Here is a 57671-nt window from a genome sequence, read left to right on the forward strand (position 1 = left end):
CTTGTCATTTCGAGCGGAGCGAGAAATCATTGGAAGATGTCTCGCTGCGCTCGACATGACAGAGAGCGGGTGGTACGTTCCGCGCGCCGTGATAGGGAGTGGATGGCGTGCGCCGCTCGCCCTGATGAGTACCGGTGTCCCCGTGTCTGTTCAAGCGCAGCGTGTGTCATTTCGAGCGCAACCTCCCCCTTGTCATTTCGAGCGGAGCGAGAAATCATTGGAAGATGTCTCGCTGCGCTCGACATGACAGAGAGCGGGTGGTACGCTCCGCGCGCCATGTCAAGCTCGTGGGCGGGATCGGAGATGAGTTCCAATAACATCCTACCCACCAATTAGTATTACAATGAAGACGGTGCTCGTAACCGTATTATGATAAGGTTCATGCCAATATGCTAGATTTTGCCATTGATGTAGCCTATCGAGCCGGTGCTCTGATTCGGGCTGGAGCCGAACGTGAGATTACCTACGAACCTAAACAACACGCCGATGTTGTCACCGAAGTTGATCGGGCTAGTGAGGCTCTCATCGTTGGTGCGATCCGTTCTCGCTACCCTGACCATGCGATTATCGCCGAAGAAGGTAGCGGCGTTAGTATGTCTTCACCTTACACGTGGCTGATCGATCCACTCGATGGCACGCTCAACTTTCTCCATGGCTTGCCCATCTTTGCCGTCTCGATTGCCCTCCTTGCCTACAACGAACCGCTGCTTGGCGTGGTCTACGATCCTATGCACAACGAACTCTTCTATGCCGAACGTGGCAAGGGTGCATTTCTCAACGGTCGCCGTCTCCACGTCTCACGAACATCGGTGTTAGCCCGTAGTCTGTTGAGCAGTGGCTTACCGTATGATCGCTTTACACAGCCCGACAACAACTTGACCGAACTGACCTATCTGGCGATGCTGGTGCAAGATATTCGTCGGCCCGGCTCAGCCGCGCTCGATCTCTGTGCTGTTGCTGCCGGGCGTACCGATGGTCATTGGGAATTGGGTTTGAAGCCGTGGGATGTTGCTGCCGGTGGTTTGATTGCTCGTGAAGCCGGCGCAACCGTCACCGATTGGCAGGGTGGCGAGTGGCGCCCGCTCAGTGGTGATCGAATTGTGGCAACGAATGGCTTAATTCACGCCGAACTGTTGGCCGCGTTGGCCGCAGCGCGGCGTCAACGTGAGCAAAATCCGATGTCAGATACGATCTCGCCACGTTCATAACTATACCGCTGTGTCGTCGTTATTCCAGGTAATATACTCATGGCCTACTATCAGCGCGAAATTGCTCCGAACGTACCGCCGCTCAGCCCACGCCGTCCGCTCATCAACGAGTACTTTCTCTCGTCCTACACGATGAGCATCTATGCCGGCTGTGAGTTTGGCTGCCCGTATTGTGACAGTTGGGTCTATCACGAACGACCGCTCAACGAGACGATTGCCATCCCGGTCGACTTACCGCAGCGCCTTGCTGCCATCCTACCGACGATTGATCGTGGGGATTTGATTGCCATCAGTGCCTTGAGCGATCCCTATCAGCCCGCCGAAGAGACGTATCGGATCACGCGGCAGGTGTTGCAACTCTTTGCCGAGCATCGTCAGCCTTGTCTGGTGATGACGAAGAGTCCGCTCGTGCTTGAAGATCGTTCACTGTTACAGAAGATCAACGAGCAGAGTTTGGCAATCGTGGTCACGACGCTACTCACGCTCGATCAGCATTTGGCGACACGCATCGAGGCTCGTGCGCCGTCGCCCCAGTTACGCCTTGAACTGATTACCGAATTGAAGCGGGCCGGGATTCCGGTTGGGGTGGCGTTGGTACCGATTATGCCCTACGTCAACGATAGCAATCTCAATCTGCGCCGTGTATTGCACGCTTGCGCAACTGCCGGCGCCGATTTTGTGATTTGGGATTACCTACACATCTCGAACGAGCGCCATCGACATCGGATCAACGTGTTACTCAACCAGCTTGGTTCCTACCCGCCGCGTTACTACCGTGATATCTATCGCGATCAGGCAACCGTCAATCCGCTCTACCGACACGATCGCGACTACGAATTACTTCAGCGCTGCGACGAGCTAGGTTTAGCACCGCGCGCCCCTCATCATCTCTTTGCCGGCAAACTATCACCGCAGAACGAAGCTGCTTTGCTCTTGCGTCATACGGCTTTTCGTGATCGCGTCCAGGGGCGTGAGCGATTGGCTACGCTCCATCGGGAATTGGCCGACGCCGTCTACCGCGGCCGTATTCGGGCTGCCGATCTCCGGCAAAGCCCGCTCTACCCGACCATTGGCCCGCTGCTGGGATTATCAGCTACCGGCTGATCGGCTTGTTGGCGTAACCGTTCGTATAACTGACGACGCAACTCGCGCAACCGCTCTTTGAAACTGGTAGTTGTGATCGGGTCGGTCCACATGACCAGGGCGTCTTCTTGGTTATCGGTGTAGTAATTGGGGCGCTGACCGACGGGTCGGAATCCGTATTTGAGGTAGAGACGTTGTGCGGCGAGGTTACTCACACGCACTTCGAGCGAGAGATATTCGGCGTTCAACTCATACGCACCGTCGATCAAGGCATTGAGGAGCAGCTCACCGACACCACGGCGGCGGTGGATCGGCGCAACAGCAATGGTCGTAATATGACCACTACGTTCGTTCAGCCAAATCCCACCGTAGCCGGCAATCGGGGGGCGTGCAGTTGGTAAGAGGCTCACCAACCCGATCCGTTGCAGCATACGGACAAGCAACGGATAAGCGGTTGTGGCGGGTGAGCCGTTGGGGGGGCGGGTATCGGCACGGGCAACAACATAGCGGCATGACTGTCGGTTGCGGATCTCGCGGCGGTAGGTCTGGGCCGACCATGGTGCCATCTGACTCTGCCGCTCGATCTGCTGTACGGCGGGGATGTCATCTTCATCCATTGGTTCGATAAAGTAATACACCGCGCTTTACAACCTTTGCCGTTGCCTTGGCGGTTGGTTCGGTTAGGGTTGCAGCGGTCGCGCCGACTCGACAAAGAAAATACTCCGATACGCGCCATCACGACCAAAACCACCGCCGGTTTGGAAGGTACCGGTTACTTCGACTAACCCCCAGACAAAGCTATTGTTTGGCCCGATTGTCAGGGCCGCCGATTGATCGGGTGGAAATTGCTCAACCCAAATCGCACCACCGACCGGTTGCGGACTCGAACCGTCCTCTTCGGTCGAGATACCCTCGGCCAGCACATAGATGACCGAGTTCCAAAAATAATAAGCTTGCGTGGTGATCCGTTGCCCTTGGTATTGCTGCGGGTTACGCAGCAACTCAAAGAAAGAGACCTTATCAGGGCCGAGTGGCCGGTCGGTCAAGCGTTGTTCGATGCGACGGATCCGCTCGATTGGTTCGGCACTACTCACCATCAGTAAAAAGCGGTACGCACCGCCGGGGCCGTAGTTGCCACCGGCTTCAAACCGCCCACGCACACGGACAAAACCGTAGACACTATCACCGGGGCGGTGTAAGTGCTCGGTAACTTCTGCCGGAAATCCTTCGACCCAGATTGGTTCGCCGATTGGCTGAGCATCGAGACCGTTATCGAGCGTACTCACTCCTACCGCCAAGACGGCCAGCCCAGGATCGCCCGGGCGCCAAACGTATGCGCCATCGACGGTTACCTCACGACCGTTATAATCATCGGGTTTGGTCGTCAATTGTTGAACGTACAACGGTGTAGCGAACGCAGTACGATTACTTGCACACGTCGCCAATAACAGCAAACTCAGGAGCAGGATTAACAAGAGCAACGTGGCTCGCCAAAATGGACGTAGCATGCAATCACATCCTCCTCGGACGGTGTCACATAACCGATAGGGCATGCACAACAACGTGGTTGTCCATACATCTCCTCTGCGGGCGATTATAGCAGATGCGCCACTGCCCTTCAACTCTTGGTAAATGTCTTGACAGCCGGTACATCGATCAGTATGATGATGACTATCTAATGGATTAATGATCCATAGTTACAATATCTGTTCGCATACTGCCGGAAAAACACTGTTGCAAACCGGCGCATGCACATTAACAACTACATAGGAGGCTACCGTGACAGAGCTACTCTGGGCCGTCATTGCCCTCTTACTCGGGCTAGTTGGCGGTACAGGAATAGGTATCTGGTGGGCAAACAATGGCGCTAGCTCACTAGTACAACGCAAAGCTGCTGAAGCGCGACTATTAATTGAAGAGGCGCGGTCGCAGCAAAAAGAGATACTTTTGCAAGCCAAAGATGAGGCCTTACGGATTCGTAATGAAGCCGAAGCCGAGTTACGTGAATCGCGCCAAAGCTTGCAAAAACAAGAAGAGCGGCTGCAACGTAAAGAGGAAAATATCGATCGTAAGCTAGAGGGGATCGAACGCCGCGAGCGGTTGATCCAGCAACGCGAGCGCCAGATCGAGCAGTTAGCCCAAGAGGCTGAGCGGCTCAAACGACAACAAGCGCAAGAACTCGAGCGCATTTCCCAGTTGTCACGTGACGAAGCACGTTCGATTATTTTGGCCGAAGTAGAACGCGAAACCCGCGAAGATGCTGCTCGGCGCATCCGTGAACTCGAACAGCAGACCAAAGAAGAGGCCGATAAGATTGCCCGCAAAATTATCGGTTTGGCCATCCAACGCTGTGCGAGTGATTACGTTGCAGAAATGACCGTCTCAACGGTGAATCTGCCGAGTGAAGAATTGAAAGGACGCATTATCGGTCGTGAAGGCCGCAATATTCGTGCCTTTGAGCAGATCACCGGTGTTGATATTATTGTTGACGATACGCCTGAAGCAGTGACGCTCTCGTGTCACGATCCGGTCCGTCGTGAAGTGGCACGGGTAGCGCTGCTTAAGTTGCTGAAGGATGGTCGTATCCATCCGTCACGCATTGAGGAGGTGGTCCACAAGACGCAGCTTGAGATCGAACAGATTATGCGTGAAGAGGGTGAGCGCGTTGCCTACGAAGCAAACGTGCAAGGGCTGCACCCCGATCTGATCAAGCTGCTCGGTCGGTTGAAGTATCGTACCAGTTATGGGCAAAATGTGTTACAGCATTCACTTGAATGTGCCTTGTTGGCGGCGCACATGGCTGCCGAATTAGGGGCAAATGTAAATATCGCGAAGACGGCTGCCCTTTTGCACGACATCGGCAAGGCCGTCGATCATGAAGTACAAGGGCCGCATGCCCTTATCGGAGCAGAGATTGCGCGCCGGTTGGGCCGGTCACCGGCCATTGTGCATGCAATAGCGGCCCATCACTACGACGAAGAACCACAAACGGTTGAAGCATTTCTGGTGATTGCAGCCGATGCGATCTCCGGCGCACGCCCCGGTGCGCGTCGTGAGACGCTCGATCTCTATATCAAACGGCTTGAAGCACTAGAGACGGTAGCAACCTCATTCCCCGGTGTTCAACGGGCATTTGCCGTTCAAGCCGGTCGTGAGGTGCGTGTCATGGTGCAGCCCGATCAAATCGATGATCTGGGCAGCATCCATCTGGCTCGCAATGTGGCAAAGAAGATTGAAGAGAGTTTGCAGTATCCGGGCCAGATCAAAGTAACGATCATCCGTGAAACCCGCGCAGTCGATTATGCGCGGTGATCATATTCGGCTAAATTGCTCGAATTTGTGCAAAATCGGGGCAATTTGGCCTGCAAACCACGATACTGTGTGGTACAATTTCTTCACGCAGTTACTGTCGGCTATCAGGGTTCATGTACACGAGGAGGCTGCGCCGGTATGAGCCTGGCAACTCCGCCCGATGATGCGAGCCGTCTATCTACTCTTCACCAACAGGAGGAAGCTATGAGCAACGCCCAGCCGCTAGAACGGGCAGTCGGCGATAACAATGCGGCCACTCCCGCTCGTCAACAGCGCAGTGCCGAGGTCCTTAAGGTCTCGACCCGCTCGCGGCCGAGTGCCGTTGCCGGCGCTATTGCCGGTGTTATGCGCGAGAACGGTTCGGCTGAAGTGCAGTCAATTGGCGCCGGTGCGACCAATCAGGCAATTAAGGCCGTCGCTATTGCTCGTGCATATCTGAGCGAAGAGGGGATCGATATTGTCTGTATTCCGTCATTTATCGATGTCTCTATCGATGATGAGGAACGCACAGCGATTCGTCTCTTGATCGAACGCCGGTAGCCTCCTGTGTGGTTCCGTCGTCACCTGCGAGGCATCTCCAGTACGGAGATGCCTTTCTTGTATTCATATTCATGAGTGTGTCTGCATGGATGAGATCGCACGCTTTCTTCGCTCCTATCCTCCCTTCGATCGGCTTCCCGATCAGGTGGTAAGCCAGATTGCCGGCGAGTTGCAGATTGAGTTTGTCCGGGCTGGTCAGACGATCTTGACCCGCGGTGGTGAGCCGTCACAGTTTCTCTATATTGTGTGTAAGGGATCGGTTGATCTGCTGCGGAGCGGCGATCAAGTCGTCGATACCCTTGGTCCTGGTGAAGCGTTTGGTCATCCGTCGTTGATCCGTGGTCAGCCCCCGCTCGTCACGGTGCGCGCTCATACCGATACATTGCTCTATCTGCTGCCGGCGCCAATCTTTCACCGCCTGCGTGCCGAACAGCCACAGTTTGCCGCCTTTTTTGCCGCCTCTGTGATCGAGCGTCTTGGCTATGCCCTGCAGTTGCGGCAGGCCGAATCGAATCCGGCGCTGTTTCAAACCCGCCTGCGTGATCTGATCGCGCGCCCACCGGTTTCGATTAGCCCCGATGCGACTGTTGGTGAGGCCGCACGTTTGATGCGAGCCGAACGAATTTCTTCGTTGATCGTTGAACACGATCCGCTCGGTATTATTACCGACCGCGATCTGCGAAACCGTGTGCTGGCTGAAGGTTTGTCTGATGCGACACCTGTTCGCCGGGTGATGAGTGCGCCGGCAACGGTTATTTCAGCCGATGCTTTGGCATTTGAAGGCCTGTTGCTGATGCTCGAACGAGGTATCCACCATCTGCCGCTCGTTGATGGTGAACGGGTAGTGGGCGTGGTCACGCATACCGATATTCTGCGTCGCCAAAGTAATAGTCCGCTCTTTTTGCCTCGTTTACTGCAACGGGCGACATCACTGGCCGATCTACGCCGCTATACCGATCAGGTTGCCGAGGCGGTGATAACCCTGATAGATGCCGGGGCACGGGTGAGCGATATTGGTCGCGTGGTGGCCGTGGCCCACGATGCACTCTTACAACGCTTGTTGCACGATGCTGAGGCGCAGTTGGGTCCACCACCGGTGCCGTATGCGTGGCTCGTACTTGGCTCTGAGGGTCGCTATGAGCAAACCTTGCGTACCGATCAAGATAATGCACTGGTCTACGACGATGAAGCATCGCCAGAAGCAGTACTCTATTTTGAGCAACTGGCCGAGTTGGTAGTCGGCTGGCTGGTAGAGTGTGGTTTTCCCCGTTGCCCCGGTAATATCATGGCCACCAATCCAGAGTGGCGGCAGCCACTGTCGGTCTGGCAACGCTATTTTCGTCGCTGGATCGAGGTGCCCGATGAGGAGTCGTTACTGCGGATTGCTATCTTCTTCGATTATCGACAGGTGTATGGTACCTTGCCTGCTGAATCGATCTTGCGCACGATTACTCAGCATGCCGCCGATCATCGTATCTTTATGGCCCGCTTGGCACGAGCTGCTCTCCGTCAGCCTGCTCCGCTCACGTTTTTCCGGCAAGTAGCACTCGAACGCCGGGGGGAACAGCGTGATCTGCTCGATCTGAAGTTGCGTGGAACTGCAATGGTCGTTGATTTAGCACGTCTCTTTGGCCTTGAAGCCCATAGTAACGAGACAAATACGATTGCACGTCTACGTGCTGCTATGACAGCCGGTGTATTGAGCCGTGAAGATGGTGATAATCTGATTAGCGCGTTTGAGCTGCTCTCGACCCTGCGCTTGCAACACCAGCAACAGCAGATTGCTCAGGGGCTGCCGCCTGACAATCTCGTTAATTTTCACCAGCTTAGCCTGCGCGAACGACGTGAAGTCAAAGAGTCGTTGCAAGTAATTGCGTCGGTGCAGCGGGGTGTGGCGCTCATGTTCCAGACTGACCGGTTGGCGTGACGTCGGCACGGGAGAGACTATGCTTTCGTTTTGGTCACGCCTCTTTCAGCGCACGCCTCCCGCCGATTTTGTGCGCGCCTACGAAGCCTTTCCTGAGCCTGACCGGCGCTTGCCGTGGCGGGAAGTGCCGTATACGGTAATTGATGTTGAAACCACCGGCCTCGATCCGCGCCACGATGCGCTGATTGCGATTGGCGCCGTTAATGTTGAGAATGGGCGCGTCTTGTTGAAACAGACATGGCATTCGCTCATTCGCCCGCCACCCGATCGCGAGCCAAGCGTTGAGAGCATTCGTGTCCATCACCTCACCTCGGACGAGTTGCGCGATGCGCCGCCGCCGGAAGCGGTGCTCGCCGAGCTGTTACAGCGGATTGCTGGGCGGGTTCTGGTGGTGCATGTGGCCGAAATTGATGTGCGTTTCATCAACGCGGCGCTCAAACCGTTTGGCGGGCGCTTGCGCCGACCGATTCTCGATACGGCCCGTTTGGCGATGACCTTGCACCTCAATGCGCAGTGGTTGGGTGAACAGCCGCGTGATATGCCGGCGCCGGCGGTTGAGTTGCGTGGCTTGGCCAGCGCGCTAGGCTTGCCGGTCTATGCTCAACACAATGCGCTCAACGACGCAGTAACCACTGCCCAGTTGTTTATCGCCCAAGCGACGCTGCTGGCCGATCAGGGGCGCAATAATTTGGCCGGTTTGATTCGGGCCGGTGGGGTCTAATCGCACCGGTACGCACGCATCTATCGCCAACGACCGGTGTCCTCGCAAACCAGTCGTTGACTAAGCGTTTGCCTTCAATCGGCGACGCGGTGATGGTTGTGTTGTCCGTATCTTCATCATCAGGTTGAAGCCAATACCCTGTCTGTTGTCGGTTGGCACCGCCGTGGGAAGGTGCGCTTAAAGCGAGTTTCCGCTTGATACGACGGCGGTGCCTGCTACGGAGGATACCGTTCACTACGTTCGCCGTAGGTCTGATGATTATTCGTTCCAGCAACTATTGACAAGACTGTTATCATGCGGTAATCACTGCACACGCTTGACAGGATTGTTAATGGTGTGTTACAATGTAAAACGAATTAGTAATTCGTTTTACTATCAGGTAATACGGTCAATGGACGACCAATCTCGCTCAAAACGGAATCGCCCTCCGTCGATGTATGACGTAGCCCGACTGGCCGGGGTCTCACAGACGACGGTATCGTTTGTGGTGAACAACGTTGTCACCGCTTCGATTAGTCAAGAGACACGCGATCGAGTCTGGGCTGCGATCCATGCGCTCGGTTGGCGTCCCAACGCAATTGCGCGCGGTTTGCGTACTCGCCACTCACAAACCCTCGGTTTGATCTCTGATGAGGTGGTAACGTCACCATATGCAGTACGGATGATCCTTGGGGCACAAGAGGCGGCGTGGTCGGCCCGGCAGATGCTCCTGGTGATCAATACGAGTGGTCAGCACGATATTGAGCAGATGGCGTTGCAGTTTATGCTCGAACGGCGGGTAGAAGGGTTAATCTATGCGACCATGTACCACCATGAGGTGGTACCCCCACCCGATCTGGGTCCGGTGCCGATGGTGCTGGTGAACTGCTTTGTAGCCGATCGCTCACTGCCGGCGCTGATCCCCGATGAAGTACAGGGGGGCTACACCGCGACCGAGGCACTGATTAAGCGCGGTCATCGTCGGATTGCGTTTATCAATGAGATTATCCCAATGCCGGCGCTCTTTGGCCGGCTAGAAGGGTATCGGCAGGCGCTGGCCGATTATGGTTTACCGTTTGACCCAACCCTGGTGCGCAGTGTGCATTCGAATGCACAAGACGCCTTTGCCGCAACCCGTGCCTTGCTTGAATTAGCTGAACGTCCGACGGCTATCTTCTGTTTTAACGATAAGATGGCAATGGGAGCCTATGACGCGATCAAGCGTTTGGGATTACGCATTCCACAAGATGTAGCCGTGGTAGGGTTCGATAATCTTGAGCTGATCGCTGCTCAGCTTTACCCACCGCTGACTACCGTCGAGCTACCCCATTACGAAATGGGACGACGGGCAGTAGAGATGCTACAAACCTTACCGGCAGGTGAGACGTTGCCACCGATCCAGCACTATATCCCCTGTCCATTAATTGAACGGGCGTCAATCTAGTGCGAGTAGCCGTTCGTTGCCCGGCGATGCTTTGGCAACGTGAAGATAGGTGGAGGAGGTGCTATTGTAGCAGCTACATTAAGGTAATCGTTAGGATGACCGCTAGGCTGTGAAAGGAGTAAGTACAATGTCACGTTCGCGGATGACTTTGTTTGTAATGCTGATGACCGTTGCCAGCTTAGTACTGGCGGCGTGTGGCGGTGAATCGACGGCTCAACCGACGCAACCTGCCGGTAGCGAGCAGACGGGACAGACGACCGGCGAAAAGAAGCGGGTAACGATCCTCGGTGCGTTTGGTGGCGGTGAGGCCGATGCCTTCGAGGAGGTAATCAAGGTTTTTGAGGCAGCTAATCCAGATATCGATGTGGTCTACACCGGCGTCAATGGGAGATGGCCGATATTTGGGTATGACGCACTGCGTTACGCCTGACCGGATCAGAACTCCCACCACACCCAGTGATACGAAACGACCGGTAGTGGTCGTGATGGCATCCCAACGCCAGGTTTGGGTAGCTTGTCGTTCACAGGATTGACCGTTGCGCTACGGGCATAGACGTAGGCTGGCTTACCGGCATGCATATCAAACGCCGTCTTGACCCACGCCTGGGCGATGGTTAACTGTGCCCATGGGAAATCGATGCCGAGAAATGAAGGCATTTTCATATTCGCCACTAAGTTGCCGCCAAAAGCGACGTCAGCCATATTGCTGTTGAAACCGAGTAGCATATGGGCGCCTTGGAAGGCGTTGAACCATTTGCGGATCGGTTCGTTACCCGGTGTATACCCTTGTACGCGCAGTGTTTGGCACGACGCGAACCCGACCCAGCGCAGATTTTGGTAACGGGCGTTGTTGCCACTAAACCACGTACTATCTTGGTTCGAGGCCATTACAATGCCGCCCGGACCGCCGTGCCCGGCGTAGTACACGAATGCGGCCCGATCAACTCCTAACGTACTATCGATCCCACCCAAACTGACATCACGCCAATCACGTTCCCAAGCACTCGCATTCGTCCAGTGGAAGCGTTGGGTGTAGCCGTACCCTAACATCCCGCTGCGAAAACCGGTTACATCCGGGATCACGCCCGGTAGGTCAGAGCCACCTGCGCCATAGGGCGGGTAGTCCCAGTTGCCTTCGACCCCAAAGGTGTGGGTGGAGGAAGATTGGGCGAGTTCTACCGCCAGCAGTGTAGCAGTCACAGCAGTGCTACTACCACTTTGCAAAATAGCAGGTACATAAATGAAGCGATAATCGGGGGTGATACTAATGCTTGCCTCACGCTGCACACCATTGGCGTCGATCACGCGCAAGATGATGGTCACCGCATCCGGTGTTGTTTCACGCAGCGCAGCCGGCAAGGTTGTCGAATGGCTAACTGAGCCGGGGGTATTCAGCGTGGCCGGGTCGCTCAGCGGTGTTTCGTCGCCAAGGAGCCACTGGTAGGTGTAGGGCGCTGTGCCGTTGGCGATAGTGCCTGTGAGACTGATCGAACCGTTCGGTGGGAACGAGCTACCGTTGGTCGGTGCCGTGATAGTGACGGTTGGGCTGAAACTGCTCGTGCTATCGTCAACCAACGGGATTGTGAACGAGCGGAGAACGATCACTTCGCCGGTGGATAATGTCACGGTAACATCGTCGAACATAGCTTCTGGTTCGAGGAAGGTCTGCTCAAACGAAGCATCATCGACCATATACATCAGTACCGGTTCGGGTACATTGATGTCCGTCGCATCTGGATAGCTGGCGCGCACCAGTGTCTCAACCTCATTCCGCACATCGTTCAAGCTACGTACCGGTACGGTACCGCGAAACTCTAGCGTGCGCCTGTAAAAGGGCATAGCTACCGCTGTGAGACCGGGAACGGTGCTGTCGAGCGAGTCGCTATTGCTTTGGGCGAGACTGACATCGGTAGTCGTGAACAGGAGAGAGATATGACCACCGGCACCACCGATGGGAATAAACTGTCCATTGTTCACAAAACCAAACGGCACTTCCACCACCACACCAACGATTGTTTCGGTAACTTGACCTAAGCCGGCACCGTTGACGGTGGATTGCGCAGCGCGAATGAGCGTTGTACGCCCGAAGTCCTTGGTTGCGTTGCAGATTTCCGGCATTGATGGTAACCGCACCGGATAGTTGCTCTGACCATTACCGGCAAGCGTGCCATCACGGCTGACAAAATTGTTGTTAACGAGGAATTGACACGCGAATCGCTTCGCTACCTCAACATCGACTGTCCCTGCCGGTGTTTCGCGGCCTAAGCCATCAATATCGTAAGCGAAGAAACCTCCCGATGCTTCGTATTGTGTCAACACCGTGCGGTTTTGCTCGTTCAGGCGAAAGAATCGATTCTTCCCACGAAACTCATCTTGACCAGACGGAGCGGCGCGACCGATACCTTCGAGCACTCCACCCAACTGCTGCGTTGTGTCATTGTTGGTTGCAATTTTGGTGAGGCTAAAGACCGGCAACTGTAACTGCGACTGTGCTGGAGCGGGCGTCACCGGCCAGAGTACAATGATGATCAATGTGATGACTAACAATCCCGCCCACGGTTGCATTCGAACGCCAGGTTGCATTTTCTCCTCCTTTGTAAACGAAGGCACCTTACCTGAACTGTACCGGGGGGGAATGAGAGAGAAGAGTGAGGTTTCAGGTTGGTATCATCTTAAACGTAGATCCTAACAGAATTGATCAACCATTGGTACTACCTTTTGTGACCCGAAAATAGCTCATTCGGATATAATTCCGACAGTACATCCACCTTTTGCACTGTTTGTGCAACAAATCGCAACATTGTGATTATTCGTGCTATAATCGCTCTACCACAACATGGAACGGCCTTCCGTTGCAGGTAATCAACTGAAGGAGAGAAACGATGACCAACAGTTTCGGTGCTCGCGCGACCTTGACGGTCGATGAGCGCATGTATGAAATCTACCGCCTGGACGCTCTAACCAACCACGGTGTCAATCTCACTCGCTTACCCTACTCGTTACGGATTTTGCTCGAAAATCTGCTCCGCCATGAGGATGGTCGTACCGTCACCGCCGATGATATTTTAGCTTTGGCGCATTGGCAACCGCAGGCTGAACCTGATCGGGAAGTAGCCTTTATGCCGGCGCGCGTGATTTTGCAAGACTTCACCGGTGTGCCGTGCGTGGTCGATCTGGCGGCGATGCGCGATGCGATGGCCGAGTTGGGTGGCGATCCGCGCCGAATTAATCCGTTGCAGCCGGTCGAGCTGGTCATCGACCACTCGGTGCAGGTCGATGCCTATGGCTCTGAAGCGGCGCTGCTGATCAATAAAGACCTTGAGTTCCAGCGCAATGTCGAGCGGTATGCGTTCTTGCGCTGGGGGCAGACGGCATTTGATAATTTCAAGGTGGTGCCGCCCGGTAACGGGATTGTCCACCAGGTGAACCTTGAATATCTGGCCCGTGTGGTCTTCACCAGCGACGAGAACCCGCGTGCGAGTGGACCGGTACAAGCCTATCCCGATACGCTGGTCGGTACTGACTCACATACCACGATGATCAACGGGCTTGGCGTGCTGGGTTGGGGTGTTGGTGGTATCGAAGCTGAGGCGGCGATGCTCGGTCAGCCCCTCTCGATGTTAATCCCACAGGTAGTTGGCTTTAAGCTGACCGGTCGTTTGCGCGAGGGTGCGACGGCGACCGATCTGGTACTCACCGTCACCCAGATGTTACGTAAGCTAGGAGTCGTCGGCAAGTTTGTCGAGTTCTTTGGTCCCGGTTTGGCTAATCTGCCACTGGCCGACCGAGCGACCATCGCTAATATGGCTCCCGAATACGGTGCAACCTGCGGTATCTTCCCGGTGGATGAGGAGACGCTCCGCTATTTGCGCTTCTCGGGACGCAGTGAGGAGCGGGTGCGCTTGGTCGAGGCCTACTTCAAGGAGCAGGGTCTCTTCCACGATGAGCATACGCCTGAGGCTGAGTATTCGACAGTTCTTGAGCTGGATCTCGCCAGTGTTGAGCCGAGTGTCGCCGGTCCCAAACGACCCGAAGGTCGCGTGCCACTGACCGATGTTAACCGTACCTTCCATCTGGCCGTGCCGACGATTATCAATCCGTCTCAACCTGATACAGCGCTCTCGGCAGCCGATTTTGCCGCTACCGCCGTGGAAGTCCCCGGTGCCGGTTATAAGCTGCACCACGGTTCCGTGGTGATCGCTGCCATTACCTCCTGCACCAATACCTCCAACCCATCGGTGATGGTGGCGGCTGGGCTGTTGGCGAAGAAGGCGGTCGAAGCCGGTCTCACCGTGAAGCCGTGGGTGAAGACGTCGCTGGCCCCCGGCTCGAAAGTGGTGACGGAATACCTCGCCAATGCCGGTCTGCTACCGTACCTCGAAGCGCTCCGCTTCCACGTCGTTGGTTATGGCTGTACCACGTGTATTGGTAACTCTGGTCCGTTGGCGCCGGAGATTAGCCAGACAATCGAGCAAGCCGGTCTGGTGGCGGTTTCCGTGCTCTCCGGTAACCGTAACTTCGAGGGTCGCGTGCAGCAAGATGTAAAGGCGAACTATCTGATGTCACCGCCGTTGGTGGTGGCTTATGCCATTGCCGGTCGGATCGATATCGATCTAGACAAGGAGCCATTGGGAATTGGTAAGGATGGTCAGCCGGTCTATTTGCGCGATATTTGGCCAGCACAAGCTGAGGTACAGCAGACGATTGAAACGGCGATTCAATCCGAGATGTATCGTCGCTCGTATGCCAGCATCTTTGTAGGTGATGAGCGCTGGGAGAATATTCCGGTACCGGCTGGCGACCGCTTTGTGTGGGATCCCAACAGCACCTATGTTCGCCGTCCGCCCTATTTCGACCAGATGAGTCCGACGCCACCTGAGCGGGTAGCCGAGATTCACGGGGCACGGGTTCTAGCATTCCTGGGTGATAGCATTACAACCGACCATATCAGCCCCGCCGGAAGCATTAAGGTCAATTCACCTGCCGGTAAGTATCTGATTGAACACGGCGTAGCACCGGCTGATTTCAATAGCTATGGTGCGCGGCGCGGTAACCACGAGGTGATGGTACGCGGTACCTTCGCCAATATCCGTCTCCGCAACAAGTTGGCGCCGGGAACTGAGGGTGGTTTTACCACTTACCTGCCTACTGGCGAGGTGATGACGATCTACGATGCGGCGATGCGCTATCAGGCTGATGGTACGCCGCTGATCGTGATTGCCGGTAAGGAGTACGGTAACGGCTCGTCACGCGACTGGGCGGCGAAAGGGCCATATTTACAGGGGGTCAAGGCGGTCATTGCCGAGAGTTTCGAGCGCATCCACCGCTCGAATCTGGTCGGGATGGGAATTGTTCCACTCCAGTTTATGCCCGGTGAGAGTGCAGCGAGCCTTGGCTTGACCGGTCACGAAATCTATGATGTGATCGGTCTGGCCGATGCGATTGCCAGTGGCTTCGCCAATGGCCGCATCCTCACCGTGCGCGCCACTGCTGCTGACGGTACCGTGCGCGAGTTCCAGACCCGTGCTCGGATTGATACGCCGCAAGAAGTCGAGTACTATCGCCACGGCGGTATCTTGCAGTACGTGCTGCGCCAGTTGCTGGCCGAAGATCGCCAAGGCTAAGCTCGCCGCATAGCAGGGCCCCACCCCTAATCCCTCCCCCAACGGGGGAGGGGCGCACCCTTACCCCCAATCTCCTCTCCCATTGGCGCGGGAGAGGGTTATTATGATGTTTCGCTCAATCAGTGCCTGTCGCGAAGACAGGCAGATTTCTCTCTCCCGCCGTCAGGTGGAAGCGGTGGTTGGGGGTGAGGGCATCAACGCAAAGGCGCAAAGGCGCAAAGGCGCAAAGGTGCAAAGGCGCAAAGGTGCAAAGGCGCAAAGGTGCAAAGGCGCAAAGCAGCGCAGAGGGCATCAAGGGATTGGGGATGGTGATCATCCTCCGCGCCCCTTGCACCCTCTGCGGTAAAAAAACCTCCCCCCAGCTAATGCCTTACCCCTCTAGCAGCAACGCTTCCGGATCCTCAATCAACTCCTTCACCTTGACGAGGAAGCGCACGGCGGTGCTCCCATCGATCAGGCGGTGGTCGTAGCTGAGGGCGATGTACATCATCGGGCGAATAACGATTTGCCCATTAACCACGACCGGTCGCTCCTCGATCTTGTGCATGCCGAGGATCCCGACTTGCGGTGCATTGAGGATTGGCGTACTCATCAACGAGCCGTAGACACCGCCGTTCGTGATCGTGAACGTGCCCCCCTGCAACTCGGCAAGGCTCAGCGTGCCCTCGCGCGCCTTCTTCGCCAATTGTGCGATCTCGCGCTCGATCTGCGCGAATGTCTTGCGGTCAGCATCGCGCACGACCGGCACCACCAAGCCTTCATCCACCCCAACGGCGATCCCGATGTCGTAGTAGTACTTGATCACAACCTCTTCGCCCTGAATCTCGGCGTTGACCATCGGGAAGGCTTTGAGCGCACCGACAACAGCTTTGGTGAAGAACGACATATAGCCAAGGCTAACCCCGTGCCGCTCTTTAAACGAGTCCTTGTGACGAGCACGTAGGGCCATCACGGCACTCATATCCACCTCGTTAAAGGTGGTCAGCATCGCCGCGGTATGCTGCGCCTCAACCAAACGACGTGCGATGGTCAAGCGCCGACGGCTCAGACGTTGCCGCTCTTCACGTCGGTCGCCATTGGTTGTCATCACCGGTGTGGCAGGCGGGGGTGTAAGCCGCGGTGGGGTAACCGTAGCCGGTGGCGGGGTGGTCGGAGCCGGTGGCGACGTTGGCTGCGGTGGCGCTGTCTCGATCACCGCCGGGGTCGGATGGCTAACCTTCATCCGCGCCTCGTCAGCTTTGGCTACGGCCTCACTTGGTCCCGTACCTGAAACGAGTCGCATAATGTCTTCTTTTGTTACCCGTCCGCCGGGGCCGGTTCCCTGCACGGTGCGCAAATCAATGGCATGTTCAGCAGCCATCCGCTGCGCTACCGGTGTCGCCAAGACTTCATCGGTGGCCGGCGCTGCTGCCGGTGTTGGAGCCGGGGTGGCCGGCGCCGCTGCCGGGATCGGCGAAGGCTTAGATAGGGCGCCTGCTTCAATTGTACCAAGCAGATCACCAATCGCAACCGTAGTTCCTTCGGGGCTGGCAATGCTCACCAACACCCCGCTCTGATCGGCGGCTACCTCAAGGTTCACCTTGTCGGTCTCTAATTCGACGACCGGTTCGCCGATTGCAACTGCTTCGCCTTCACGCTTCAACCAGCGTGCGACCGTCGCCTCGACAATCGATTCACCGAGCGACGGCACTCGAATTTCATATGCCATGCCGCAACCTACCTTGTGTACAGATCAAACGAGCGCAACGTTTCTTATGCTCCTACGTTGAACCAACGAAGTAGAAAACTACTCTCTGCACTACGTTCCGTCAGATCAGCGGATCACCGTCTCGTGACCGGTTGTTGCCGGTGTAGTTACTTCGGGCAGATTGGCCACTGCTTCACGCAAAATACGCGCCTGTTCACGCACGTGAATGCTGTGGAGACCCTCAGCCGGGCTGGACGATTCGGCTCGGCCAACGTAGTGTAATGTAACACCGGTTGGCAAGAGCGCCTGCAATCGCGGCCAGACGAACGTCCAAGCGCCCATATTCTGCGGTTCTTCTTGCAACCACACCACTTCACGCAGATTCGGATAGCGCCGGATCGCAGCTTGCACCTCCTCCGCCGGGAAAGGATACAACAGTTCGAGCCGGAGCAAATCGGCGCGCCCAGCAGTCTTTTCCCATTCGGCGCTAGAGATGAGGTCGATCGCCACCTTACCCGAACACAGGATGAGGCGGGTGACTCCTTCGGGGGCCGGTGCGTCAGCACCCAATCCCAACACCGGCTGGAAGCGCAGATCGGTCAGATCGCGCAACGACGAACTACTGCGCGGATGACGTAACAAGCTCTTGGGAGTGAGAATGATCAGCGGCTTGGGATCGGCGTAGAGTGAAGCAGCCTGATAGCGTAGCAGATGGAAGTACTGGGCCGCCGTCGTGCAGTTGGCAATGCGAATATTATCGTTAGCCGCCAGTTGCAAGAAACGCTCGAGGCGGGCGCTCGAGTGTTCGGGGCCTTGACCCTCGTAGCCGTGTGGTAAGAGCATCACGAGGGAAGGATTTTGCCCCCATTTGGCGTGTCCGCTAACGATAAACTGATCGATAATCACCTGAGCACCATTGGCAAAATCGCCAAACTGCGCTTCCCACAGCACCAGCGTATCCGGTGCATGGCAGCTATACCCATACTCAAAGCCCAGCACCGATGCTTCCGAGAGGGGGCTGTTGTACACTGCAAAGGAAGCACGTGCCTGTGGAATAGCGTGCAACGGGATGAAACGCTCACCGGTAACGACATCGTGCAGGACTGCATGACGGTGGCTAAAGGTACCGCGTTCGCTGTCTTGGCCGGTCAGTCGAATCGGTGTTCCATCGGCGAGGATGCTGGCAAAAGCCAATGCCTCGGCATGCCCCCAATCGATGCCATTTTCTTCATAGATCGCCTGGCGGCGGCGTTGCAGCATACGTTCGAGTTTGGGGTGAACGGTAAAGCCTTCAGGCCGATCTAGCAACGCCTCATTCAACTCGATCAGCGTTTTTGCCGAGACCGGACGAGCAAAAATCGGTGAGCGACGTGGCGGCAGTGAGTTAGCGGGCGAAGATGCCGGTGGTAGCTCGGCAGCCAATCGCTGTCGTTCGCGCACCTTATCAAACGCTTGCTGTAACTTATTCATCACTGCATTAACCCGTGCCTGCGCCTCTTCGCGGGTAATAATCCCGCGCCGCTCTAGCTCACGCGCCCAAATCTCACGCACTGTTGGGTGATTGCGGATGCGCTCGTACATCTTGGGCTGAGTAAACTCCGGCTCATCACCCTCATTATGTCCCCAGCGTCGGTAACCGACGAGATCGATCAAAAAATCCTTCTGGAATTTCTCGCGATAGGCTGACGCCATACGGGCAGCAGCGATACAGGCTTCCACATCATCGGCATTGACGTGTACCACTGGGATTTCAAGCCCACGGGCCAGATCGCTGGCATAGAGGGTTGAGCGCGAGTCGCTGCTGTCGGTCGTAAAGCCAATCTGATTATTGATAATGATGTGGATCGTACCGCCGATGTGGTAGCCCTTCAGACGCGAGAGGTTAAGTGTCTCGGCGACAATACCTTGGCCGGGGAACGCGGCATCACCGTGGATCAGGATGGCGAGCGACTCCTTCTCGTCCTCTTCAGGGAAGCCGGGGCGATGGCGTCGTTCTTGAGCAGCGCGAGCGCGTCCCTCGACCACCGGGTTGATAAACTCAAGATGACTGGGGTTGGGTACCAACGTGATCGGCATTTCGGCAATCCCGCTCTCGCGGTAAGCCTTGCGTGCGCCAAGGTGATACTTCACATCACCACTCCAACCTTCATACGTATCTTTGGTGTAATCGGGCGAGTGAAACTCGGTCAAAATCAGAGAATACGGTTTGCCGAGGATGTGGGCCAGTACATTAAGCCGACCACGGTGGGCCATTCCGATAACAACCTCTTTGGTGCCGGCCGCAGCAGCGTTGCGAATAATCGCATCGATCATCGGGATGAGCATATCGCATCCCTCGATCGAAAACCGCTTTTGGCCGGGAAACGTCTTGTGCAAAAAGCGCTCGAATGTCTCTACTTCGGTCAGGCGGTCGAGCAATTCCCGCTGACGATCGGCATCAAGTCCACCAAAGAAGCGCCGATCTTCAGCCGCTTCACGGATCCACGCCCGTTCACGGTAATCTTGGATTTGATCGGTCTCGTAGCCGATGGAACCAGAGTATGCCTGTCGTAATCGTTCGACACCTTCAGCCGCGTTACGCACTTGGCTTGCGATCGGGCCACGCACAATGTGGGCCGGTAACGCTGCAAGATCGGCCTGGGTCACCCCGTGCGTCGCCAGCTCCAGGCCGGGATCGCCGGGTGGGTCGCTACCGAGTGGGTCAATTCGAGCGGCTAGATGTCCCAACTCCCGAATGTAGCGGATCAAACGGGCCGCACCAACGATCCGGGTAACGTCAAGAGGTGGTTGTCCGTCCCGTGTCTCCGAGGAGGCGATCTCATCGGGTGGTGTCCATTGCGCAAAAAAGGCCCGTGTTGCTTCATCAACCGAGTTGGGATCGGCACAGTACCGCTCGTACAGTTCGAGCAGATAACCGGCATTGGGGCCGTAGAAACCGTTCCATTCCTTCATGCCTCGCCTGCTCCTTACCTAATTTGTTATGAAAGTCACAAATAATAACGGCAAGACAGCGCTGCGCGCTATAATTTCTGCTGTATTGTACCATGTTGGCTGCGCAGCGTTTCAAGGCAAAAAGAAAACGATGCGACCTTCAAGTCGCATCGTTTGTTAGGTTGGCATTCAAAAAACGTTACAACCCTGCTATTGCATTGCAGCCTGCAGCGACGGCAAACATCACGCCGATTGTAATGAAAACTGCAATACCTTGGGCCAGGCGGTAGGACATGTTAGACCGATTTGCCGTTTGCCGGACGAAAGTTATGTGCTCTTGTTGCATTGTTGCCTCACTTGTATGCATCCTGACCGATATAGTAATCATATTTACTTGATATAACTATCGGCTAGGGAGAATGATCACCAACTATCGGGAAGATTCACCCATGCGCCGTTCCCGTTCCAAAAATTCTGCAAAAATGTTACCGTTCTGATAGTTCTCGTTAGCTATAATTTGGGCAGAGGAGCTAGCCCTCGTCTTTAAAGGGGCGTTTTTGTGGATACCTTCCTCCTGAGAAAGCGGCGAAGCTACTCAGTGTTACTGGCACGACAAGACACCAACGGGTGTGTGAAAGGCGATTGATGTCGGTTACACGAATGGACTGTCATCGTCGCTGCCGCTGCGCGCGGCTGATGAGCGACGCAAGGCAGTGGGGCAGCGTACTCAGCGCGAAGGCACAGCGAATCGCTCCGGGATGCACCTCGGTATCTCCGCACGGAGCCGCCGGTGTTTGGCCGGTGGTGTAACGAACGAAGCACGCACGGTGCAGGATCGAACCGGACATGTCCGGCGTAACGGCTGGTAACCGCAACTGCTCTACCCGTGGTGAGGTCTGACCAGCAATGGCGGCACTCCGGGAGGAGTGAGTGCCCGCGGAGGCGGGATCGTAACGCCTGTCAGAGAAGATTGCGTGGCGCAAATCGGGATGGGAACAGGACGGCGCGCATGTTTGTGCACGTTCTGGAATAGCAGTGTAGTCATCAGGCCCGGAGCACTATTATGGAGTTCTTAGCTTTGCTAGCCTTATGTTGCCTACTGCCGATTCTGTTGGTCACAGGGCTAATCGGTTTCTGGATCGGAACGGCATCAGCAAGATCTTCACCGAAGCCAGCGGATCAATTCGCCAATCTGGTGTACTTTTGGTTAGAGACGAATCAACTGGATACGGATACCGCCGAGCGAGTGTTGCGTTTGTTGGAACAGGAGGGTGCCACACTGCGGACAGAGGCCCAACCGGTTCTACCGGTCTCGCCTTCTCCTGAAGAATCAGAAACGGCAACCTCGGTTTCTCCATTGCGTGAGGTGCTGCAAGCATCTTCGGCTCAGACTGCGGCCGATTTGCCAATACGACCTGCACCTACTACGCCACCATCAACGGTTACCAATCGGATAGGGCCGATTTTTGCTGCACTGCTGTCGCTCGGTACGCGCCGGATGTTGTTGGTCATCGGCACGTTTCTGTTGCTCATTTCGAGCTTGGTGTTGGTGATCTTCAATTGGAACAGCTTCCTACCGATTGTGCAAGTCGGGATCTTGGCTGCATTGACCGGTGGCTTGTGGGGGTTGGGACGGTGGATGGGTCAGCGTGAGGCGCTTGCTACCGCTGGGCGGAATCTGAGTTCGATTGCAGCATTGCTGGTGCCAATCGTGGTCTTTTCTTTCACGCGCCCTGGTCTGCTCAATCTCGCGACTGACACAGCTTTGTTGGTAGTGAGCAGTGTGAGCATGGCCATTTACATCGGTGGGGCGTGGTATACACGTCGTGTGTTTTATAGTCTGGCCGCCAGTTCGGCTGCAATCGGTGTGTTGGTAAGCGCGTTTTGGCAGTGGGATGTCGCGCTTCAGTGGCAACCGGTTTGGGCATTTGGGTGGTGGTTTGCTACGCTGGTGGTAACCCACCGGTTGGCCCGCAGTAGTGCTGCTCTGTTGGCGTTAGGGCCGCGTGTGATGCAGTGGGCCGGCCCGCCGCTGTCGCTGCTGGTGAGCCTCAGTCTCGTGTTGGCTGAGCCTATACCGATGCTTGCTTGGCCAGCAATGATTGCCTTTGGGTTGGGCGGTGTGTTCGGTGCCGGCGCTGCGTGGCTTGAACGGCAGCCACGGTGGGTGTGGGTGACAGCGCTAACGTTGCCGGTGGCAGTGTTGATCGGAACGGTATTGCCCGATCTCGGTCTGCGGTGGGCTAATCTGAGCCTGGCTCTACTGACCTCTGTGTATGTCGGGATGACGGCGCTGATCGAGCGGCGAGGTCAGGCGTATGCAATCCCCTTGTTGGCAAGCACGCCACTGCTGTTGGTTGTTGCGTTGCTCACTGCGCTCGACCGAACGGCAATCGGCCAGAGTTATCCGTTATTGCTGGTAGCCGGTGGGTTACTGGTGGTGCTGCTCGAACGTGGGCAGTTGAGGTTATTGCAACCGAACCGCACGTTGGTGGGGAGTATCGGGTTGGCGCTGGTGATGGTGTTGCTGAACGTGTGGGTGGCTTCGTTTGTCGAGGCATGGGCCCAGCGCGGTCTGATCACGCTTGTGATTGGCGGGATTGGGTTTGGCTTGCACGCAGCCTACGTTACCGCTCGTATCAGTTATGCACCGTTGGTGTTGCGTTGGATCGGGGCAGCCCTGATCGCGATTGGCTCGCTGATGACGGCATTGCTTGATCCGGTATGGTACTTGCCAGCATTGGCACTGGCAGCGATGCTCTACGGTTGGTGTGCCTTCCGCGAACGCAATAGTTTTTGGTCAATGGCTAGCTTAACGGTGGTGTTGGGTTTGGTGGCGAGCGTGCTCGAACGGGTGGGTTGGCTGAGCACGTTTGAGCACTATCTCCTTGCCGGCACGAGCGTAGCGAGTGTCTATGCCATTGGTGGGAGCCTGATCCGTCGTGGTACGTTCGGGTACTGGGCGACGCCGGCGCTCTTTTGGGGTGGTGTGCTCGGCAGTGGCAGCACGTTGTTGCTCATCAGTGCGTTCTTCACGCCGAGCATACCTACCATCAGCGCAGCGCTCATTGCGAGTGCAGTGTGGTTGGGGTTAAGTTTCATCTGGCAACGTTGGCAGTTCGGTTATCCGGCGGCTGCTATGCTCGGTTGGGCGTGGTTGTTGGCGGTCGTCGGCGGATTCTTGCGCTGGGAAGGCGGTCTGAGTGGGATCGGTGTGTTGGCAGTGCTGTTAGGGGTTGGTTATGGCGGAGCGGCGCTCGTTTTGCGGCGATGGGCACCGTTTGACCGTCCGTATGCGCAGTTGGCTATAGCTACAGCCCTTGTCTTACCCATACCGACGTTGCCGGCGGCGCTGGAAGTGTCGGCGTATCGCATGTATCTGCCATTGACTGCGGGCAGTGCGACGCTGATCCTCACGGTTGGCGCGGTCGCGTACCGACGCTGGCGGATCATGAGTCTGGCCTTAATCCAGTTGGTTATGGCGATTGGTGGGACTGCCAATTGGCTCTTCGCGCCCAACGTTTCGCTCATTGGATGGACGTTACTGGCAACCGCGGTCATTGTGGGGCTGGGTGGAGCAGGGACGCGCCGTCAGAGATCGACAGCCGTCTTGCGTGTGCTAGGATTGGACAGTTATGTGGTTGGCGCAGTCACCGGCTTGATCGCGCTAATGATGCTCTTTGACAGCAGTTTGAGCAGCCTTTCATGGCCGCTGTTGATCTATGCACTCGTAATTGGGATTATTGCGGTTTCCGAGCAGAGCGAAGTTGGCGCAGTCCTAAATGTGACAGCGTTGATCGGCAGCACTGCCGGCTGGCTTGCGCAGACCGATCTGACGATACCTTGGCAGGCAGCGTGGTTAGTGTTGGCGCTGGTGCCGCTGATGCTGGCCGGTTGGGCTAGCCGCCGCTATGCGCCGGTGACGATCTGGCAGCGACCAACGTTGTGGTTACCGTTGATGGTAGGGGTGTTCACCGTCATCGTTGCCGCCGACGAGCTACGTGCATTGGTGGTAGCACTGATCAACACCGGCGTTCTCTACGTCACGGCGACGGTCCGCGAACGGCGGAGCGAGTACGCTTATATCGCCGGTGCGGCCTTTGTCGCCGCTAGCCTTGGCCAATTTCTCGTCTGGGATTTGCGCGAAATGCAGTTGTACGTGATACCGGTCGGCGTTTATCTGCTCGCGTTTGCGAATGGCATTCGCTACTTCCAACGCCAAGATCGGCTTGCGCGTATGGTAGATACGGGTGCGGTTGGATTATTACTCAGCGCAACATTCCTCCAAGCCGTCGGATCGCCGAGTAACCTTGGCTACATCTTATTCGTCAGTGGCGAGTCGTTGCTGATCGCTACTTATGGGGCGTTAATGCGGCTAAGGGTACCGTTTGTGGCTGGGTTGGTCTGTTTCGGACTGGGTATTCTCTGGTTGGTGGGTAATGCGGCGCGCATGCTCAATCAGTGGTTATTGCTGGGTTTGGTGGGTCTACTAATGCTATTGGCCTACGTTGTACTGGAACGGCAACAAGAACTATTACGTCGGGCTGGAAGGGATTGGGCGGCACGGTTGCAACAGTGGCGGTAGTAGGGCTGGTTTCCAATCTGCCCCTACTACCGCCCATCCGACTATTCAAACCGATCTGCGACCAGCGCCGTCAGATCGGCGACACGTACCGAATAACCCCACTCGTTATCGTACCACGCGACGATCTTGAAGAAATCATCGCCCATGCTCATCGTTAGGGGTAGGTCAACCACACTACTATACGTGGTACCGATGAAATCGGTGCTAACCAGCGGATCGTGGCTGACACCGAGGATACCCTCAAGCTCTTCGCTCTCGCTGGCCTCAATGAATGCCTGATTGATCTCTTCGACCGACGTCTTGGTGCTGAGGAGAACCGAGAAGTCAACCATTGAGACGGTTGGTGTCGGGACACGCACCGCGTAGCCATGGAACTTACCCTTCAGTTCAGGAATAACCAGCGCGACAGCCTTAGCAGCACCGGTAGTGGTCGGTACCATATTGATCGCGGCCGCACGGGCTCGGCGCAGATCCTTGTGGACGTTATCCTGCAAGTTCTGATCCATTGTGTACGAGTGGATCGTCGTCATCAACCCGCGTTCGATCCCGAAGCGATCATTGAGTACTTTGGCCACCGGCGCCAGACAGTTGGTGGTGCAGGAGGCATTCGAGATGATATGGTGCTTCTCATGATCGTACTTGGCGTCATTCACACCCAGACAGATGGTGATGTCTTCGCCCTTGGCCGGTGCAGTAATGATCACTTTCTTGGCACCTGCGGCGAGATGAGCTTTAGCCTTTTCGGCATCGGTAAAACGGCCGGTCGACTCGATCACAATGTCAACGCCCAGTTCTTTCCACGGCAGCGCGGCAGGATCACGCTCGGCTAGGGTTAGTAATTCGTAGCGCACATCGTCTTGCTCGACGATAATGGACTTCTCGGTTACGGTTACTTCACCTTCAAACGCGCCATAGGTCGAGTCATAGCGGAGTAGATGTGCTAACGTATGCGCGTCGGTCAAGTCGTTAATTGCCACGATCTCGAACTCGTCTGGGTAATACTCCAGCATCGCCTTAAAGCTCTGGCGCCCGATCCGGCCGAAACCGTTGATTGCGACGCGAACCATGTAATTCCTCCTTAAGCACTCAAACGATTGCGCCTCGGTAATATAAACCACCGCTCGCAATGGTACGACAGACAACTGTTGTCTGATGCGGTCATTATAGCATTTTTGGTCAGTCGCTCGGATGCCGATTTTTGCCCGTCAGGTGAAGAAATGCCTACTCAGCTCCTACAGCGTGATGATAGGCAACAGTGTAGCAGGTTTGACGGATCTGCTACAATAGGTAGTAAAATTGCACGTGCAATACGAAGGGGCAGCGAGATGATCATTGATGCGGGTGCGGCGGTCGTGATCCTGTTATTTATTCTGGTCGGTCAGCGGCGAGGGGCAATACCGAGCGGTCTGGCGCTTACCGGGACGCTCATCGGTGCAGTTTTGGTCGATATTTGGCAAGATGGTGTGATCAATCTGCTGGAACGGCTGGGTTTGGCGACTGAATGGCCACTCTTTCTTTGTTTAAGCGGGTTGCTACTGTTGGCTGTGATCGTCGGTTACGGGATTGATACTATCCTTGAGTTGGGTTTAGAGGACACCGATGAATGGTCGCAGCGTCTGATCGGTGCTCTGGTCGGGTTGGTGAACGCCGGGCTTGTGATCTACTATCTCGTTCGCTATGCCGAACTGGCATGGTCACCGCCGTTCATTGAACGGTGGTTGAACGCGGCGACGTTGGTACCGACGGTGGTTGAGTGGTTGCCGTGGGCAATGCTCGGCTTAACCTTGGGTGGCAGTATCATGTTAGGTTGGCGCGTCTTTCACACGATACGTTCCGAGCGCGCATTACAATCGCACGACGACACACCCCGCTCGCGTCAAGATGTCTATCTGCGCGTCCTCGAGGAGATCAACCGGGTGACCGATCGCCGAAGGTAAGATCGTGATCCGTCCGCTCAAGCATCGCTAGTTCGCCACACTGTTGCAGCTTAGGGTGTTATATCCGGCAACGGCTTCCCCAACCACTCATAGTACAGTTCACCAAAGCGACCGGCGGCGATAGCGGCACGTATCTCGGCCATCAGGTTCAGTAGGAAGGCGACGTTGTGTAAGCTGACCAGCCTGATCCCAAGTAGTTCTTTCGAGCGGTAGAGGTGATGAATGTACGCCCGTGAGAAATGCCGGCACGTATAACACGGACAACCCGCTTGCAATGGTCCTGGGTCATCACGTAACGTCGCATTTGTCACATTGAGCCGCCAGTTGCGTTCGCGATTGCGAATGAGGGCTGCCCCGTGTCGTCCGAGTCGCGTAGGGCTGACACAATCGAACATATCGATCCCACGAGCGACTCCTTCAAGGAGATCATCAACGTCGCCAACACCGAGGAGGTGGCGAGCCATACCGTCGGGTAAGTAGGGTACGGTCATATCAACCACCTCATACATCTGGGTCTTATTAGCTCCTAGTGATCCGCCGATACAGAGACCATCAAACGGCATACTGCTGATGAACTCGGCGCTCGCGCGGCGTAAGTCGGCAAAAATACCGCCATGCACAATCCCAAACAGGAGTTGGTCGGGGTTAGGGAGTGCAGCACGGTTGCGCCGTTGGTGGGCTACCAAACAGCGCTCGGCCCAGCGGTGGGTACGGGCCATACTCTGTGCAGTGTAGTCGTAGCCGGCGCGGAACGGCGGAAGTTCGTCAAAGCAGACGATAATGTCGGCGCCAAGGTGATGTTGTACCTCGATACTCCGTTCTGGCGTAAAGACATGACGCGAACCGTCAAGGTACGATTTAAAGATAACGGCCTCCTCGGTGACGGTCACCATATCGGCCAACCGTGTCGGGTGGGCGGGTCGGCGGCCTTTTACTTCATCGGCAATCCCACCGTACACCAGGGAAAAGACCTGAAAGCCGCCACTATCGGTGAGGATTGGACCGTTCCAGCTCATAAATCCGTGCAACCCTCCGTGACGGGCGATCAATTCGTGACCGGGCTGCAAATAGAGATGATAGGTATTCCCCAGGATAATCGATGCGCCGTGTTCGCGCAGTTCATGCGGGCTGAGCGATTTAACCGTAGCCCGAGTACCTACCGGCATAAATACCGGGGTTTCGACCGCGCCATGAGCTGTTCGTAAGCGCCCGGTGCGCGCACGACTGTGAGGATCGCGGGCGGTAATCGTGAAGTGTGTCATATCGTTGCTAGTCGGTGAGCGAATTCGATAGCAGGTTCTGCTCCAAGACGGCAATCGTCTAACCACAGGATCGGTATTATAACCGAGACCCAAACAGGGTATACACAACAGCTACGACCGGTATTCGTGATGAGATCGGCTATAATGCCTATCATTCGGATGATATGGAATGAGGCAGAACGGTGAGTAAGCGTTATATCCTGGCAATCGATCAAGGTGGTAGTGGTAGCCGCGCAGTTGTTTATGATGAAGAAGGACGGGTACGTGGCTATGGCTACCGTGCCGTGGGTCGAATCTGTCCACAACCGGGATGGGTGGAACAGCATCCGCGCGCGATTACTCGTAGTGTCGCCGAGGCAATTGCAGAGGCACTAACACGGGCCGGTGTGCGTGGTAGTGAGTTGATTGCATGTGGCGTTACGTCGCAGCGTGATACGATCTTTGCGTGGCATGCCCGTACCGGTCGGGCGATCGGGCACGCTATTACGTGGCAAGATCTGCGCACGGCACCGTTGGTCGCAGCGCTCGATAAAACACCTTTAGGCCCACTCCGGCGCGAACGATTGGGGCAGTTTCCTGGGGCGTATGCTGGCGCTATGCATATGGCGTGGCGCATGCGCCATGACGCTGCTTTTCGTCGTGCTGCCGAGCAAGGTGTCTTGCGTGTATCGCTGGCAGCGGGTTGGATTGTACAAGCGCTGGGGCGTCCGGCCGAGCATGCGCTCGATCATTCTCTCTTGCAGGCGATGACAGTGTATGACCCCCGCCGAAGAGCGTTGTGGGAGGAATGGATCGAGGCGCTCTCGATCCCGCGAGCAGCTTTACCTGTGGCTCGTCCGACAATCCATCACTTTGGCGAGCTGCACATTGATGGTGCAGAAGTGCCGGTGGTAGCGATGATTACCGATCAACAGGCTGCTCTCTTCGGGTACGATTGCCGTGCAATTGGGCAGGCAGTTGCCACGCACGGCACCGCATCATTTGTCAATGTCGTGGCCGGCCCGGTAGCACCGCCACAGGGAATCTGCAAAACGTATCTGGCGTGGGAAATCGATGGGATCGTAACCTATGCGCTAGAAGCCGATATGACCACCACCGGTGCAGCAGCAACGTGGTTACGCGATCTGGGATTGGTCCGGCGGGTGACCGATCTTGACCGATATGCGGCGCGCGTTAATCACAGTGGTGGTGTGGTGTTTGTTCCGGCCTTGAACGGTTTAGGTGTGCCAAGTGAAGATCGCAGCGCGCGCGGCGCGATCTTTGGATTAACAATAGGTGTAGAACTGAGCCACCTTGCGCGGGCCTTTTACGAGTCGATTGGCTTTCAATTAGTCGATATTCTGACGACAATGAAAGCCGAAGCCGGTCTCGACGTTCAGGAGTTGCGTGTTGGCGGTGGTCTGGCTGCCAGCGATCTCGCTTGTCAGATACAGGCTGACATCAGTGGGGTAACGTTAGTGCGGGCGCGGGATACCGAAACAACGGCGCGTGGTGTTGCGCTCTTGGCCGGGATCGGGGCCGGAATCTGGTCGCTGGGGACAATGCCGGTGCTGGTTGATGAGACGGCGCGACGGTTTATACCGCAGTTGTCGGCAAGTGAACGGGCTGCACGTTACGCACAATGGCAGATGGCAGTCGAGCGGGTGAAGGGATGGGCACGACCGATAAATACCCCCACAGCAGAGCAATCTTCTGATGAAGAGTGGTTGCTGAAGCATTCAACAGCTTCTATAATAGAGGAACAGGCGCGTTAACGGTTTTTCATAGTTTAGCACGGAACGAGGCTGCTTATGGGCTTGATCAAACGGGTAGGCACCAAGGCTATCAACCCACAACCGCCCGATGGTGGCGTTGCTGGTGAGGGCACGCGCCAGATCAGCCCCACCGTACCTCCATCTGCGCCGGAAGAGGCTACACGCCGGATGACGGTGCAACCCGCCGGAAACGCCGACGATGGCATGCGGCACATAGAGGAGCAACCGACCGGACAGGCGCGCGCTGCAATGCCGACAATGCTGAATGCGGGCACTATCTTGCAGGGGCGCTATCTCGTCGAAGGGCCAATCGGGGTCGGCGGTATGAGCGTGGTCTACCGCGGACGCGATCTCCGGTTTAAAGATGTTGTGCGCTATTGTGCAATCAAAGAGATGGCACAAAGTGCGCCGGACTCCAAAACTCGCCTGCTCAATCTGAAAAACTTTCAGCGCGAAGCAGGTTTGTTGGCGACGTTGCAGCATCCGGCGATTCCCAAAGTGTACGACTTTTTCGAGGAAGACGGTAAAGTCTACCTTATTCTTGAGTTTATTCCCGGTAAAGACCTCGAAACGGTTCTCGAAGAACATGGCAAGCCGCTTGATGAAGCGCGGGTTGCCCGTTGGGCGGTGCAGATTTGCGCGGTACTTTCGTACTTGCATAATCACAAGCCGGAACCGATCGTCTTCCGCGATATGAAGCCCTCGAATGTGATGGTCGTTGATGACGATCGGATCGTATTGATCGACTTCGGGATTGCGCGTACCCTCAACCGAGGCGACCGTAAGGGCACGATGATCGGTACTGAGGGCTATTCTCCCCCCGAACAGTACCGAGGTGTGGCCGAGCCGGTTGGTGATATTTATGCCCTCGGTGCGACGTTGCATCATCTCCTTACCAATACTGATCCGCGTCTTGAAACACCGTTTACCTTCCAAGAACGTCCTATCCGCCAGATTAATCCCTCCGTCTCGCCGGAGATGGAGGCGGTGGTCACGCGCGCACTTGAATACGACATGGCAGCACGTTGGCAGAGTGCCGAGGAATTTCGGCAGGCGCTGTTAGCGGTACCGTCGCTCGCTGCGACGGTGACCGGTAAAGGGCCGGTCGCTGCACCGGCAGTGCTCAAGAAGGGGGTGCAGACAACCGAGCTGGTCTGGCGGTTTACGTGTGAAGATGAGATACGTTCATCACCATTGGTAAGTGGTGGGTTGGTTTTTGTCGGATGTTACGACACGAATATCTATGCCATTGATGCGGTGCGCGGCGAATTTCGCTGGAAATATGCTACGGAAGGTGGGATTAGCTCGTCGCCGGCAGTGTGGCAGGATATGGTCTATATCGGCTCTGAAGACGGCAAGCTCTATGCGTTTGATGTGCGCCGTGGGAGTGTGCGCTGGACGTTCCGTAGTGAGAAGGCAATTCGTTCATCGCCACGGATTGAAGATCGAGTTGTCTTCGTCGGCTCAGACGATCAACACGTCTATGCAATTGATGGTCTACGTGGTACGTTGATTTGGAAGTATCGCACGTGGAATCCGATCCGCTCTTCGGCATGCATTCATGGCTCATCGGTGTATATCGGTGGCGATGATGGTAATATCTACTGTCTCGATGTTCGTACCGGTGCGGTTAAATGGAAGCAGCGCACTCAGCAACCGGTACGTTCGTCGCCAACGTACAGTGATGGCTTGGTATTTGTCGGTTCGCTTGATCAGAACCTCTATGCGCTTGATGCCGAGGGTGGCTGGCCGGCGTGGCGGTTTCGTACCGGTCACTATATTAATTCGTCACCTTTTGTCGTCGGTACGCGCGTTTTTGTCGGTGGGGTTGATGGTAATCTCTACGCTCTCGACACCAAGAATGGTCGTTTGGTGTGGAAGTATGAGGTTGGTAGTCAGATTACCTCGTCGCCGCGGGTAGAAGGTGGTCGGCTCTACTTTGGTGCAGTCGACCAGGCCGTTTACTGTCTTGACGCCGGAAATGGGCAGTTGATTTGGAAATACCTTACCGACGGTCCAATTGTCTCGACACCGATGATCGTGAACGGGATCGTCTATGTTGGCTCGATGGATCATCATCTTTACGCATTGAGGGCGTAGATAGGTTGTTTAAGGGATAGGAACACTATGCCGGACGAAACTGCTCCTTCATCAGACGAAACACCAACCGAGCCAATGAGTTTGGCTGCTATCGAGGCAGAACGGCAGCGCCAATTGCGTCTAACCCCTCCTGACGAGGATGGGACACGCCAAATCGGGCAGAATTACCAGCCGGCGCTGACCTTGCTTCGTTCGGTCCAAGGGTTTGCCGCCGCCGCATTGCGGGATATTGGTCGGGTGCGTGAGGTTAATCAAGATTGTACCTTGGCGATGATCATGACCCTACCGCGTGAAGGGAGTGATGTACCGGTAGGTCTGTTTGTGGTTGCCGATGGGATGGGAGGTCATCAGGGGGGGGAGGTCGCCAGCCGGTTAGCCGTTCAGACGGTGCTGACCGGTGTGCTGGAACGGTTGGTGTTGCCAGTGATTGAGGATGGGATCCTCGAAGCACTCCAGCCCCTAATGATTGAGGCAGTGCAAGAAGCGAACGCCGCGATTTGGCGAGAAGCGCAGGCGCTTGGCTCAGATATGGGCACCACCTGTACTGCTGCGTTGGTCATTGGGCATGGTCTCTACGTGGCGCATGTCGGCGATTCACGCTGCTATGTCTATGAACCGGGTGGGTTACGTCAGCTTACGACCGATCACTCGACCGTCGGGCGCCTGATTACACTTGGTCAGCTTAATCCTGATGAGGCACGCGATCATCCGCTGCGCAACCAGCTTTATCGCACGGTCGGGCAGCAGCCACAGATAGTAGTCGATTTTGTTTATCACCAGCTCAACAACTGCTCGCACATCGTGCTGTGTAGTGATGGTCTGTGGAGTATGGTCGATGAAAAGGCCATTGAGCAAGCACTCCAACATAGTCCGTGGCCGCATGATGTCTGCCGTGAGTTAATCGCCTTGGCGAACCTGGCCGGTGGTGATGACAATATCTCGGTGGTCGTCGTGTCACTTCCGCTCGATGAGGGGCAGCGATGAGCAAGGTTGAACTGCGTATAACGCCTAGTCGCAGTGTGTTACCGGCCCTTAACGAGCCACAAGTCTTGTATGCGCTGATCGAGTTGTCGGCACAGAGCGGTGCAACGAAGATGCCCCGTTTGCCGCTGAACTTGTGTTTGGTGATCGACCGCAGCTCGTCGATGCGTGGTGAGCGTTTGCAACAGGTGAAGCAGGCCGCGATGCAGATTCTCGACCTGCTAGGTGATAACGAGAGTTTTGCATTAGTCACGTTCAATGACCGGGCCGAAGTAGTGGTATCGTCCCAACTGGCACGGGCACGGGCCGAAATTAAACGCCAAATTAGTGCGATTGAAGCTGCTGGCGGTACCGAGATGGCAACCGGCTTGGCACTTGGTGTGCAAGAATTGCAACGGGCGATGATGCCGCGGGCAATTAACCGCTTATTGTTGCTGACCGATGGCCGTACTTACGGTGATGAGAGCCGTTGTGTCGAGATTGCGCGGCGTGCCCAAGCTCGTGGGATTGGGATTACGGCATTAGGGATCGGTAGTGAGTGGAATGAAGACTTGCTGGAGACTATCGCTGCGCGAGAGAATAGTCGCACGCACTACATTACGTCTGTCGCCGACATCACTAAAATTTTTACTGCCGAAGTTGAGCGTATGCATAGTATTTTTGCCCAAGATGTGCAGGTGCGACTAGCCTTGCCGCCGCAGGCACTCGTCCGTTCGTTCGACCGGGTGCGTCCTTTCATCGGGCCATTACCGGTGATCGAAGAGGCTGATTCTGTCTGGACGGCCACGCTCGGTGATTGGCCTGAGCAGGACGTACAAGCTTTTCTGGTTGAAGTGGTGATACCGCCGTTGCTAGAAGGTCGTCATACGCTGATCCGATTCAATCTGCGTTTTCGCATGCCCGGAAATGATAATGTGGTGCAGAGCTATGACCAAGTGTTGCAGGCTGTAGTGCACAATCCGGATGAGGTAAGCACTGATGTTGATCCGACGGTCAAGCACTGGCTTGAGCGGTTGGTTGCCTATCGGTTGCAGGCCAGGGCATGGCAAGCGGTTGAGGAAGGAAAACTAGAAGAGGCGACGCAGCGGTTGCAAATGGCCGGTACACGCCTGTTTGAGGCGGGCCAGGTTGAACTGGCGCGTGCCGTCCAAGAGGAAGCAACGCGCCTGCTCCGCTCCGGTCGAGCGAGTGCCGAGGGTCGCAAACGAATCAAGTATGGTACGCGCGGCTTGATCGGGCGTGAAGAGCAGTCATAGGCCGGAGTAGGAGGCATGATTATCTGTAGCCATTGTCAATCCCAACAACTCGATGGCACGATCTTCTGTACCGTTTGTGGGGCAAGCTTGATCAGTACAACCTCGCAGCGCCAAACAACCGCGTCGCTGAATCGGGCAGCAGAATCGGTCCAGTTGGATGATACTGCTACGGTGTTACCGGCACCAGAACCAACCGAAAGCGGGCCAACGGTTGCGCTCGTCGTGCTCAGCTCGGGACGCCGGATTACCTTACCGGTTGCTGCTGAAATTGTCATCGGGCGGAAGGATCAGCAACGCAATTTTTTTCCCGATGTCGATTTTAGTCTTGATGGTGGCTACGATGCTGGTGTTTCGCGCCGGCATGCGCGGATTATCTGCCAGAACGGCACCTACGCCCTCGAAGACCTCGGTAGTTCAAACGGTACCTTTCTGAATCGGCAACGGGTACCACCCGGTCAGTCGATGCCATTACAGCACGGCGATGAAGTTCAGTTTGGGATGTTACTGGTACGCTTTGAATTGCGTCACTAGCTATAAATCTTGCGGAGGATTCTCTATGCCGAAAACGGTCGTCCTACATCTCACCGGCGAAGATCCGCTGCTGGCCGATATTGATCAGGAACCACAACCCGGTGATATGTTTATCAAAGTCACTAATATGCGTAAACGTGATGGTAAACCGGTACCGTATCTGGCTGCCGGCGTGCAGGCAGTGATCTTTCCTTGGCACCGGATTACCTTTATCGAGTTGATGCCCAGCGAAGAGGAACGCAGCCAAGTTATCGAGTTCTTCCGTCAGTGACGTCGCTCTTCCAACAACTTGTTCCGCCCGCGCGTGCATTGTTCTATCACCGTGATGATCCCAACGACCGGCGGCTGGGTGAGTTCGTTACGCCCGGGATTGCCGGTTATGATTCGGCGAAGGTGGTGCTCCTCGGTTGTCCCCAAGATATTGGGGTGCAACGTAATCGGGGGCGCGCCGGTGCCGCTCAGGGGCCGACTGCTATCCGGCGCTGTTTCTACCGGCTTGGTGTGGCCGGATTGACCGATCTGCCGATCTGCGATCTTGGTGATGTGCCGGTTGATGCCGATCTCGAGACGATTCATGCGTTGCAACGTGCTCTGGCTGCGCAGATTATCGAAGACGGTAAATTGCTGATCAGTCTTGGGGGTGGGAACGACATTAGTTTTCCCGACTTTGCCGCGTTGGCTACGGCGGCTATACCGCCACCGCTAGCGATCAATGTCGATGCGCATTATGATGTTCGAGCCGATTGGCCGGCCAATAGCGGTACGCCCTATCGTCAATTGATCGAAGCTGGCCTGATCGATCCACAACGCTATTGGATCATTGGTGCTCAGCCGTTTGCTAATGCACCGGTATATACGACGTATCTACTTGCACAAGGAGCGACGATTGTCAGCTTGTCTGATGCGCGTCGTTTGGGTGTTGCCGAGACGGTACGGGCAATGCTAGCAGTAAGTGATGCAGCAAGTATCGGGTGGGGTTTCGATCTCGATGTTGTTCAAGCCGCCGAAGCCCCCGGTGTGAGCGCACCCAACCCGCTTGGAATGCGTGGTGAAGAGTTGGTGGCATTGGCAACATTGGCCGGCGCCGAACCACGGACTCGTCTGATTGAGGTAAGTGAACTGAATCCAACTTATGATGACGATGATCGCACGGCCCGCCTTGCTGCGGTAACACTGTGGTATGCGTTGTGCGCCTTTGCCCAGCAGCATGGTGTTTAACGCTATCAAATACCAGAGTTGATGAGGGTTGGCCGAGCGGTATCGTATACAAGCAATGCAAACAATCTCTCATTCGTATCGTCGCGCCGTACAATTTATTGTCCTGATGGGTGTGGTCAGCCTGCTGGCCGATATGGTGTATGAAGGCGGACGCAGCCTGAGTGGTCAATACTTGGCCTTGTTAGGCGCGAGTGGGACGGTCGTCGGATTGACTGCCGGTGCCGGTGAATTGATCGGTTATGGCTTGCGGTTGGTATTTGGCTATCTGAGTGATCGCACGCGACGATATTGGTTGCTGACCATTCTTGGTTATACGCTGACGATCATTGCGGTGCCAATGCTTGCCTTGGCTCAAGCTTGGCCGCTAGCCGTTGGTTTATTGATGGTCGAGCGGTTCAGTAAGGCGTTGCGTAGTCCGGCAAAGGACACTCTCCTTTCATATGCCGCAGAACGGGTTGGTACAGGGAAGGGATTCGGCTTACACGAAGCGCTCGATCAGATCGGCGCAGTGGCGGCGCCGTTGGTATTGGCGGCGGTGTTGGCAGTGGGTGGTAGTTTTCAGATGGCGTTTGCGCTCTTGATTGTACCCGGTGTGGCCTGTCTGATCGCCTTAATCGTGGCGCGGTTCTTGTTTCCCCAACCGTCTGATCTGGTGAGTAAGACTCCTGAGCTATTGACCACCGGTTTGCAGGCACGCTTTTGGTGGTACCTGCTCAGTGTCGGGCTTTTCGCCGCAGCGAGTGTTGATTTTGCCCTTGCAGCCTATCATTTTCAAAGAACTCAACTTATTAATGCAGCAGCGATACCGGTTTTGTATGCACTGGCAATGATAGTTGATGCAGTCGCTGCACTGAGTTTTGGGTTTCTTTATGACCGGATTGGTATGCCGGTTTTGAGTGGTATAACCTTGCTTGCTGCACTGAGCACACCGTTTATGTTTAGCGGTGTATTCGTGGTGGCAGTATTGGGTGTGGTGATTTGGGGGATAGCACTTGGCGCACAGGAATCGATTCTACGGGCTGCCGTGACACGATTTACCCCTGCTGACCGGCGTGGTGCGGCCTATGGTCTGTTTAACGCTTGTTTTGGTTTGAGCTGGTTCATCGGCAGTGCGCTGTTTGGTGTATTATACGATGTAGCATTGCCGATCCTTGTCGGTGTATCGGTTAGCTTGTATCTGATAGCAGTCTTGATCTTGTGGTTCGTGGTAGCGCGCCAACCGTGATGTTGGCACACAGTAGCTCTCGGCCATGATGCCGTATGATAACACTCGCATTTGAACTGGTTTTGGTTTTACTTGTTGCCAGTCTCCTCGCGTTCTGGAATGGATGGGGACTGGCACGTTTGTTGCTTCCGGCAGTCGTTTGGCCCTGGCGAGCATTATTGACCCCCATCCTTGGCTATGTGCTGACGATCCTCGTTGGTTACTGGGTGGTACGGTTTATCGGTGGTTTAGGATGGGCATTGGGATTGATTGCTCTCTTGAGCGGATGGTTCAATTGGCTCACATGGCGACGGTATGGTCCACCTCAGATCATTACAGCAATACGCCATCATTGGCCGGGATTGGTTGTAGCCGGTATTGCGGTTGCGTTTGGAGTTGCACCACTATTGAGTTATGGCTATGCTGCGCCCATCGGTGGCGGCTGGGATATTGAGAATTACTGGCCTACTGCGCGCTATCTGGTCCGTGGTCCGGTGAGTGCCATCGCAACGGCACCACCAAACCCATTGCGTGATATCAATGCTGATCCGCCGCGAATTGGCTTGACCCTTGGTTTTAGTATTTGGCAAGGTAGTGTTGATCTCGTGAGTGGGAGTGAACCCCTCGTTAGTTTCGCACCATTGCTCGCATGGCTACGTGCACTTGGTGTCGTCGGGATATATGTGCTTTTACAAGCAGTGTTTACCATGCGGCGTGGGCCGGCAGCGTTTGCGGCTCTTCTGGCGGCTCTTAACGGTCTGTTGCTCTGGACGAGCTACTTCAATTTCGGGATGCAATTAGCAGCATGGCCGCTGCTGCCGTTGGTGCTAACGCTTGGTTTGGCAACCGTGCGTGCCGATACCGAACGTTGGGCTGCACAATCATTTGTCGGTCGAGTTGCCCACTATTGCGCTGCTGCCATTAGTTTGGCGGCTGTACCGGTTGCCTACTATCCAGCCCTTGGCCCGCTGGGATTGATGGCAGTGGGAATTGGAGTCGTTGGGCTTGGGCAGACACGCGATCGTTGGCGGCTGATTAAACGGGCGCTGGTGCTTGTTCTGTTGACGCTGGTACTGGCTGCACCGACGATACCCGATTATTTTGCCGGCTTTAACTATCGCTACAGCTTGCCGCTCACGACACTTGTCTCTTTCGTTTTATACCACTGAGTGATATTGTTGGTTTCACCACCTTCCGCCTACGTGAGTTGCCCGAACCATTAACAGTACCCGCCTGGGTAGCAACGATGATGCTCATCGTCCTCGTCGGGTATGGCTTGATCACCAGCCCACAACGTTGGTACTGGGTTGGGATGCTGGTTAGAGCAAGTAGCTTTTTACTCTACCTGCGTTTTGGGTCGGCATACCACTACGGCTATCTCAAAGCTGCGGCGTATGTGGGGTGGGTGGCCGGAGCACTGGCAGCAAGTGGTTTGCAAGCCATGCTCGATCATCTGCGTAGCCGTTCGGTGTGGCAACGAGTGTTGGTTGCCGGTAGTGTGGCTTTCCTGATCGGTAATCCGGTAGCATTAACAGCCATTCGCGTAGTTGCCGATCATTGGGGTAAACCCGCCTTATTTGCCGATCAATTACCGGTATTACGCGAGCTGCGTCAGCTTGTACCTGCCGGTAGCACGGTGCGCCTTACCGGTGATCCGCGAGTAGAGGGAGTGACGAGTGCACTCGCAGCGTACCTCCTCGATCACGCACATGTTTGGGGGAACGTTCGCACCGGTTATGCTTCATCGGTCAGCGGTGAACCCAGCGCTATTGCCGAATACGCGCTTTTACAGCGGGATGAAGATCCGACCTTGTGGGGTTACACCGATCCGCCGATCTGGAGCGGTGGATCGTATCGCCTGTATCGGCGTCCTTCTGAGACAGTAGCACATCTTATCTGGCAGCACATAGTAGGCAAGGAGACGGTGACACTGCCAATCATCGGTGAGCGTTCGGCTTCCGATGGGATGATTTTCGTGACGGAGCGTGAACCACGCTGGATCGTGTTACAAACCGCTAGTTTCACACCGGCTAAGCTGGTCATCAATGGTGAGCGGTATGAGATACCGGCCGGTCGTGCGCGTGTGGTTATTGGTCCGCTGCGAAAGGATCAAGCGCTCACACTCCAAGCCGTTGATCAGCCGGTTCAGATTCAGACGGTGAGCTTGCTCACGACTCCACCAAAGAGTATGGTGACAAGATTCGCGCATAGTGTCACGATCAAGGCTGCCAGTGTTGCGGATGGTTCGACGGTGGCAACAAGCATTGATATGATCAACGTAGACAGTAGCCCGGTAGTTGTAGCACTTGAATTGTGGGATCGCCGGCACGGATTGTTGTTCGGTCGCTATGGATTGCGTTTTATGCCGTCAGCAAAGGTACAACAGGCCACGGTAACTCTCGATCTTGCGACCAGTGCAGCGCGTGCGCAAGATGCTGCTGGTGCGCCGATAGTCCTGGGGATGTGCCAAGGGACATCTTTACCCGGTACCTATATCGCTCGGCTGTGGGTTGGTACTGACCAGCGTGCATTACTGACACCGGTTGATCTGTTTTCCTTCACGATAGATCGGCAAGGGGTGGTGACGGTCGATTGGACGACACAATCTTCCTTGTTAGCGGCGCAGATTGGGCGACCATTACAACCGCTGAACATTCAATTCGGCGATGATATGCTACTCCGCGGTTACGATCTAAGCGCGACACAGGCTGTACCCGGTGAGACGATAGCGTTAACACTCTGGTGGCAGGCGTTGCAGAGTAATCTCGATGAACGGAGCATCATGGTACACGTGCGCAACGGCCAAGACGAGCGAATCATCGACGCCGATGGCCCACCGGCGGGTGGTGGTCGGCCAACGAGTGTGTGGCAAGCCGGTGAGTTGATTATCGATGAGCGATACATAACGATTCCTACCGATGTGTTACCGGGTCGCTATTGGTTGGTTATCGGGAGTTATCGATGGCCCTCGCTTGCCCCAATTCCGCGGGTAGATGCCGATGAGTCGGTGTGGCGTATTCCGATTGAGATTGTGCCACGACGTTGATGGTGGTTGAAGTGTGGCGATAAACCGTAACAGCTCGTCAACACGGTAATTGGGGTTGTGGGTCGGGAATGACAACGGAATAGCTGCGAAGATACGGCGACCGTGTGTCGACAACACCGGTTTTTATCAATTTTTACCATCTCACCGTGTTGACTGCTCTTGCGCCATCTATTATCTTACCCCGCTGACACGACATCTCGGCTCTTGCCGGTTTGTTTCGCTAAACAAGATAACTCTATCACACTGCCCAACAACTATATTTAACTGGGTAAAGCCAACATAAGGTAAGCCTGTGCAATTTGTAACAACTTTTGGTACAATGTAGAAGAATTACATGACACAATAATTTTCCGTGGCTTCCGGTATGCCGGATCTATAAACGGCACACCGATGTATCAATGGCGATGCAGTCGTAGTGAAATGAAAGAGCACGGCTATGACAAAAAACTCCCTCACTGTTATCGACAACCGTACCGGTAAGACCTACGAAATTCCGATTGAGCATGGCGCCATTCGGGCAACCGATTTACGCCAGATCAAAGTCTCTGACGACGATTTTGGCTTGATGTCGTATGATCCGGCTTACCTCAATACTGCTTCGTGCAAGAGTAGCATCACCTTCATTGACGGTGACAAAGGCATTCTCGAGTATCGCGGTTATCCGATCGAACAGCTTGCGGAACAAAGCTCGTATCTCGAAGTAGCCTATCTCTTGCTCTACGGTGAGCTACCATCGAAAGAGCGATTGGCGTGGTGGGAATATCGCATTAGTCGCCATCTGTTCTTGCACAATAGCCTCGTCGAGTTGATTCAGGCCTTCCGCTACGATGCGCATCCGATGGGTATCTTGATCAGCTCGGTGGCGGCGATGTCGACGTTGTACCCCGAAGCGAAAAACATTCACGATCCTGCCGTGCGCGAGAAGCAGATCTGGCGTATCATTGGTCAGATTCCAACCATCGCTGCGTTTGCCTACCGACACCGCATCGGACGACCGTTTAACCTGCCCGATAGCTCGCTGAGCTATACTGCCAATCTGCTCTACATGATGGACTACATGAACCAACGCGAATATGAAGTCAATCCGGTGTTGGCTAAGGCGTTGGATGTGCTCTTCATCTTGCATGCTGACCATGAGCAGAACTGCTCAACCTCGGTGATGCGTAGCGTCGGTTCGAGTCATGCCGATCCCTACAACGCGCTGGCAGCCGCAGCGGCAGCATTGTATGGGCCGTTGCATGGTGGGGCCAACGAAGCCGTGTTGCGGATGTTGCAGCAGATTGGCCATCCCAAGAATGTGCCGGCATTTATCGAGCGAGTGAAGAAGGGTGAGACTCGTCTGATGGGCTTTGGTCATCGCGTCTACAAGAACTACGATCCGCGGGCCAAGATTATTCGGCGCATTGCCCATGAGGTCTTCGCGGCTACGGCGGCCAATCCGTTACTTGATGTAGCAATGGAACTTGAGCGGGTGGCATTGGAAGATGAATACTTCGTCTCGCGCAAGCTCTATCCGAATGTTGACTTTTACAGTGGTTTGATCTATCAAGCGTTGCGCTTCCCCATCGAGTACTTCCCCTTCCTGTTTGCCATTCCACGCGCATCGGGTTGGTTGGCGCAGTGGCTTGAGATGCTCGAAGATCCTGAGCAGAAGATTACGCGACCGCGGCAGGTGTATATTGGCCCGCAGCGGCGTGATTATGTGCCGATTGATCAGCGCTAAGGGATAGAACGGATCATCCAAACGCATGGCATGTAGGGCCGCACGGTCGTGCGGCCCTACATGCCATGCGGGGATGGGCGGGGGCCGCACCGCCGTGCGGGGGTCGCACCGCCGTTCTGGGGCCGCACCGCCGTGCGGGGGTCGCACCGCCGTTCTGGGGCCGCACCGCCGTGCGGCCCTACATGCCGTGGGGGATGGATGTGAATGCGTTGCGTCCGGCGTATTGCGCGGCGCTGCCCAATTCTTCTTCGATGCGCAATAATTGATTATATTTGGCAATACGGTCGGTGCGCGCCGGTGCACCGGTCTTGATCTGGCCGGCATTGGTTGCGACGACCAGGTCGGCGATGGTCACATCTTCGCTCTCGCCCGATCGATGCGATACCACCGCCGTCCAGCCACTGCGCTGGGCCAACTGGATTGCGCTGAGGGTTTCGGTGAGAGAACCAATCTGATTCAGCTTGATCAGGATTGAGTTGGCTGCGCGTGCATCGATAGCTCGTCGCAGTCGCTGTACATTCGTTACCAGAAAGTCATCACCGACTAACTGAATCTTGTGACCGAGTTTGGATCGCAATAACTGCCATCCCTCCCAGTCGTCTTCGGCTAACCCGTCTTCGATGGAGATAATCGGGTAGCGATGAACCAAATCGACCCAGTAATCAACCATCTCGGCACTGGTGAGGACGCGGCCCTCGCGCTTGAGGTGGTATTTACCATCCTCGTAAATCTCAGTTGTGGCGGGATCAAGGGCGATATAGATCTGCTCACCGGGACGGTAGCCCGCTTTCTCAATGGCCTCCATAATCAGTTGCAGGGGAGCATCGTTGGTAGGTAAGCTCGGTGCGAAGCCACCCTCATCACCGACGGTGGTGCTAAAGCCGCGGTCGTGGATGACCTTCTTTAGGGCGTGATAGATTTCAGCACCCCAGCGGAGACCCTCGCGGAAGCTGTCGGCACCGACCGGCATAATCATGAACTCCTGAAAGTCGGTGCTGTTAGTCGCATGCTGTCCGCCGTTCATGATGTTCATCATCGGTACCGGCAGTATGTGAGCATAGACGCCACCAAGGTAGCGGTAGAGTGGTAGTCCAAAAGCGGCAGCAGCAGCTTTTGCCGCTGCGAGTGAGACACCCAAAATCGCGTTGGCGCCCAGCTTGCTCTTGTTGGGAGTGCCGTCAAGCGCAATTAACTCGTTGTCGAGCGCAATTTGGTCGGCAGCGTCGAAGCCGATCAGCGCTTCGGCGATGTCTTCGTTCACGGCCTGCACTGCCTTGAGAACACCCTTCCCGTTGTAGCGCGATTTGTCGCCATCGCGTAACTCAAGAGCTTCATGCGCACCGGTTGAGGCACCACTTGGTACGATTGCCCGCCCTACATCACCGCTTTCCAGTCGAACATCGACTTCGATCGTTGGGTTGCCGCGTGAGTCGAGTACTTCACGAGCAATGATCGCTTCGATTAGAGTTGACATAGTTCCTCCGGGTAACAACGCCCGAAATCATTGGCGCGACAGCTACATGCTGCGTGCGTCGCTCAGTATAGCACGAATTGTACGGTAGGCTTGGGAGGTTAGGTGTGGAAGGTTTTCTGTCACTTTTTTTCATGCCCCTACATTGTGCTTGTTGTCGTGATCCAAACTTCTCTGATAAGCCAAATATCCGCCTATAGACGCTGGTTATGACCACTAATTTCGTGTACGCTATGTTTAGCGGCGAAATACGCCGACGATTATCTATACCGAGGTGTCTGTGACGAGCACGACTTCCCGTATCGAGCAGCGGGTCTTGTTCACCGGTTTGACCAAAACCGATCTCACCATGCTGCTGGTGGTCTTGATCTGGGGTGCGAATTTTAGCATTGTCAAAGCGGCCTTAACCGAGATTCCGCCATTGGCGTTTGCGACGTTACGCTTTGTCAGCGCAAGTGTGTTGCTGCTAGCCTTTACGTTTTGGCGTGAGGGCCGGCGTGCGCTACCTCCCGACCGTGCAACGTTCTGGAAGTTGACTTGGATTGGGTTTATCGGTAACACGGTGTATCAGGCGCTGTTTACCTATAGTTTGACGCTAACCACCGCAGCAAATGGCTCGCTGATTATCGCGACTACGCCGGCTTGGGTAGCACTTACCGCTGCTGTGCTCGGTATTGAGCGGGTACGACGCACGATGGCTATGGGAATTGCGCTAGCTATCGGTGGCGTGATGCTGGTCGTTGCCGAACGTGGGCTAAGCCTCGGTGGTAGTGGTTTGCTCGGTGATCTGTTGATGCTCGGTGCTGCACTCTGTTGGATGATGTACACACTTGGCGTTCGCACCCTTGGTCAGGGTTTATCGCCATTAGCTATCACTGCTTGGACGATGGTGACCGGTGTGCCGGGGATGGCTTTGATCAGCATACCTGATTGGGGGCGAGTGGCTTGGGATAGTGTGAGCTTCAATGCGTGGTTTGGTCTTTTGTATGCGACACTGTTAGCCCTCGTGTTGGCTTATGTCCTTTGGAATAATAGTGTGCGCGTGGCCGGAAGTGCGCGTACTGCTATCTATAGCTGCGCAATTCCATTAGTCGCAACGTTGTTGGCGTGGCCGCTGATTGGGGAACAGCCGACATGGGTGCAGGGTATCGGTGGGTTGTTGATTATTAGTGGTGTGTTGCTGACCCGTCGTCCGTAATCGTCGGTGTTCCTCGTGGTACTATACTAACAGTATTGTGCAAGGCCGCATGGAGTTGAACTTACACGTTGCGGCTTCTTCTTTATTCAATTCAAGTACACCGCTTCGCTTATGACCTCATTACCGGCAGTCTCGTGGCAATGCTCAAGTGTCAGCGCGTTGGGTACAGTGCTCGCCGAGCTACCTGTACTCACAAGATTGGCAGCCACTCTACGTCCCGGTTATCAGACGATAGCCCCGGTGCCAACTGCGGCTCGCCCGGCCTTGATCGCTGCTTTAGCCCGTCGTTGGCCGTTGCCGGTTGTGTACGTGACTCTGAGTGCCGAGAGTGCGCGCCGCGCCGTCGATGACCTATGCCAATGGTTATCTCCTGACCGTGTCCGACTGTTTCCCGCCGCCGATGCACTCCCTTATGAGCACATGTCCGCCGGGAGCGATGTGATCGCGCGTCGGTTGGCAGTGCTGCGTGGCTTGCAAACCGGTCAGTGGTCGGGCGTTATTGTGACGCCGATTAAGGCATTGATGCAGCCAACAATGCCTCCGTCCGAGTTAGCCACAGCGACGATCCGACTGCGGCGTGGTTTGCAGATGCCGATGGACCAACTCCTGCATGGATTACTGGCAAACGGCTATCAGCGTGTTGCGATGGTCGAAGTCCCCGGTGAGGTAAGCCGCCGTGGTGCCATTCTCGATGTCTGGTCGCCAGGTGATGAGTTGCCATTGCGGATCGAGTGGTTCGATGATGAAATTGATAGTCTGCGCCGGTTTGATCCGGCCACGCAGCGCAGTGAGCAGCGGTTGGAACATGCTGAGATTGGCCCACCACACGAGATTCCGCTCTGGCAGCGTGAAGAGGCTTTACATCGAATTGATGCGCTCGATCTGCGAGGATTACGTCGTGAGGTAGCTGAAGAGTGGGCAGTCGTGCGTGAACAACTGGCAGCCGGCCAGCGCTTTGAAGGTCGCGCTTTCTACGCTCCATTTTTCTTTACCCAACCGGCTACCATGCTCGATTACTTACCGGCAGAGAGTTTAGTGACACTTGCCGAAGCCCATCTCCTCGAACAGCACGCCACCGAGATCGACGTGCAAGCCGCTACGTACCGCGATCAATTAGTGACGATCGGTGAACTACCGTCCGATTTTCCGCGGCCCTATCTGCGCTGGGAAGAGCTTGAGCTGCTCGGTCAGACCAAGCTGGTCGTGGCTGATCTGACCCACAACGAGTATCCCGACGCACTCGTTCCACCGCTGTTTGGAGTACCGCCGTTGTATGGTGGTCAGATGCGTCGCCTTATCGAGACGATTGTCGAGCAGGTGCGGGCCGGTGAGGTGGTGGTAGCAGTGACCGCGCAAGCCGCTCGGTTGCAAGAGTTGGTCGGTGAACGGTTGACGGGTGAGACTATAAGCGGGCGCTTTATCGCAATTCACGGCGGGCTTGAAACCGGCTTTACCGTACCCGATTTGCGCCTAACCCTGCTCACCGATAGCGAAATCTTTGGAATACGCCAACGTCGTCCGCTCAGTGAACGTCGGCGTAAGACGACGATAGTCGATCGCACTGCCTTTCTGCGCTCACTCAAACCCGGTGATTATGTAGTGCATATCGAGCATGGCATCGCCGTGTTTGATGGCATGATCCGCCGTACCGTCGGCGAGGTCGAGCGTGAATATCTCGTGTTACGCTATGCCGGCGAAGATAAAATCTACGTTCCGGTCGACCAAATTGATCGGGTCACACGCTATATCGGTGCTGGTGATGGCCCCCCGACCCTCACTCGGCTTGGTACGCAAGATTGGGAACGCACAAAGCGTAAAGTACGTGCTGCGGTGCAAGAGCTGGCCGAGGAACTGCTCCATCTGTATGCCCAACGTCAGCTCAAGCCCGGTTTTGCATTTTCACCTGATAACGAGTGGCAGCGCGAGTTGGAAGCTAGCTTCCCCTATCTTGAGACCGATGACCAACTACGTGCTATTGCCGAGGTGAAAGCCGATATGGAGCGCCCCATCCCGATGGATCGATTGGTTTGTGGTGATGTTGGGTTTGGGAAGACCGAGGTGGCCCTGCGCGCTGCGTTTAAAGCCGTACAAGACGGAAAACAGGTAGCTATCCTCGTGCCGACGACGGTGCTGGCCCAACAGCATTTTGATACGTTCCGTAAACGGATGGCGGCATTTCCGGTGACAGTCGAAATGCTCTCACGCTTTCGCTCGCCGAAAGAGCAAGACGACATCGTGCGCGATTTGGCCCGAGGTAAGATCGATATAATCATCGGTACGCATCGATTGCTCTCCAACGATGTTGTGTTTCGTGATCTCGGTCTGGTGATCGTTGATGAAGAGCAACGGTTCGGTGTTCGCCACAAAGAGCGGCTCAAGCAGTTGCGGGCCGAGGTAGATGTGTTGACGCTAACGGCCACACCCATTCCGCGCACCTTACACATGGCGCTGTCGGGTATCCGTGATTTGAGTGTGATTGATACACCGCCTGAAGACCGTCTCCCGATCAAAACGTATGTCGTTCCTGCCGATGATCATCTGATCCAAGAGGTGATTCGGCGCGAACTCGAACGTGAGGGACAGGTGTACTTTGTCCACAACCGGGTACAGAGTATTTACCACGTTGCAGAACGGTTGCGTCGGCTGGTGCCGGAAGCGCAGATTGCCGTCGGTCACGGTCAGCTCGCCGAGCGTGATTTGGAACGAGTGATGATGGATTTCTTCGAGGGGCGGTACGACGTGCTCGTCTGTACCACTATTATCGAAAGTGGTCTTGATGTTCCCAATGCCAATACCATTATTATCGATGATGCAACGCATTACGGACTCGCCCAGCTTTATCAGTTGCGCGGCCGAGTCGGGCGTGGTGCAACACGGGCGTATGCGTACCTTCTCTACAACCCGGCCGCCCCCATGTCATCCGATGCCCGCCAACGACTAGAGACGATCCAAGAAGCGACCGAACTTGGCGCCGGATTCCGTGTAGCAATGCGTGATCTTGAAATACGAGGTGCCGGTAATCTGTTAGGTGCCGAGCAGTCGGGGCACATTGCTGCGGTGGGTTTCGATCTCTATTCACGCCTTCTTGAGCAGGCTGTGCAGCAACTCAAGCGGGATGTCGATGAGATGACCGTTGATCGAGGATTCACACCTTCCCCAACGGCGATGGCGGCTGGTTTGCGCGCGCCTACCGTGTCGGAAAAAGTGTTGGTGGCACCGTTGGTGACCATCGATTTACCGTTGACCGCCTACCTTCCCCCCACCTATATTGCTGATGAGACGGTGCGATTGGCGGTGTACCAGCGTATGATCGATGCCGACACCATCGAGGAAGTGCGTAGTCTGCGCCAAGAGCTGATCGACCGCTTTGGCGGGCCGCTGCCAGAACCGGTGTTACACTTGATCCTCTGGTTGCAAATAAGGTTGTTGGCGCTGCAAGCTGGTGTAGTGTCGATCACGACGGAAGGCGATGTGTTTCTCATCCGCCTGATGACCAGCTTAACGCCGGCAATGCGTGATCGACTGCGGCGACGGTTTCCGCGCGATGCGGCGCTCAAGCTTGGGCAGCAATCGATTAGGTTAGATCGACGGTTAGTTGGAGCACAGTGGTCAGAACGCTTGTTGGCAGTTATTGAAGTATTGGCGGCTGAAGCAGGTTGAGGTACATTGTGCTCACACTCGTACCAATTGCCCACGGCGAAAAGCAACAATGACTTGATTGCACCGATAACGCTGGTCTGCACCGGTAAAAATCACCCCATCGTACCCATAGCGATCGATCCACCACTCGATGGCAGCATCGGTCTCAACATCAAGGCCGAGGGCGGCTGCCTCTTGTCTAATCTGTTTAACCTGCCGGTTCCAAGTGGTCAAATCAACCGTCAATGGACGCTCAATCCGCACTCGATAACGGGCGGGTGTGACGACAAATAGCCGTTGCAACCAGTTGCGCTGTTCCTCTTCGACGACTTCAACCAGTAACAACCCGCGTCCGGCCGGAGTCCGCTGCTGGATGTCACCGCCGAGGAGCTGGTAAACGCCTTGAGTGACGCTACCGACGAGCCAGCGGTCGGCTTCACTGCGACTCATGCGTCGGATTGTCTCGTTCAGATCGGAGACGCGCGGAATCCGCGGTGGTGCCATAATCTGAATTGCCGGAATCGGCTGATTTGGCACCGGATGGCCATCGCTCGTGCGCCACTCGGCGTACCGTACCTCCATTGGCGGATCGTCACCGATGCGATAGCGAAAGCCGAGCCGTTCTCGTCCCTCTTCAGATTCGGCTATGGCAGCAATCGTAACATGCAATTGTAAGCCGCCACCACATCCTGGCGCCGGAAACCAAACTCGTTCGGCCAAGAACGTAAACAGCATGCGAGAACCGGCCAGTGCCTGTCGCTCGTCACGCCGCCACCCCTGCCCGCTTAATCCGCTCCAACCGCCGACAATTGCCCGTAATGGTGCATAAATCGCGACGACCGCTTGCGCCGAAGGTGGTTCATCAAGCACCCACATCCCCGGTGGGACTGCGCCAGATGATGGAAGTTTGACCGTACCGCCGATCACACTCTGCGCGACACGCGCATTGGGTAAGCGTACTGTCATCTGGCCGGCAGATGATGGGAGTGGGGTAGAGAGGGTATCTTCGTTTTGGGCTGCTAATGGATAGCCACATTCAATGCAAAATCGTGGGTTGCCCGGCGGCAACGGTGCGCCACACCGTGGGCAAAAGGCTATCGTTGGGCGCGAGTTGTCCATAGAATCCTCGGTGAGCAGCAGGTGTAAGCTGGTGTGATCATCGTTGAACGATTATACTCGGTAATGATTACACTGAGCTGCGTGTAAAATGCGCCAATAACGAGATGAAAAACCGCTACTTGACGACATCTGTGCAATCATCTACCATACCTGACAATGTATGTGATACACAAGACAGTTAGACGGAGAATTCTTGCATGGGACGTATTCTCGAACAACTCGGTCTTTGGATAGAAAGCATCATTCTTGCCATTGGCTACCCCGGTATCACGCTGGTCATGTTGGCCGAAAATCTCTTTCCACCAATCCCGTCTGAGTTGGTGATGCCGTTTGCCGGCTTTCTCGTTGGGCGTGGTGAGATGAACCTGTTTCTGGCAATTGGCGCCGGAACGCTTGGCTCGGTGCTCGGCGCAATTGTGCTCTACTATATCGGGATGCTGGCCGGTGAGCCGTTAGTTCGTCCTTTCTTCCGTCACTACGGTCGTTTTTTTCTCCTCTCTGAGCAGGACCTTGATAAAGCATTGCATGCTTTTACGACCTACGGTGATGTGATCGTGCTTGGAGGCCGTGTGATTCCGATCATTCGCAGTCTCATCTCGTTGCCTGCCGGTATGAATCGTATGCCAATGGGGCGCTTCTTGATCTTTACAACTCTTGGTTCAGCCGTTTGGACGTCATTACTAACCATTGGTGGCGTCATCCTCGGGGCAAACTGGGAGTTTGTGATCGAAATTATCGATCAGTACCAGAAGTTGGTATTGGTGGTATTGGCAATTGGGGCAGTGGTCTTTGTGGTACAGCGATTACGCAACTTGCACCGGGTTGCCCTGAGCCGTAGCGAATGATAGTCTCACCTATGCATAGCGATCATGAATCACCATGCCGACCGTTCACCTTCTCGGTATGATCTCGTCCTTGCTTCACTTTCGCCACTAACGGTGACGGAACGAGCATTGTGCCGGGCAATAGCTCCACTAGTCCCTGCTGCAACATGGTTAGTTATCGGTCCGGTTATGTGGTCGGTAGCCCAGGGCACAGCTCAACCAACACTGATGTGGCCCTTGCCGACTCAGCATGTGATTATCGGTGAGACACCATCGTTACACGGACTAAGAGAGTTCGCCGATCATTGGCAGCCGTTGGTTGTGCATGGTCGACTGATCGGTGGTTTGCTCGTTCCAGGGGCAATGCCCGATGTATCGCCCCTGCTTGAACAGATCGCACCTCTCGTTGATGCCCTGTTCTGCCGCCGTATGATGACGCGGCACGTGATCTGGCAACACTTACTGTCACAACTGATGGTACGCTATGCCGCCGGTGAAGCGCGAACGGCGTTGTGGGCTGAAGTAGTCGTGCGTAGTGTTGGGCAAACCCTGTCCCTACCTGACCGTGTGAATACGGTTGTACCGACGCGACCATTATGGCCTGATGCGGCCCGTTTCGTCGAATTGGCAACGGCGATATTGCATCCCGACGTAATCCAAGCGCGTGTGCTGGGTTTGGCAACTACGGGGGTTGCCCACGACATTAATAACCTGCTGACGGTCATTTTGGGTCGAGCACAGTTACTCGAACTCGACGCTGAAGGTGAGCAACGGATCGATCTCCAGATGATTGCCACGGCTGCTGAAGTTGGTGCAATGAGTGCGCGTCGCTTGCAGCGCTTTGCACAGCTCGAATCACTCCACATCCAGCCGGTTGATCTGGTAGAAATTGCACGGTTGGCGATCGATACTGCTACCCACAAGTTGGCACATCGCGCTGCGATCACTATTGTTGAGTCATTGAGCACCTTACCGGTTGCTGCCGGCGAAACCAACCTGCTCCACACCGCACTCACTGCTCTTATCGTTGCAGCGGCGCAGGCGAATCCGGACGGTGGGGTTATTCAGGTTGGTAGTGGGTCTGATGAGCAATATGTCTGGATTGAAGTTGCCGATCCTGGCTTACCACCAGACAGTGACCTCCATAGTGTTTCGATCCAAACACAACGAGCGCATACCATCGAGTTAGCAATTGCTCGCCAAACTGCTCGTGTCCATGGAGGACAATTACAGATCGAGACGAATACACTGCAAGGTACGGTGATCAGATTGATGATCCCTCGCTTTAGAAGAGAGGCTTGATCATGCCACCATGGCAATTACGCAAACGGGAAGTCATTTTACACCAGCCACCATTTTTGACAGTCGAACGCCATCACGTCGTTCTTCCCGATGGTCGTGAGATTCCGGATTGGCAGTGGATTATCACACCGGAATATGTGAATGTCGTCGCAATCACACCTGACCATCGGTTTGTTCTCTTTCGGCAGGAGAAATACGCGGTCGAGGGTTTATCGCTGGCGCCGGTCGGGGGCTATCTTGAACCCGGGGAAGACCCATTGGGAGCAGCACAACGCGAACTCCGCGAAGAGAGTGGCTATATTGCGAGTGATTGGGAACATCTCGGTCGTTATGCGGTAGACGGGAATCGCGGCGCCGGTGTAGCCCATCTGTACTTAGCGCGTGGCGCGACATTCGTGGGTAAAGGCGCGAGCGATGATCTTGAAGCGCAGGAATTGGTTTTGTTGACGGTCGATGAGGTACGGCAGGCACTCGCTGCTGGTGAGTTTAAGGTGTTGGCATGGGCAACAGTCGTCGCCCTGGCCTTGTTGCGCTTACCAGAGTATAGCTAATTTCACATCTCTGCGTTCTTTGCGTTCTTTGCGTTCTTTGCGTTCTTTGCGTTCTTTGCGTTTATGTCTTAAGTGTTACCGATATGGGTCGAGGTCGTTATCCTGCACGTTTAAAGGTCACAGTACCACCACCGGAGATAGCTGAACGCTATTATCGTTCGTGGTCGGCCCACGAACTCTATCACTATCCTGCCCGCTTTCCGTTGCTGAATGCTGAGAGTCTGTTTGGGCGTAATGCACCGCTGACTCTTGAGTTGGGTTGTGCAACCGGTGAATACATCTGCACCTTGGCCGCAGCACAGCCAGATGCCTGTTTTGTTGGGGTTGATATTGTTGCCAAACCGCTGTACCGAGCGGTGGAACGAGTAGTTGAGTTAGGTTTAGAGAATATCATCTTTCTGCACGCCGATGCACGTCTCCTCTACCAGCGTATTCCCGATCGCGCCTTGACGGCGATCATTCTTCACTTTCCACCGCCGCTGTTACGCAACCGACAACGCAATCAACTACTCGTTTCGGCGCAGATGCTGGGCTGCGCTGAGCGTGCGCTCGTACCGGGTGGGTATCTCAGTTTTCTGACCGATCATCCAGACCTCTTCACCCTGATGCAAGAATTGCTGCCCGCCTTCCCGCAGTTGCGTGGATTACCCGCTTCACCAAGTGAGTTGGCCGTGTTCGAGTCACATTATCACCGACGTTGGGCAGCACGGGGGCGAGAGATTCGTGGGTTACGGATCGAGCGTATCGCGGAGGAGTAACATCGTGCTGATCGGTGCGCGAGGAGCCTGCGATGGAATGTCGAGTTGGTTGTGGCGCGTGTTGTATCGCCCCTTCGATCTCGTCACCGATACCGGGTATGCCGAATGGCAAGCCTGCCGGTGTGCGCTGTGTTCAGTTAACCACCGACAATCGCTGTGCGTTGTATGGTAAACCCGAACGTCCGGCAATCTGTGTTCGTCTACGACCATATCCCGACATGTGCGGTAACGATGCTGATGAAGCACTTCGCTTGCTGGCTGCACTCGAGTTATCAACGCAACCTGAAAGATGACTGAAATGTTATCAAGTGCGGCCGGTTTTGCAACCTAATCGTCGTGATTTGCGTTATTATTGCAGAAACACAAAGATCGCTGCTGTTTACCCCCCGTGGAAAGGTTCTTGTAACAAAATTGGGGTATGATACATGTGGGGGACAGGCAGGCGATTAACGCACACCGCAGTGCGCGCTACCAACCCAAGGGATTCTGTTTATGGATGTCGAAGCGGGCCGGTTCGGTGCGGCATAGAGCACATCGGATCGACATCCCGGGAAAGGAAGCCGCAGTGATTGACTTCGATCTAGAAAGTTTGAGCATACCTGAGCTCGAACGACTGCGGGACGCAATTAATCAGCGCCTGCTGCAACTGCGTTACAGTACGCCGCGCTCGTTGCCGGAACTGTTGCGCATGTTGGAGGAGGTCAAGGTCGTCCTGAGCGATCAGGGCAAGGAGTGGCGCTCGCTTGAGCGTTGGCAATGGATGGACGGCCAGATTCGTTTCTGGCTTAATCCGGCCGACCAAGTCCATTATCGGCCGGGATGGTATACAATTGACGAACTCATCCTCTGGTCGCAGGATCGTGGGCCGGTCCTCGTCCCGCAGGAGGAAGAGGAAGAAGAGCTTGAGGGCTGGACGGAGATCAACGGTGTACGTATCCGTTGGTTGCCGGATGGTACGATGGAGCGGATCGAGGGTTAGTACAACCTGCTTGCTATCCGCATGCAATGGCTTGATGAAGCGGGATGAGAGTGCGGTTGTTCCCCTCTGCCTTCTATCGCCGAATAGAGGCAGGTAAGCGTTCCATCTTACCTGCCTCGTCCTCCATCCATACGCAGCTCTCATAATCCGAGTCAGTGTGCCAGCAATGGCACGAGGAGCGACGTTAGTGCGCCGTTTAACCCCATTGCCAAACCGGCTAAGGCTCCCGCTTCACTACTAAATTGTAGTGAGCGTGCAGTGCCCGGACCGTGCGATGCTAAGCCTGGGGCAAAGCCTCATTCACTATCATCGTGGATACCTGCCAAGCCGAGCCGCTCCCAGCCAAACAGCGCCTCCACCATACCGGTAACGATGACAATGACGGCCGTCAGTGAGGGTAGGCCGCCTAGTTGTTCGGCAATACCCATCGCAATGGACGTCGTAATCGATTTGGGTGCGAGGGAACGTACTGTTGCTTCAGATAGTCCCATAAGCCGTTTCGTAGAGCGGAATAGCCAGCGCAACCGTCGCCGGTCCAAGCAGAAAGTGAACGAACTGGGCTCCATCGAAGTAGGTGGCATACGGAGTGTCGGTGACAAGCAAGATACCGACCAGCATATTGATAAGAGAACAGGATTGAGGAACGGGGGTGAACCCAATCTGCGGCTGATAATCGTCATCAGGCGATAGATGGTGATGGTCGTGGTGAGCCAGAGGAGTGGAGTTTGGGCTAAATATACCCAGATCGAAAAAATTCGGTCATCCATACGTGTGGATCACTTCCTCCGGTACAGCCGATGGACGGTCAGGCCGGTTACGAGTAGCGTAATTGTCGTTGAGACGATAATTGCGGCGAATAACGGCAATCCTTCGCGAATGAGCAACGGTATATGCACGATAACCCCAACCCCGGCAGGGACGAACAGCAGGGGAAGGTGGGTGAGCAGTCCGTGGGCAGTGGTGCTGAGTTGGGGTGGTGGTCCACCGCGCCAGCGTAAAATGGCAAAGAGCAACAGCATACCGACTACCGGGCCGGGTACCGGTAGTCGAAGCCCACGACTAATCACTTCACCGATCAGTTGGCAGAGTAAAATCCCAAGCAGTGCATCGATCATAGCAAAAACTCCGTCGGACGATGGCCGCATTACGATGAATACTATGCAACGTCTATCCCGACACCTACTATAATAGAAAGCGAGGACGCACAGGATTGGCGTCCGGGAGGAGTTATGCCAAAACCGATTGTGGCCATTGTGGGCCGTCCGAATGTAGGAAAATCAACCTTCTTCAACCGCTTGATCGGCGAGCGACGGGCGATTGTGGAAGATATTCCCGGTACCACCCGTGACCGGCTGTACGGTGATGCTTTCTGGAATGGACGTGAGTTTACCGTTGTTGATACTGCCGGTCTTCTATTTGGTGACGAAGATCCTTCTTTGCCTGAAGCGGAGATCGCTCGTCGTACCCGTGCCCAAGCCGAACACGCGATTGCCGAGGCCGACGCGATCATCTTTATGGTCGACGGGTGTGATGGTCTGACGACGGCTGATGCCGATGTAGCCGATATTTTGCGTACAACTGCAAAGCCGGTTGTGTTGGCGGTGAACAAATGCGATAGCCAAGAGCGCATGCTCGATGCAGTTGAGTTCTATGCGCTGAATCTGGGAGATCCGATCCCAATGAGTGCCTTCCACGGGCTTGGTACCGGCGATGTTCTCGACCGCTTGACCGAGTATTTTCCGCCCAAGACATTCGAGGAGGATGAGGAGCGCCATCTGCGAGTGGCGATTGTTGGTCGCCCCAATGTTGGTAAGTCTTCGTTGCTGAATCGTCTGCTCGGCAAAGAGCGCAGTGTGGTCAGTCCAATTCCCGGTACGACGCGCGATCCGATTGATACTACGATTACCTACCACGGCGAACCGATTACCCTGATTGATACCGCCGGGATTCGGCGTGCCGGTAAAATTGAGCGCGGGATCGAGAAATACAGTGTCTTACGCACCTTGCGTGCAATCGAGCGGTGCGATGTTGCGATGTTACTCATCGATGCAACCGAAGGCGTTACCGCTCAAGATACCCACATTGCCGGCATGGTGCTCGAAGCGAAAAAAGGCTTGATCCTGGTGGTCAATAAGTGGGATGCGATCACCAAAGATTCGCAAACCTACTACGAATATGAACACCGAGTACGCGAAGCGTTTAAGTTTGTCGACTATGCACCGATCGTCTTTATCTCGGCATTGACCGGTCAGCGGGTCGGTCATTTGCTCGATTATGCCCGTGAGATCTACGCTCAGCGTCAGAAACGGGTACCGACGAGCGAACTGAACAACTTTTTGCGTGAGGTGGTTGTCCAACAGCCGCCGATGGCTGTCAAGAAGGGTGCCCATCTCCGTTTATACTACGCAGTACAGCCCCAAACTGAGCCACCGGTGTTTCTCTTCTTCGCTAACGATAGCGAATTGGTTCACTGGTCGTATGCCCGTTATCTTGAGAATCGTCTACGCGAACGCTATGGTTTTCAGGGTACACCGATTGTCATCGTCTTCCGCTCGCGTGAGCGTAAGGAGGAGCGTTAATTCGGTAGGGTTGTTACCTCTAACTTCGTGCGATGTTTATCAGGGTTTGAGATGAGTCCTATCGCAAGGTAGCGTGCAGGTGGCAATTGCTGTCCAGTCTGCACGCTACCAGTGTTTATCTAGGGGAGGATTTGCGTGCGAATTACCGATGTTTGGCCAGGTCGTCCGTATCCGCTTGGGGCAACGTGGGACGGTGAAGGTGTAAACTTCGCGATCTTCTCAGCGCACGCGACGCGCGTTGAGTTGTGTCTGTTTGATCGTCTTGATGCACTGCATGAGGCTGTGCGTATCACTCTTCCCGAACGGTCGGCTGATGTCTGGCACGGCTATATTCCGGGATTACGTCCAGGTCAGCTCTATGGGTATCGTGTATACGGTCCCTATACCCCGCAACAGGGCCATCGCTTCAACCCGTATAAGCTCTTGATCGACCCGTATGCCCGTGCGTTGGCGGGTCAATTGCGGTGGGATAAGGCCAATTACGGTTATCGCGTTGATAGTCCGTATGGTGATTTGACCATCGGCAAGCGTGATAGTGCACCCTACGTGCCTCGCTCAGTTGTGATCGATCCGCAATTCGATTGGGGCAATGATCGACCACCGGATATTCCACTGGCCGATTCGGTGATCTATGAGCTGCACGTGAAAGGCTTTACCAAACTGCATCCCGCCGTGCCAGAAGCATTGCGTGGGACGTATGCCGGTCTGGCGACACCGGCCGTGATTGACTATCTGAAGGAATTGGGGATCACGGCGGTTGAACTCTTGCCGGTGCAAGCGTTTATTACCGATCAGTTCCTTACCGATCGCGGTCTTACGAACTACTGGGGCTACCAACCGATCAATTACTTCAGCCCTGAACCGCGTTATGCCAGCCAGAGCGACCCACAAGCTCAAGTCAATGAATTCAAAGCGATGGTCAAAGCCCTGCACGCTGCCGGCATCGAAGTCATTATCGATGTCGTCTACAACCACACCGGCGAGGGTAACCATCTCGGCCCAACGCTCAGCTTTCGTGGCATTGATAATGCCTCATACTATCGGCTTGTCCCCGATCAGCCACGGTTCTATCTCGACGATACCGGTACCGGCAATAGTCTTAATATGAACAATCCACGTGCCTTGCAGATGGTCCTCGACTCGCTCCGTTATTGGGTGACCGAGATGCACGTCGACGGGTTTCGGTTTGATCTCGCCC

Annotated in this window: 42 protein-coding genes and 1 pseudogene (1 of these 43 running past the window's edge); 32 read left to right on the forward strand and 11 right to left on the reverse strand. The window is 55.4% G+C overall.

Annotation, left to right across the window (positions count from 1 at the left end; translation table 11 throughout):
- Positions 1–389 precede the first annotated feature (389 nt).
- Positions 390–1208, forward strand: coding sequence for an inositol monophosphatase family protein (locus tag ACP5OT_RS01340; RefSeq protein ID WP_424674364.1), 819 nt, complete (start codon positions 390–392; stop codon positions 1206–1208).
- A 39-nt stretch (positions 1209–1247) separates the two neighbouring features.
- Positions 1248–2312: an SPL family radical SAM protein gene (locus ACP5OT_RS01345; protein WP_424674363.1), complete on the forward strand. Its 1065-nt coding sequence runs from the start codon at positions 1248–1250 to the stop codon at positions 2310–2312.
- On the opposite strand, the gene rimI is transcribed toward ACP5OT_RS01345, so the two are convergent.
- Both rimI and ACP5OT_RS01355 read right to left on the reverse strand, forming a co-directional pair.
- Positions 2267–2908: a ribosomal protein S18-alanine N-acetyltransferase gene (gene rimI, locus ACP5OT_RS01350; protein ID WP_424674425.1), complete on the reverse strand. Its 642-nt coding sequence runs from the start codon at positions 2906–2908 to the stop codon at positions 2267–2269. The genes ACP5OT_RS01345 and rimI overlap by 46 nt on opposite strands.
- Before the next feature lie 63 nt (positions 2909–2971).
- On the reverse strand, positions 2972–3799 hold the full coding sequence (locus ACP5OT_RS01355; protein WP_424674362.1) for a hypothetical protein: 828 nt from the start codon (positions 3797–3799) through the stop codon (positions 2972–2974).
- Between the two features lie 271 nt (positions 3800–4070).
- Here ACP5OT_RS01355 and rny point away from each other — a divergent pair, with 271 nt between their 5' ends.
- From rny to ACP5OT_RS01385, 6 genes are all read left to right on the forward strand, one after another.
- Complete coding sequence (rny, locus tag ACP5OT_RS01360; RefSeq protein WP_424674361.1) at positions 4071–5603, forward strand: ribonuclease Y; 1533 nt, start codon at positions 4071–4073, stop codon at positions 5601–5603.
- A gap of 204 nt (positions 5604–5807) precedes the next feature.
- Entirely contained in the window at positions 5808–6143 is a 336-nt protein-coding gene (locus ACP5OT_RS01365; RefSeq protein ID WP_374710794.1) for a stage V sporulation protein S, read from the forward strand.
- Positions 6144–6228: 85 nt separating this feature from the next.
- On the forward strand, positions 6229–8070 hold the full coding sequence (locus ACP5OT_RS01370; protein WP_424674360.1) for a DUF294 nucleotidyltransferase-like domain-containing protein: 1842 nt from the start codon (positions 6229–6231) through the stop codon (positions 8068–8070).
- A gap of 19 nt (positions 8071–8089) precedes the next feature.
- Positions 8090–8791 (forward strand): 3'-5' exonuclease, encoded by a 702-nt coding sequence (locus ACP5OT_RS01375; protein ID WP_424674359.1) that lies wholly within the window; start codon positions 8090–8092, stop codon positions 8789–8791.
- Positions 8792–9182: 391 nt separating this feature from the next.
- Positions 9183–10214, forward strand: a complete 1032-nt coding sequence (locus ACP5OT_RS01380) for a LacI family DNA-binding transcriptional regulator (protein ID WP_424674358.1) — start codon at positions 9183–9185, stop codon at positions 10212–10214.
- Between the two features lie 127 nt (positions 10215–10341).
- Positions 10342–10644 (forward strand): hypothetical protein, encoded by a 303-nt coding sequence (locus ACP5OT_RS01385; protein WP_424674357.1) that lies wholly within the window; start codon positions 10342–10344, stop codon positions 10642–10644.
- A gap of 5 nt (positions 10645–10649) precedes the next feature.
- On the opposite strand, the gene ACP5OT_RS01390 is transcribed toward ACP5OT_RS01385, so the two are convergent.
- The gene (locus tag ACP5OT_RS01390) at positions 10650–12797 is read right to left on the reverse strand and encodes a DUF6345 domain-containing protein (RefSeq protein ID WP_428131122.1); all 2148 of its coding nucleotides are present in this window, start codon (positions 12795–12797) and stop codon (positions 10650–10652) included.
- Positions 12798–13096: 299 nt separating this feature from the next.
- Here ACP5OT_RS01390 and acnA point away from each other — a divergent pair, with 299 nt between their 5' ends.
- A complete protein-coding gene (gene acnA / locus ACP5OT_RS01395) occupies positions 13097–15838 on the forward strand; it encodes an aconitate hydratase AcnA (RefSeq protein WP_424674355.1) in 2742 nt (913 codons plus the stop codon).
- 370 nt (positions 15839–16208) lie between these two features.
- Here the strand turns inward: acnA and odhB are convergent, their stop codons facing one another.
- On the reverse strand, positions 16209–17546 hold the full coding sequence (gene odhB, locus ACP5OT_RS01400; protein ID WP_424674354.1) for a 2-oxoglutarate dehydrogenase complex dihydrolipoyllysine-residue succinyltransferase: 1338 nt from the start codon (positions 17544–17546) through the stop codon (positions 16209–16211).
- Between the two features lie 105 nt (positions 17547–17651).
- Positions 17652–20477: a 2-oxoglutarate dehydrogenase E1 component gene (locus ACP5OT_RS01405; RefSeq protein ID WP_424674353.1), complete on the reverse strand. Its 2826-nt coding sequence runs from the start codon at positions 20475–20477 to the stop codon at positions 17652–17654.
- 1042 nt (positions 20478–21519) lie between these two features.
- Between ACP5OT_RS01405 and ACP5OT_RS01410 the strand changes: the two genes are divergently transcribed.
- Positions 21520–25041, forward strand: a complete 3522-nt coding sequence (locus ACP5OT_RS01410; RefSeq protein ID WP_428131126.1) for an SCO7613 C-terminal domain-containing membrane protein — start codon at positions 21520–21522, stop codon at positions 25039–25041.
- A 41-nt stretch (positions 25042–25082) separates the two neighbouring features.
- On the opposite strand, the gene gap is transcribed toward ACP5OT_RS01410, so the two are convergent.
- Positions 25083–26108, reverse strand: coding sequence for a type I glyceraldehyde-3-phosphate dehydrogenase (gene gap, locus ACP5OT_RS01415; RefSeq protein ID WP_424674351.1), 1026 nt, complete (start codon positions 26106–26108; stop codon positions 25083–25085).
- A 258-nt stretch (positions 26109–26366) separates the two neighbouring features.
- On the opposite strand from gap, the gene ACP5OT_RS01420 reads away from it, so the two are divergent.
- Positions 26367–26978, forward strand: a complete 612-nt coding sequence (locus ACP5OT_RS01420) for a CvpA family protein (RefSeq protein ID WP_424674350.1) — start codon at positions 26367–26369, stop codon at positions 26976–26978.
- 50 nt (positions 26979–27028) lie between these two features.
- On the opposite strand, the gene tgt is transcribed toward ACP5OT_RS01420, so the two are convergent.
- The gene (gene tgt, locus ACP5OT_RS01425) at positions 27029–28240 is read right to left on the reverse strand and encodes a tRNA guanosine(34) transglycosylase Tgt (RefSeq protein WP_424674349.1); all 1212 of its coding nucleotides are present in this window, start codon (positions 28238–28240) and stop codon (positions 27029–27031) included.
- 182 nt (positions 28241–28422) lie between these two features.
- Between tgt and ACP5OT_RS01430 the strand changes: the two genes are divergently transcribed.
- From ACP5OT_RS01430 to ACP5OT_RS01480, 11 genes are all read left to right on the forward strand, one after another.
- The gene (locus tag ACP5OT_RS01430; RefSeq protein ID WP_428112826.1) at positions 28423–29994 is read left to right on the forward strand and encodes an FGGY family carbohydrate kinase; all 1572 of its coding nucleotides are present in this window, start codon (positions 28423–28425) and stop codon (positions 29992–29994) included.
- Positions 29995–30030: 36 nt separating this feature from the next.
- On the forward strand, positions 30031–32094 hold the full coding sequence (locus ACP5OT_RS01435; RefSeq protein ID WP_428131129.1) for a PQQ-binding-like beta-propeller repeat protein: 2064 nt from the start codon (positions 30031–30033) through the stop codon (positions 32092–32094).
- A 27-nt stretch (positions 32095–32121) separates the two neighbouring features.
- Positions 32122–33078 (forward strand): protein phosphatase 2C domain-containing protein, encoded by a 957-nt coding sequence (locus ACP5OT_RS01440; protein ID WP_424674346.1) that lies wholly within the window; start codon positions 32122–32124, stop codon positions 33076–33078.
- Positions 33075–34331 (forward strand): vWA domain-containing protein, encoded by a 1257-nt coding sequence (locus ACP5OT_RS01445; RefSeq protein ID WP_428131131.1) that lies wholly within the window; start codon positions 33075–33077, stop codon positions 34329–34331. The genes ACP5OT_RS01440 and ACP5OT_RS01445 overlap by 4 nt, the downstream gene beginning before the upstream one ends.
- A 15-nt stretch (positions 34332–34346) precedes the next feature.
- Positions 34347–34862, forward strand: a complete 516-nt coding sequence (locus ACP5OT_RS01450; RefSeq protein WP_424674344.1) for an FHA domain-containing protein — start codon at positions 34347–34349, stop codon at positions 34860–34862.
- A 25-nt stretch (positions 34863–34887) separates the two neighbouring features.
- A complete protein-coding gene (locus tag ACP5OT_RS01455) occupies positions 34888–35133 on the forward strand; it encodes a hypothetical protein (protein WP_424674343.1) in 246 nt (81 codons plus the stop codon).
- Positions 35130–36080 carry a formimidoylglutamase gene (locus ACP5OT_RS01460; protein WP_424674342.1) on the forward strand — a complete coding sequence of 317 codons (951 nt, stop codon included), beginning with the start codon at positions 35130–35132 and terminating at the stop codon, positions 36078–36080. Before ACP5OT_RS01455 ends, ACP5OT_RS01460 begins: the two co-directional genes overlap by 4 nt.
- Before the next feature lie 55 nt (positions 36081–36135).
- A complete protein-coding gene (locus tag ACP5OT_RS01465) occupies positions 36136–37305 on the forward strand; it encodes an MFS transporter (protein WP_424674341.1) in 1170 nt (389 codons plus the stop codon).
- A gap of 35 nt (positions 37306–37340) precedes the next feature.
- Positions 37341–38453: a hypothetical protein gene (locus ACP5OT_RS01470; protein ID WP_428131133.1), complete on the forward strand. Its 1113-nt coding sequence runs from the start codon at positions 37341–37343 to the stop codon at positions 38451–38453.
- 77 nt (positions 38454–38530) lie between these two features.
- Entirely contained in the window at positions 38531–40330 is a 1800-nt protein-coding gene (locus ACP5OT_RS01475) for a hypothetical protein (RefSeq protein WP_424674339.1), read from the forward strand.
- A gap of 436 nt (positions 40331–40766) precedes the next feature.
- Complete coding sequence (locus tag ACP5OT_RS01480) at positions 40767–42053, forward strand: citrate synthase (RefSeq protein WP_424674338.1); 1287 nt, start codon at positions 40767–40769, stop codon at positions 42051–42053.
- Positions 42054–42231: 178 nt separating this feature from the next.
- Here ACP5OT_RS01480 and eno read toward each other — a convergent pair whose 3' ends face one another.
- Entirely contained in the window at positions 42232–43527 is a 1296-nt protein-coding gene (eno, locus tag ACP5OT_RS01485) for a phosphopyruvate hydratase (protein WP_424674668.1), read from the reverse strand.
- A 277-nt stretch (positions 43528–43804) separates the two neighbouring features.
- On the opposite strand from eno, the gene ACP5OT_RS01490 reads away from it, so the two are divergent.
- Positions 43805–44722 (forward strand): DMT family transporter, encoded by a 918-nt coding sequence (locus tag ACP5OT_RS01490; protein ID WP_424674667.1) that lies wholly within the window; start codon positions 43805–43807, stop codon positions 44720–44722.
- Positions 44723–44833: 111 nt separating this feature from the next.
- A complete protein-coding gene (mfd, locus tag ACP5OT_RS01495; RefSeq protein WP_428112706.1) occupies positions 44834–48382 on the forward strand; it encodes a transcription-repair coupling factor in 3549 nt (1182 codons plus the stop codon).
- A 12-nt stretch (positions 48383–48394) separates the two neighbouring features.
- On the opposite strand, the gene ACP5OT_RS01500 is transcribed toward mfd, so the two are convergent.
- The gene (locus ACP5OT_RS01500; protein ID WP_424674665.1) at positions 48395–49480 is read right to left on the reverse strand and encodes a zinc ribbon domain-containing protein; all 1086 of its coding nucleotides are present in this window, start codon (positions 49478–49480) and stop codon (positions 48395–48397) included.
- A gap of 197 nt (positions 49481–49677) precedes the next feature.
- On the opposite strand from ACP5OT_RS01500, the gene ACP5OT_RS01505 reads away from it, so the two are divergent.
- From ACP5OT_RS01505 to ACP5OT_RS01530, 6 genes are all read left to right on the forward strand, one after another.
- Entirely contained in the window at positions 49678–50325 is a 648-nt protein-coding gene (locus tag ACP5OT_RS01505) for a DedA family protein (RefSeq protein ID WP_424674664.1), read from the forward strand.
- A gap of 24 nt (positions 50326–50349) precedes the next feature.
- Entirely contained in the window at positions 50350–51606 is a 1257-nt protein-coding gene (locus ACP5OT_RS01510) for a sensor histidine kinase (protein WP_424674663.1), read from the forward strand.
- Positions 51607–51608: 2 nt separating this feature from the next.
- On the forward strand, positions 51609–52157 hold the full coding sequence (locus ACP5OT_RS01515) for an NUDIX hydrolase (RefSeq protein WP_424674662.1): 549 nt from the start codon (positions 51609–51611) through the stop codon (positions 52155–52157).
- An 83-nt stretch (positions 52158–52240) separates the two neighbouring features.
- Positions 52241–52915, forward strand: coding sequence for a tRNA (guanine(46)-N(7))-methyltransferase TrmB (gene trmB / locus ACP5OT_RS01520; RefSeq protein WP_424674661.1), 675 nt, complete (start codon positions 52241–52243; stop codon positions 52913–52915).
- 32 nt (positions 52916–52947) lie between these two features.
- Positions 52948–53208 (forward strand): YkgJ family cysteine cluster protein, encoded by a 261-nt coding sequence (locus tag ACP5OT_RS01525; RefSeq protein ID WP_424674660.1) that lies wholly within the window; start codon positions 52948–52950, stop codon positions 53206–53208.
- 272 nt (positions 53209–53480) lie between these two features.
- A complete protein-coding gene (locus tag ACP5OT_RS01530; RefSeq protein WP_424674659.1) occupies positions 53481–53894 on the forward strand; it encodes a hypothetical protein in 414 nt (137 codons plus the stop codon).
- Positions 53895–54046: 152 nt separating this feature from the next.
- Here the strand turns inward: ACP5OT_RS01530 and ACP5OT_RS01535 are convergent.
- Positions 54047–54661, reverse strand: a pseudogene (locus ACP5OT_RS01535) (LrgB family protein).
- 9 nt (positions 54662–54670) lie between these two features.
- On the reverse strand, positions 54671–55009 hold the full coding sequence (locus ACP5OT_RS01540) for a CidA/LrgA family protein (protein WP_424674658.1): 339 nt from the start codon (positions 55007–55009) through the stop codon (positions 54671–54673).
- A gap of 114 nt (positions 55010–55123) precedes the next feature.
- On the opposite strand from ACP5OT_RS01540, the gene der reads away from it, so the two are divergent.
- Positions 55124–56473, forward strand: a complete 1350-nt coding sequence (der, locus tag ACP5OT_RS01545; protein ID WP_424674657.1) for a ribosome biogenesis GTPase Der — start codon at positions 55124–55126, stop codon at positions 56471–56473.
- Positions 56474–56608: 135 nt separating this feature from the next.
- Positions 56609–57671, forward strand: the 5' portion of a protein-coding gene (gene glgX / locus ACP5OT_RS01550; protein WP_424674656.1) for a glycogen debranching protein GlgX. Its footprint extends 1100 nt past the window's final position; the window shows 1063 of its 2163 coding nt (coding positions 1–1063); the start codon lies at positions 56609–56611; its stop codon lies beyond the right edge, outside the window.

Origin of the sequence: Chloroflexus sp. (assembly GCF_049970315.1) — a bacterium.
Taxonomy (GTDB): Bacteria; Chloroflexota; Chloroflexia; order Chloroflexales; family Chloroflexaceae; genus Chloroflexus.

What these genes read in the sequence shown, in the direction of transcription:
- ACP5OT_RS01525 (WP_424674660.1), top strand. Translation starts at nt 52,948, where the DNA reads ATGGAATGTCGAGTTGGTTGTGGCGCGTGTTGTATCGCCCCTTCGATC.
- ACP5OT_RS01510 (WP_424674663.1), top strand. Translation starts at nt 50,350, where the DNA reads ATGAATCACCATGCCGACCGTTCACCTTCTCGGTATGATCTCGTCCTT.
- ACP5OT_RS01435 (WP_428131129.1), top strand. Translation starts at nt 30,031, where the DNA reads ATGGGCTTGATCAAACGGGTAGGCACCAAGGCTATCAACCCACAACCG.
- acnA (WP_424674355.1), top strand. Translation starts at nt 13,097, where the DNA reads ATGACCAACAGTTTCGGTGCTCGCGCGACCTTGACGGTCGATGAGCGC.
- mfd (WP_428112706.1), top strand. Translation starts at nt 44,834, where the DNA reads ATGACCTCATTACCGGCAGTCTCGTGGCAATGCTCAAGTGTCAGCGCG.
- ACP5OT_RS01380 (WP_424674358.1), top strand. Translation starts at nt 9,183, where the DNA reads ATGGACGACCAATCTCGCTCAAAACGGAATCGCCCTCCGTCGATGTAT.
- ACP5OT_RS01365 (WP_374710794.1), top strand. Translation starts at nt 5,808, where the DNA reads ATGAGCAACGCCCAGCCGCTAGAACGGGCAGTCGGCGATAACAATGCG.
- ACP5OT_RS01450 (WP_424674344.1), top strand. Translation starts at nt 34,347, where the DNA reads ATGATTATCTGTAGCCATTGTCAATCCCAACAACTCGATGGCACGATC.
- ACP5OT_RS01465 (WP_424674341.1), top strand. Translation starts at nt 36,136, where the DNA reads ATGCAAACAATCTCTCATTCGTATCGTCGCGCCGTACAATTTATTGTC.
- ACP5OT_RS01405 (WP_424674353.1), bottom strand. Translation starts at nt 20,477, where the DNA reads ATGAAGGAATGGAACGGTTTCTACGGCCCCAATGCCGGTTATCTGCTC.
- ACP5OT_RS01345 (WP_424674363.1), top strand. Translation starts at nt 1,248, where the DNA reads ATGGCCTACTATCAGCGCGAAATTGCTCCGAACGTACCGCCGCTCAGC.
- ACP5OT_RS01410 (WP_428131126.1), top strand. Translation starts at nt 21,520, where the DNA reads ATGGAGTTCTTAGCTTTGCTAGCCTTATGTTGCCTACTGCCGATTCTG.
- rimI (WP_424674425.1), bottom strand. Translation starts at nt 2,908, where the DNA reads ATGGATGAAGATGACATCCCCGCCGTACAGCAGATCGAGCGGCAGAGT.
- ACP5OT_RS01445 (WP_428131131.1), top strand. Translation starts at nt 33,075, where the DNA reads ATGAGCAAGGTTGAACTGCGTATAACGCCTAGTCGCAGTGTGTTACCG.
- ACP5OT_RS01505 (WP_424674664.1), top strand. Translation starts at nt 49,678, where the DNA reads ATGGGACGTATTCTCGAACAACTCGGTCTTTGGATAGAAAGCATCATT.
- ACP5OT_RS01480 (WP_424674338.1), top strand. Translation starts at nt 40,767, where the DNA reads ATGACAAAAAACTCCCTCACTGTTATCGACAACCGTACCGGTAAGACC.
- ACP5OT_RS01390 (WP_428131122.1), bottom strand. Translation starts at nt 12,797, where the DNA reads ATGCAACCTGGCGTTCGAATGCAACCGTGGGCGGGATTGTTAGTCATC.
- ACP5OT_RS01340 (WP_424674364.1), top strand. Translation starts at nt 390, where the DNA reads ATGCTAGATTTTGCCATTGATGTAGCCTATCGAGCCGGTGCTCTGATT.
- ACP5OT_RS01470 (WP_428131133.1), top strand. Translation starts at nt 37,341, where the DNA reads ATGATAACACTCGCATTTGAACTGGTTTTGGTTTTACTTGTTGCCAGT.
- ACP5OT_RS01515 (WP_424674662.1), top strand. Translation starts at nt 51,609, where the DNA reads ATGCCACCATGGCAATTACGCAAACGGGAAGTCATTTTACACCAGCCA.
- ACP5OT_RS01475 (WP_424674339.1), top strand. Translation starts at nt 38,531, where the DNA reads ATGATGCTCATCGTCCTCGTCGGGTATGGCTTGATCACCAGCCCACAA.
- ACP5OT_RS01420 (WP_424674350.1), top strand. Translation starts at nt 26,367, where the DNA reads ATGATCATTGATGCGGGTGCGGCGGTCGTGATCCTGTTATTTATTCTG.
- tgt (WP_424674349.1), bottom strand. Translation starts at nt 28,240, where the DNA reads ATGACACACTTCACGATTACCGCCCGCGATCCTCACAGTCGTGCGCGC.
- gap (WP_424674351.1), bottom strand. Translation starts at nt 26,108, where the DNA reads ATGGTTCGCGTCGCAATCAACGGTTTCGGCCGGATCGGGCGCCAGAGC.
- eno (WP_424674668.1), bottom strand. Translation starts at nt 43,527, where the DNA reads ATGTCAACTCTAATCGAAGCGATCATTGCTCGTGAAGTACTCGACTCA.
- ACP5OT_RS01375 (WP_424674359.1), top strand. Translation starts at nt 8,090, where the DNA reads ATGCTTTCGTTTTGGTCACGCCTCTTTCAGCGCACGCCTCCCGCCGAT.
- ACP5OT_RS01500 (WP_424674665.1), bottom strand. Translation starts at nt 49,480, where the DNA reads ATGGACAACTCGCGCCCAACGATAGCCTTTTGCCCACGGTGTGGCGCA.
- ACP5OT_RS01455 (WP_424674343.1), top strand. Translation starts at nt 34,888, where the DNA reads ATGCCGAAAACGGTCGTCCTACATCTCACCGGCGAAGATCCGCTGCTG.
- ACP5OT_RS01540 (WP_424674658.1), bottom strand. Translation starts at nt 55,009, where the DNA reads ATGATCGATGCACTGCTTGGGATTTTACTCTGCCAACTGATCGGTGAA.
- trmB (WP_424674661.1), top strand. Translation starts at nt 52,241, where the DNA reads ATGGGTCGAGGTCGTTATCCTGCACGTTTAAAGGTCACAGTACCACCA.
- ACP5OT_RS01440 (WP_424674346.1), top strand. Translation starts at nt 32,122, where the DNA reads ATGCCGGACGAAACTGCTCCTTCATCAGACGAAACACCAACCGAGCCA.
- odhB (WP_424674354.1), bottom strand. Translation starts at nt 17,546, where the DNA reads ATGGCATATGAAATTCGAGTGCCGTCGCTCGGTGAATCGATTGTCGAG.
- ACP5OT_RS01385 (WP_424674357.1), top strand. Translation starts at nt 10,342, where the DNA reads ATGTCACGTTCGCGGATGACTTTGTTTGTAATGCTGATGACCGTTGCC.
- der (WP_424674657.1), top strand. Translation starts at nt 55,124, where the DNA reads ATGCCAAAACCGATTGTGGCCATTGTGGGCCGTCCGAATGTAGGAAAA.
- ACP5OT_RS01370 (WP_424674360.1), top strand. Translation starts at nt 6,229, where the DNA reads ATGGATGAGATCGCACGCTTTCTTCGCTCCTATCCTCCCTTCGATCGG.
- ACP5OT_RS01355 (WP_424674362.1), bottom strand. Translation starts at nt 3,799, where the DNA reads ATGCTACGTCCATTTTGGCGAGCCACGTTGCTCTTGTTAATCCTGCTC.